This window comes from Corallincola luteus, from assembly GCF_004336975.1.
GTDB classification, from domain to species: domain Bacteria; phylum Pseudomonadota; class Gammaproteobacteria; order Enterobacterales; family Neiellaceae; genus Corallincola; species Corallincola holothuriorum.
The window spans coordinates 1-56750 of sequence record NZ_SJXE01000013.1; the positions used below are offsets into that span (position 1 = coordinate 1).

Consider the following 56750-nt stretch of genomic DNA (forward strand, 5'->3'; position numbering starts at 1 on the left):
ACGATTAGGCTACAAAACACCTGAAGAGGTATTCAATGAACACTAACCGCTACTGTTGCACTTCAAACTTGATACTAGGCTATCTAGACGGACAAGCGAAGAGAATTTGACGTGGTGCCAACTTCTCTTCTCTTCAACTGAATCGTTACAACCCTTGAAATAACGTCTCTATCCAACGCTTCTCATCGATAAAGCGCCATGACCAGCTTTTCCACTGCTCGGGCACACCTTCATCGAGTAGTTGTTGGAGTGTCTTGCCTTCGGCTTTGGCTGTTTTCACCCAACTAATGTGGGTTTCCAGCATCTCGATGTTGACTGCTAACGCGGCTTTGTCCGCGAGGGGGCCATGACCGGGAATGATCTGAGTTTCGTTATTCACTTGGCTATAAAGCGCTTTAACGTTATTTAGATACCCCATCACTGAACCGCCGCGTTTAAGATCGATAAAGGGAAATTTGCCGTTAAAAAACAGATCGCCCATGTGCAACACGTTGGCCTGCTTAAACCACACTACGCTATCGCCATCGGTATGACCTTTGGCGTAGTGCTGAACTTCGATGGTGAGGTCATTGAAATGAAAAGTCACGCCGTCGGCATAGGTGACGACCGGCATCGCACTGCGAGGCAAGCTGTCATCTTGCGACAAGCGCTCAAGCACATGGTGGTGAGCGAAGATGGTAGCGGATTTACCAAACTCGGCATTGCCACCAGTATGATCCCCATGCATGTGGGTATTCACTACGTATTTCAGCGGTTGCGGTGATAGCTCTTTTAATACCGCAGAGATTTTGTCTGCTAACGGCGCGTATTGATCGTCAACGATGAGCAACCCATCGGTGCCGGCTGAAGCGCCAATATTGCCCCCGGAACCGGTGAGCATATACACGCCGTTACGTAGTGCAGTTTTTTCTATCTCAACATCGGCGAAGCGATCATCGGCTAGCGCCGAATAACTAAAGCAGATAGAAAGTAAACCCAGCCAAATAGATCTCATTGTGCATTTCCGTATAAAGAGGATGACTCATCCAAGATAGATGATTGCCGTTTAATAGAACAGCTTACGATGTAATTCACTGTCGCGATCAACGGCAACAAAAAAGCCCGCGTTAGTCGCGGGCTTTTGATGGTTTTACAGTTCAGAGGCGACGCTTAGCGCACCTGCCACTGCAATGTTTCACCGGCATAGAATGGCACCATCGGCTTGCCAGCAACGTCTACTGTCGCAGGGATCTGCCACGGGTCACGTACCAAGGTGACGGTATCCGTATTGCGCGGTAGACCGTAGAAATCTGGGCCATTGAAACTGGCAAAGGCTTCCAGTTTATCCAATGCACCGATTTGCTCGAAGATCTCAGCGTACAGTTCCAGTGCTGCTGGCGCACTGTAACACCCGGCACAGCCACAGGCGTTTTCTTTGGCGTGTTGCAGATGTGGGGCGGAATCGGTACCGAGGAAGAACTTACTGGAACCACTGGCAACCGCCGCTTGCAGTGCTTGCTGATGAGTATTACGTTTCAGTACTGGTAAGCAGTAGTTGTGTGGCTTAATTCCGCCAACCAAAAGATGGTTGCGGTTGTACATGAGATGTTGTGGCGTGATCGTGGCTGCCACGTTGTTACCGCTGGCCAGTACGAATTCTGCAGCATCGCCAGTGGTGATGTGTTCGAATACGACCTTCAGTTGCGGATATTTAGCGACGATCACGCTTAAATGGGCATCAATAAACGCTTTTTCGCGATCAAATACATCCACTTCATCGGCGGTGACCTCACCGTGAACCAACAGCAATAAGCCAACCTCAGCCATCGCTTCGAAAGTGGCATCAAGCCCATCGAGATCTGTCACGCCGTGAGCGGAGTTGGTGGTGGCATTGGCTGGGTACAGCTTACAAGCCTTCACGATCCCTTGTGCCGCAGCCTCTCGCACCATCTCTGGCGTTGTGTTGTCGGTCAGGTAAAGGGTCATCAGCGGTGTAAAACCACTGTCTACTGGCGTAGCCGCTTGAATTCGCTGGTAATAGGCTTGCGCATCTGCAGGTGTCACTACCGGAGGCTGCAGATTAGGCATCGCGATGGCTCTGGCAAAAACTCTGGCGGTGGCTGGAACGGCGGTTGCCAACATCGCCTCATCACGTAAATGAATATGCCAGTCATCTGGTCGGGTGATTGTTAGCGTATCTGCCACGCGCTACTCCTTGGTTGCAATAAAATTGGCCGCCTTAGTCAAACGGCTCGAGCGATTATCCGCCTATTTTAACCTGTGTCGTGGCGGTTGTCTGTGTGTCGATTAATTGCCGACAAATTGTCGAGTTTGTGAGCTATAACTTTTCAACTGCTTAGGTCTGCTCTAATCTGGCTACTGTAGCTATTTTTGTGGAGTTGTTGATGGCGATTGTAACCGGCCAGTCTGAAAGCAAAGTCTTGGAAAATGTGGTGATACCGCCGCGACCAGAAGTATTAATTCAGGTCAGCAACGAGCTGAAGCAAACTGATCCTGATGTTCGGGTGATCGGTGATGCCATTGCCAAAGATGTCAGCATTGCTGCTGGCGTGCTACAGATCGTCAACTCTGCCGCCTACAAGCGCGAAAAAACCATCGAATCAATTCATCAAGCCGTCATGCTACTGGGTTTGCATCGTGTCTACGCTGTGGTTAGGTCGGTTGCACTGCGCAATATGGTCGCAGATAGCTATCAGCTCGAGGCGTTTTGGGAAACCGCGTCGGATGTGGCACATACCTGCATGGCGGTTGCCTCTACCTTGGAAATGCACGATGACCTCGACCATGCTTATCTGCTTGGTTTGTTTCATATGGCTGGCGTGCCGGTCATGATGCATAATTTCGACGACTATGGCCGGGTTAAAGCCACCGCTGATTGCAGTGGCTGGGATGTGGTTGTAGATGAAGAGATTGCCAGTTATGGCACCAGTCATATTGCCATCGGTGCTCGTCTAGCTGAAAAATGGCACCTACCGGAAGTGGTCGCTGAAGCGATCTATCTGCAATACACACCTGAACAGCTGTTTAACGATGAGGTTACCCCCGAGAAAGTCACTGACATGGTGTGTGTGCTGAAAGTGGCACGACAAGTGGTGATGCGTACCAGTGAAACATTGGTGACCGAGCATGACTGGGAGAAAATCGCTGAGCCAGTGGCGGAGCATCTGCATCTCACTGAAGACAGCTTAGAGCAGTTGGTTGAGTCGCTCGCCAATCGTTAAAGCGTCGACGGCTTAATCTTTTCCGCCAATTTTCAGTCTAATGCCGTGTTTGCGGTGACTAACTCGTCGCCAGAAACTTTGGCGGGTATAGTAGTGGCTCGTAAGTTCGTTTAGGGAGTGCTCATTGTGGATGACAGTCTCTTGCACGCGTTATTGTCTGGAAGTCATGACCGTTATGAAGTGTTTTTGTTGCGATAAAAAAACCACAAGTCGTGAGCTGCTGATCATCAGCGCACAACATTATTGCCATGTTTGTGCCCTTGGCTTGTTTGGTCAAGAGGCTTTAAACAGCCCGGTCCCTCAGCAATCTAGCCGTTTTCAGCGTATTCTTTTTCACTTAAGAGCGTTGTTTTTTTTGGCTTCTGGATTGTGGATTTTTGTGCTGCTGTATGAATTGCTTGAGTCAGCCTACAACTACTTGAAGACGAAGTTTGGCAAACAAAAAATGTAGGTTGAGAGCAGTAACTTGCGCGTTTTTTGCTTTGTTATCGGTCACTGTATCTCACCCTTTACAATCACGCTTTAAAACGCCCCTAAATAAACCCTAGGTCGCTATCCTCTTAACCCCTGCTAGCCTCATACAATAGTCAGTAGATTAACTTCTGCTCTTTACCACGAGGCTCGCTGCATGAATCAACCATTTTACGATCGACTTCAGCAACAACTAAAAGACGTCACCGAGCAGGGCTTATACAAGCATGAGCGGGTGATCACCAGTGCGCAACAGCCGTCGATGGCGGTGGCTGGTGGACAAGAGGTGATTAACTTCTGCGCCAATAACTACCTCGGCTTGGCCAATCATCCTCGCTTGATTGGTGCGGCGAAATCCGCGCTTGATAGCCATGGTTTTGGTATGGCTTCGGTGCGTTTCATTTGTGGTACGCAAGATCTGCATAAGCAGCTAGAAACCGAACTTGCCGCTTTTCTGGGGATGGAAGATGCGATCCTGTATAGCTCCTGTTTCGATGCCAACGGCGGCTTGTTTGAAACCCTGTTGGGGCCAAACGACGCCATTATTTCTGATGCCCTGAACCATGCATCGATCATTGATGGGGTGCGATTGTGTAAGGCTAAACGCTTCCGTTATAGCAACAATGATATGGCGGAGCTGGAGCAGTGCCTGCAGCAGGCGGATGCCGCGGGTGTTGAAACCAAACTGATCGCCACCGATGGCGTCTTTTCCATGGACGGTGTGATCGCTGATCTGGCGAGCATTTGTGATTTGGCAGACAAGTACAATGCGCTGGTGATGGTGGATGACTCCCATGCCGTTGGTTTTGTCGGTGAGCAGGGACGCGGCAGTCATGAGTATTGTGATGTGATGGCGCGTGTCGACATTATTACCGGCACTCTGGGTAAAGCGATGGGCGGTGCTTCTGGCGGTTATACGGCCGCGCGTAAAGAGGTGATCGATTGGCTGCGTCAGCGTTCACGTCCCTACCTATTTTCTAACTCCCTAGCGCCCGCCATTGTCGGCGCTTCATTGGAAGTACTGCAACTGCTAAAAGAGAGTGCCGAACTGCGTCAGCAGGTAAAGCAGAATGCAGCGTATTTCCGTGAAAAAATGGCCGCTGCGGGCTTTACCTTAGCTGGCGCTGATCATGCCATCGTGCCGGTGATGCTAGGGGATGCCAAGTTGGCGAGCACTATGGCTGACAAGATGCTGGAGCGCGGCGTCTATGTGATTGGTTTTTCATTCCCGGTGGTGCCTCAGAACAAGGCGCGCATTCGAACACAAATGTCGGCGGCGCATACCCAGCAACAACTTGATCAGGCGATCGCGGCATTTATTGAAGTGGGTAAAGAGTTGAAGGTGATCCCATGACCATGATGCGAGGATTAGCCAAGCTCAAAGCGGCACCTGGGATCTGGATGACCGAGGCACCGTTACCTGAATTGGGACATAACGATCTGCTGATTAAGATCCGGAAAACAGCGATTTGCGGTACCGATCTGCATATCTATAAATGGGATGAGTGGTCGCAGAACACCATCCCTGTGCCGATGATTGTTGGCCATGAGTATGTTGGTGAAGTAGTTGCTATGGGCCAAGAGGTACGTGGCTTTAGCGAGGGCGATCGTGTTTCGGGAGAGGGACATATTACTTGTGGTCACTGTCGAAATTGCCGCGCCGGCCGTCGTCACTTATGCCGAAATACCGTAGGTGTCGGCGTGAATAGGCAGGGGGCATTCGCTGATTATCTGGTGATCCCTGCTTATAACGCATTCAAGATCCCTACTGGGATCAGTGATGAATTGGCGTCTATCTTCGACCCATTCGGTAACGCCGTGCATACCGCACTAAGTTTCGATTTAGTTGGCGAAGATGTACTTATTACCGGCGCAGGCCCGATCGGCATCATGGCGGTGGCGATAGCCCGCCATTGTGGTGCTCGTCATGTGGTGATCACCGATGTGAATGATTATCGTCTGAATCTGGCGGCGCAGATGGGGGCGAGTCGGGTAGTCAATGTGGCGAAAGAATCATTGTCTGATGTGATGGTTGAGCTGGGTATGACCGAAGGTTTTGATGTCGGTATGGAGATGTCGGGTGTGCCGAGTGCCTTTTCCGCGATGCTGGACAAGATGAACCATGGCGGCAAAATTGCGTTGTTGGGGATCCCGCCATCGGACATGGCTATCGATTGGAATCAGGTGATCTTCAAAGGGCTTGAGATCAAAGGTATTTATGGTCGAGAGATGTTCGAGACCTGGTACAAAATGGCTAGCCTGTTGCAGTCCGGTTTGAATATTTCGCCGGTGATCACCCATCGTTTTGATATCAATGATTTTCAGCTTGGCTTCGATGCCATGGTCTCTGGTCAATGTGGCAAGGTGATCCTGGATTGGAGCGACTGACAGCAGTATTTGCTTTAGCGTACGGTCATAAATCTGCAGTAGTTGGTTGCTAGAGTGCACAGCAATTGCGGTGCTGACATTGAGTCGGCACCCATTTGTCTGTGGCGACAGAGGAACAATGACTATGCTAAGCCAGGCTCGAGTGTGTGCCGAATGTGAAGGTACAGGTATCTTTACCTTAATTAGCCACCGCGGTATCGAGGGCTTGTATCGTGAGCTGATCGATTGTCCCGGCTGCCAAGGCTCCGGGGTTGAAGCGGGTATGCTGAAACTGGTATCACGCTGGTCATCGACGCCAGAGTCGAAAATTAACCTGGTCGAATAGACGGGCTAGATTAACCCCCTAGATTCCTTGGGTGTTTATCTGTGCTTAGCTCACGTAGAATCTCCCTTCGCCAAGAAGGAGTCGTCATGAGCGAGTTTCAACATATCGATGTTATGCAAACCCAACAACTGCTGGATGCCGATGAGGCGACCGTGGTTGATATCCGTGATGAAAACAGTTTCGCTGCGGGCCATATTCAAGGATCTGTTCATCTTACCAACGGTTTATTGTCGAACTTTATGGCCGACGCTGATTTTGACCGTCCACTGATTGTGGTTTGCTATCACGGTATCAGTAGCCAAGGGGCTGCGCAGTATATGGCACAGCAGGGTTTCGAGCAGGTGTATAGCATGGATGGTGGTTTTGAAGCGTGGCGTCGCCAGTTGCCCTATGTGGCGCCCGATCCTGATGACGCGCCAATCGCTCCTTAGCTGGCCGCAACGGCCAGAGTATGAGTTCCCGCTCAGAGTGAGGCATAATGGCGTTATCTCATTACCCTAGGTGTCGCTGTGATAGAAATCGCCACGTTATCTTCTCCCCGTGCTGCCCAAGCCTTCGTTGATTATCTAGCTACCCAAAGCATTGCTTGCCAGTTGCGACCGGAAGGGCAGGGGGTAATGCTGTTGTTGCACGATCCGGGGCAAGAATCCCACGTTCGTAGTGAGCTACAGAAATTTGCCGAAAACCCGAGTCATCCGCGCTATATGGCAGCGTCGTGGGAGCGCAGTGATAACGCTGGCGTGCGGTTTGATTACGGTGCACCCGGCACCGGTTTGATGCGTAATTTTCTGCTCCATGCTGGGCCGGTCAACCTGATTGTGTTGGCTATCTGCGCTGTTGTTTTCCTGTTCTCTTTCTTAGGTATGCTGGGCTATGTCCGGTATTGGCTGCAGTTCTTTCCTTCCATCGACGCATTGACTGGATGGCAGCAATGGCGCTGGTTAACGCCGGCGTTTATCCATTTCAGTTTTATGCACCTGATTATGAATGCGCTGTGGTGGTGGTATCTGGGAGGACAGCTGGAACAGAAAGAGGGAAGCCGGCCGCTGTTGATACTGTTTCTATTAACTGCCGCGCTGCCAAACTTCGCTCAATTTCTATTGAGTGGCCCCAACTTTGGTGGTTTGTCAGGGGTGGTTTATGGTCTGTTTGGTTACGTCTGGGTACGCGGAATGATGGCACCAACAGTGGGATTGTCGCTGACCCCCGGACTCACGGGGTTTATGTTGATATGGTTGGTGATCGGTTTTCTCGGTTGGTTTGGTCCGCCGATGGCTAATATGGCGCATTTCGGTGGCTTGCTGGTGGGCGCTGGCTATGCGGCGACTCGTAGTATCAATAAAAAAGGCTTGGCGGAATAAGCTGATCAGCCAAGCCTTCGATGTCACCCCATGGCGCTATGAGGCCGTGTTTTTAGTGATAAATATATTTGGTAAACAGTAGCTCGGTTGCCAGCTCTTGACCGGTTTCCTTTTTCAGCAGTTGATTGACGGTGTTAAAGCACAGCTTACGGATCTCTTCGCGTCCGGCTAACGATTTAACCCTGTCTTCAGGCTGGCGACCCAATACGTCAACCAGAGCGGCACGCAGTAACGGCGCGTGGTGCTGTATGATTTTCAAGTTGGTTTCGCCTTGAGCCATCAACTCGATGGTTACTCGAACAAAGCCAACTTTCTTTCCTGTGCTCAGGTAGTTAGTAATGATGTCAGGCTCGAAGCCGTAATACATAAAAGTACTGTCATCTGCCAACGCCACTTTTGACGACAGGCTCATCACTAAGCTGATACAGATGGCCATAAGTAGTTGCCGACATTTCACCACGTTTCTCCTGCTGCCAATCACGGCGGTTCTAATCTCTTTGAGGGAAGTCTAAAGGGGTTGATGGCTTACGCCAAGCTTCCGTATCAAACTCTGACACTATTATTGTCCATTATTCAGCTTTTCAACGGGTTCCTGTTACTATATCGGCGATTATTACCAGTTATTTAGTGATTGTGAGCAAGCAAGAGTTATCTCGCCATTTTCCTTTCGGTCTTACGACCCAATGGAGCCCCATAAAACAACAAGATCTGCACTCCGTGCGGATGGCTGACTGGTTGTTGGATAGCACCTCATTAACGGCCCGTTTGAAGCGACATTGTCAGGATTTCTCTGTCCGTGTGTTAGGGGAGTCTTATCTGGCTTTGAGCGCGGATGAACAGTCACAACTAGCAACCGCTGACAGCGAAGGGTTTGTCCGTGAGGTTATCCTGTTTTGTGATGATAAACCTTGGGTCTTTGCTCGCACGGTGGTGCCGTTAGCTACCCTGTCTCAGGGACAAGAGCTACAGCAACTTGGTGAGCGGCCGTTGGGTGCCTTATTGTTTGCCACGCCGGGTATGGTGCGAGATGCCGTTGAGGTGACTCATTTAGCGGCAGATCATCCGCTGTCTAAATCGGCCCTGCTGTGGGGCGCAGATAAGCAAAGGGATCTATGGGGACGACGCTCCCGTTTTTTGTTGCCTGCAGGTGCTTTGCTGGTCAGCGAAATGTTTTTACCCGACTGTGCTGCCTATGCTGAGGAGTAAGTAAGGTGGAGATTGCGCAGAAGCTATCGGCCTATGGACGTCTGATGCGAGTGGATCGTCCTATTGGCACTTTATTACTGCTTTGGCCGACCTTGTGGGCTTTACTGATTGCGGCTCAAGGTGTGCCAGAGTGGCACCTACTGGTGGTATTTGGCTTGGGTGTGTTCTTGATGCGCTCGGCTGGATGTGTGATTAACGATTTTGCCGACAGAAACTTTGATGGGTATGTGACGCGCACCCAACAACGGCCGTTGGTAACGGGCGAAGCCAGCGCAAAAGAGGCGTTGGGATTGTTCTTAGTGCTGTCGTTTTTTGCTTTCTTATTAGTGCTGACACTGAATACTTTTACCATCGTATTAAGTGTCGGTGGCCTGGTCCTTGCTGCTTGTTACCCCTTTACCAAGCGCTTTACTAACCTTCCGCAGGTGGTGTTAGGTGCCGCCTTTAGTTGGGCTATACCCATGGCATTTGCAGCCGTTCTCGGAGAAGTCCCGCGCTATGCTTGGTGGTTGTTTGCCGCCAATCTGAGCTGGACGGTGGCTTATGACACCCTATACGCCATGGTTGATCGGGATGATGATGAGAAGGTCGGGATCAAGTCGACTGCGCGACTGTTTGGGCGTTACGATTTACTGGCGGTCGGTGTATTGCAAAGTATGACTTTACTATTGCTAGCCTTGCTATTCACAGAGCTGGATTTAGGTTGGGCTGCCTGGTTAAGTCTACTAATTGCCGCACTCTTGTTTATTTCTCAACAAGTACAGGTCAAAGCGCGAGAGAGGAATGCTTGCTTTCAAGCATTCCTCGCTAATAACCGGGTCGGATGGGTACTTTCTTTAGGATTGTTGACCAGCTATCTGATGTAGGCCTTATCTAAGGCCTATACACCATTATGCTTTTTACTTTTTCTGTCTTTAGGGGCAGAGAGAGTTTTCTGTGGAAATATCCAGCGAAAGGTAGTCTTTACTGGTCACTAGCTGACTAATTGCATCGTACGAATGAGTAAAATTAAGACTTAGCGATATGACTATGTCTTGCTGTTCACCGTCAGCTGGTTTCTGCAAAGAGACGTACTCAGCAATAGGCGAGGTATTCGTGAATGCTGAGCTTTTGGTGATGTCTCTGAGACGATCGGTATATTGTTTAACCAACGTTCCGGCATCAACAGAGTCTATTTTTTCTATATAGGTCAAGTGGACAGTTGAGGTTTGTTGTGCCGTGCAAGGCTCTGCTATGGCGGATGATGTGGCTGAAATCAAACCTGCAGCCATGGCCAATAATGACAGTTTCTGTTTTTTGTTCATGTAACGTCCTTTCATTTGAACGGGCGACGCGATTCCTGCGTCCCTTAGATCGAGTGCTGATTGTATACTAAGAGCAATATCTATTTAAGCCATTCAGATCAACATGATGCAACGCTTGTTGATCTGAATAGTCATGTTTTTGAGGCTAAGCGACGGCTTCATCAATGGTTTGATGTACTTCTGTCGCCAGCAACATTGAGATGGTCTGATGCAGGCTCTTTATCTTGGCTGGCCCTTCGGCCTCATCCATGTAGCCGCCTTCTCGCAACGAGCTGATAAAGATTGAGAACACTTTCTTATCAAAAAACTCTGGCGCACTGATGCCATGCAATGAAGCCAGGCGCTCAGCGATCTTCTGGCTACTGGACTCCAGTTGCCCGCGCTCTAAACCCGGATTGTGGGTGAGCTGCGCTAAAGTGATGGTGTAGCGCTGCAGGGTTTCCTGAATGATATTCGCCAGCAGAATAAGCTGATTGCGCTTACTTGAACGATGTTCAGGCACCTGCAATAGCTCGCCTTTGCGAGTGATCAGGCCAAGGTTTTCCAGCGCATTGAGCTGCCCTGCAAATTGTTGCTTCAATCCTTCTTCATCCCAATCCATAAATAGCTCGGCCTTGAGCATGGGGTAGATTTCGCTGACCGTACGATAGAGGGACTCTTCACTTAACTGCCGGTGTCTCAGCACGCAACTGGCGATGAGGCTGGGCAGGGCAAACATATGAATAATGTTATTGCGGTAATAGGTCATCAGCACGGCGTTTTTACCTTCGAGACTGATGATCTCGCCAATACCGTCTTCCACTACACTGAATTTGTCCAGTTCAATCGCATGGCTTACCAATGCCTTCGCGTCCTCTTCCGGTACCGTGGTTTGGCTGTGGTACGGTACCTGGCGGATCAGCTCTAGATAGAGTGCGATCTGGGCTTCCAGCGCTTTGCGGCTTAACGAGCGTTGCTCAGCACAAAGTAGTGACAACGCGCACAGGTTGATCGGATTCAGTGCCCCGGCATTATTAATTTCGCGCATCACTTGCTGACTGAGTTGGTTAACGGTTGGCGTTAACCAACTGGGCTTCTGTACTTCTAGTTCATTGATTGAGTCACGCCATTCCGGTGCTTTATCATTCATAAAGTTGGTTAGCGAGATCGGCTTGCCAAAGTTGACGTACCCAAGGCCAAAATTGCGTAGTTTTCTCACCGCACTTAGCACCTGCCATGCGCTCTCTTTCTCTTTGCGCTTGCCTTTCAGCTCCTTCATGTAGGTGCCGATTTCCATCACATGTTCATAGCCTAAATAGACTGGCACCAAAGTGATTGGGCGATCGCAGCCACCACGCAACAGGGTTTGTACTGTCATCGCCAGCATGCCGGTTTTGGGGGGTAACAAGCGGCCGGTGCGGCTACGGCCACCTTCAGTGAAATATTCCACTGAATAGCCTTTTTGAAACAGCAGGGCCAAGTATTCACGAAATACAGCACTATATAGCTTGTTGCCACGGAATGAGCGCCGCATAAAGAAAGCGCCGCCCCGGCGGAATAGTGGACCGGCAGGCCAGAAATTCAAATTAACGCCAGCGGCGATATGGGGAGGTACCAAGCCTTCGTAATAGAGCACATAACTGAGCAGCAAATAGTCCATGTGACTGCGGTGGCAGGGAACATAGACCAGCTCATGCCCGGATTGTGCGAGGGTGCGTACCTGTTCAGCATTGCTAACTTTGATACCGCGATAAATACGGTTCCACAGCCAAGTCATGATGCGATCAACCACGCGGATCATGTTACTGGAGTAGTTTGCGGCGATCTCATCAAGGTATTTGATCGCTTCGGCGCGGGCGTCCTCTTCACTCTTGCTTTTGGCTTGTACCTCTTCGGCGATCGCTTTGCGCATTGCTGGCGTGGCAACTATCTGCTCAAACATCGCTTGGCGATCGGCGAGTCGAGGGCCGGTAACCATTAGTCGTTGACGATAGAAATGCACCCGTGCTACTCGGACGATACGGTGCGCGGTGCGGTCATTGATGCCAAAGTCATCGGCCATCTGCCGCAGTGATACCGGTTTGCTGAAGCGGATAAAGCTATCGCGCCCTAGCAACAGTACCAACATCATTTTCCGGAACCAGTTGGGTGAGCTTTTGTCGCCAAGCCCCGCGAGTAATGATGGTTTCTCTTTACCGGGCGCACGGCCCCAGTAAACCCCGGTTGGTACGATCTGTACATCGAGCTCGTCGCTACGCCGGTGCGCTTCCAAAATACCCAGTACCTGAGTACGGAACGGTAAGCCTGCATCGTCACTGTTTAGCCAACGGCTGGCCTTCTCTACGGAGATGACCCGAGACTGTTCGCGGCCATCAATTTGCAGCGGTTCAAATGGGTCTGGCAGGCCCAAAGCCTTACAGCGCCTCGCCAACGCCACTTTGTCGGTGTGGCTGTCATCTTTTAGTAGATAGACGATTGGCTTTTCCGGATCGAGCAGATGCTCTTCTACCGGGCTTTCAGGGATAGGAGTGCCTTTCACCAACAGGCGGACAGGCAGTTCAAGCAGGGAGTGGAACCAACGCTTTCGCTCGGCCATAGTGATATTTCAACGAGTTATTTATTCCAGACTATTGGGCGGAAGATAGCAGAAAATCGTCCAGATAGCTTGCATCTGGATCATGACTGGTCCGTTGTTAATGCCTTCGCAATGGCTTCACTTAGTTCACTGATAAGCTGGCTAATGGCGTTCACTTGGCTCTCTGTTGTCGATTCTGCTGATGTGTTCAGGGCGAAGGTCTCGTAGCGTAACTCTTTATGGTCGCTCGACAGCAGTTGCCAACTACCTTCTAACCGGGCGATGCCTTGGCTATCACTGTCGAGCCTGTCTATTTTTATTCGCAGGGACGGCTGTGGAGCCACGCCGATGACACCGAAAGGGCGCAACTGTGAGCTGCCAGTGATAGTTTGCAGGTTTTTGAGCAGCACGATATTGATGTCGTTATCTAACTGACTGGCCCAGAGATCATGGTCACTGATTTGGTAGTTTACTGCTGTGCTTCGGGCAACCATCCCTTGACGTTGCAGATAGTCAGCGAGGTAGACAGGGCCAACGGTCAAAGCCAGATCAGGTGCCGGTACAGTTGCACTTTTAGCATCGGCTGATAATAGATAGTAATCGGTCGGACCTGAGCTACTGCACCCACTGAGGCTGGTGCCAGCGAAAATGATTAAGGCCGTTATCCAAGACAAACGATTGCGCATAATGACTCCGGGGTGCATTGACCCTGTTTTATTTTCCAAATATTACTGCTTCGGGGCGACGTTGCAGGGTGTCTAACAAGCTGCGGGCACTTTTAAGCGTCGCATTGAGATTGTTCAAGCTCTGTTCCGCGCTGACCTTGAGTTGTGAATCATGATCGGCCAGTTGTTGGTAGGTCAGCAGAGTGGCTTCTGCCTGTGCCAATGTCTGATCAATCTTGGCCAATGTTTCATTGCCTTGAGCGATGGTTTGCGCGCTGGTATCTACTAAGGCTTCAGCGCTTTGGCTGAGATGGGAAACATTCTTGGCTGTTTGTTGGAAATCCCCCAAGGTGACTTGCATCTGCTGGCTCAACGCCGGTAAGTCTTGGTTCAGGCGGGTTAACAGAGCGTTCAGCTGCACACTGGCCTCTTCCAAGCTGTCGACCCCACGATTAAACTTCGGGCTTTCAGTGATTCTCTTCACTTGTCCCAGCAACTCATTGAGATTATTTGCGATCTCATCCAAAGGCATCTTGGCTACTTTGCTCAAGGTGGACGACAGTGCCTGTCGAACCAGCTCCAGATCTGACGGCACTGTTGGGATTTGAGGGTAATTTAGGTCGGTCGGGTGCAACTCTCCTTGTTGTTCCGGCTCGTAGTCGATCTGCACCATCAATCGGCCGGTCACCATACTTTGGGTGACCAGTTTGGCACGGATGCCGCGATTGGCGCGCTCCATATCTTTAGGTGCTACACCTTCAAAGAAGTTATCCAACAGCTCGGCACTGACATCCATCACGACTGGTACCAACAACTCACTGTTCTTAGCTGAATAATGGATACGAACGTCAACTACCTCGCCGATTTTCACTCCTTGAAATGAGACCGGTGAGCCTTTAGCCAGCCCTTGTACAGAGCCGCGGAATACCGTGACATAGCGGTCATGTTTTGAGAAAAATTGGTCGGAGCTGAACATGATGATGCCGATGACCATCAGTGTGGCGGCAAAAATTACAAATATCCCTATGCGTGCTGCTGTCGCATTGTGTCCCATCTTAGTTGCTCTCCTTTAAATCGCCCCGGCGCAGAAACATTTGTACTCGACGGTCATCGCAATTTGCCAGTAGTTCATTGGGATCCCCTTGAGCAATCATCGTTTTGGTTTCTGGATCGAGAAACACTGAGTTGGTGCCGATGGCAAAAATGCTGGCCAGCTCATGGGTCACCATTACGACGGTTGCGCCTAAACTGTCTCGTAATTGTAAGATTAAATCGTCCAGCAGGCGGGCACTGATCGGGTCGAGTCCGGCTGAAGGCTCATCAAAAAACAACACCTCTGGGTCTAATGCGATAGCGCGAGCCAGTGCTGCGCGCTTTGCCATCCCTCCGCTTATCTCTGAAGGATAGTATTTTTCATATCCCTCTAAGCCAACCAGAGTTAACTTTAGTGAAATAAGATCGCGAATATCTTTGTGGGTGAGGTTGGTATAGGTCTCTAATGGTAATGCGATGTTCTCTTCTAAGGTCATTGAACTGATCAATGCGCCAGATTGATAGGTTACCCCAAATTTTTGGGTCATCGCTTGGCGTTGCTGCTCATTACAACTCCACATCGCTTGGTCATTGAATAAGACTTCACCTTTGGCAGGGGTCAGTAGACCGATCATATGTTTCATGAGTGTGCTTTTGCCGCAGCCGCTCCCCCCCATGATGATAAATATATCGCCACCTTCAATGGTGAAGTTGAGATCTTGTTGGATCAGGCGATCGCCGTAGGCCATGGTGAGATCGCGTATTTCAATATGCTTTTGCTTCATATACCGATCAATGTTGTTGTAATGGTGACGATGGCGTCCACCACAATAATAAACACGATGGCCGATACCACAGAGCGGGTAGTTGCTTGCCCCACGGCCATTGCATTACGTCCGCAATTAATGCCATTCATACAGCCTGCAACAGCGATTACCAGTGCGAATAGCACACTTTTAAGTAAGCCAATAGCGAAGTGGCGTAACGGCACCGTGGTGGTCATCTGTTCCACAAATTGGGTGAATGAGATATCGAGCATTAACTGTGATACTAGCGCGCCACCAAGAATACCTAGCGCCATGGAAAAAACGGTAAGCAACGGCAGCATGATTAGCAGCGCGATAAAGCGGGGGAGTACCAAAAACTCGATGGGTCTAAGACCCATGGTTGTGAGTGCGTCGATCTCTTCATTCACCTGCATGCTGCCCAACTGCGCGGCGTAACTGGCGCCTGTGCGGCCCGCCATAATAATCGCTGTCATCATCGCGCCCATTTCACGTGCCATACCCAGCGCAACAAGAGAGGCGACGAAGATAGATGCGCCGAACTGTTGTAACTGCACGGCGCCAACGAAGGCTAAGATCATGCCGATCAGGATGCTGATTAAGGCGACAATGCCAAAGGCAGCGGGACCAGCGTCATGCATACAGTCGTACACGTCCTTGGCACGTATCTCGGCTTTGCCGACGCAGAGTTTGCCAACGGCGCTGATCAGCGCTCCGATGAAACTGAAACTGACTAAGATATTTTCCCAGCTCGCCAAGACCGAGTTACCTATGCGCTCAGCAAAGGTCGGCTGGTAAGTTGTTTGGTTTGGTCTATTGGCCGCATTAGATTGTGACTCTGCCAGCGCCAGAAGCTGCTGTGCGCCTTGAGGTAGGCGGCTGACATCTACATGCAGTCGATGCGCTTTTGCATATTCACTGACACGGCGAATAAGCACCACCAGCGCACTGTTCCAGCGGCCAATGTCGGCGTCGACGAATATGAGCGTTTCATCTGGAGTGACTTTTGATTTTAGGGCTTGTAGTAGATCGTCAACCCGATGATCGCCACGGCGTAATACCCAGTCACCTGTCAACTCTAACAGCCAGCCAGTACCGTCATCAGTTCGCCTGATGTTCAGCTCATGCACGTCACTTTCACCTTGAAAAGCCCTACGTAATGTCCTTGAGTCTGCCGCAGATCCACTATTTCTGCAAAATTCAAAGCGAATCAAGTTATTAATGTCACATAAAACAGTGATCAAAAAAACAGCAGTGATACTTGCCATGAATAAATACCTGTATATACTCACAGTATACTGTATGCAATCACAGGTATCTTTATGCGCCCATTAACACCACGGCAAGCTGAAATTCTTGCGTTGATTAAAGACAATATTGAAGCGACAGGCATGCCGCCAACTCGTGCGGAAATTGCACGCCGATTGGGATTTAAGTCTGCTAATGCCGCGGAAGAGCACCTCAAAGCACTGGCCAAAAAAGGTTTAATAGAGATCTTGGCGGGAACATCACGGGGTATTCGCGTGATCCCACAGGCGGATGATGAAGCGGCTGCAAACGATGATGGCTTACCTCTGATTGGTCAAGTGGCTGCCGGTACGCCTATCTTGGCGCAAGAACATGTTGAGGCGCATTACAAAGTTGATCCAGCCATGTTCCGGCCATCTGCGGACTTCTTACTGCGAGTACACGGTGACAGTATGAAGGATATTGGCATCCTCGAAGGCGACCTGCTGGCTGTGCACAAGACTGCGACGGCGCAGAATGGGCAGGTGGTAGTCGCTCGGGTGGGTGATGATGAGGTGACAGTTAAGCGTTTTGAAAAGAATGGCAAAGATGTGCTGTTGCATGCTGAAAATGAAGCCTACAGCCCGATCAAAGTCGATCTGGGTGTAGAGAACCTGGCCATTGAAGGGCTGGCTGTTGGTATCATTCGTAATGGAGAGTGGTTATGAACCCATTTGAGACAATGAATCTGCATACTCGCCAAATGACTGGCTCATTGGTAGCTGCACCGCAGCCAAAGCTAACCGGCAACCGCCGCCTGCAAAATAAGTGGCAATCGCGAGCGCAGATTGTGCCGGTTGAAGGCCAGCAATCAGCACTGTTAGAGACAATCAAACGTAGTCAACAAGCCAATAAATGGGTGGTATTGGTGGCAGCCCCTGATAAGCAGGTGACGCGTTGGTTGGTGGAAAATGGTGTGTGCGCTGAGCGACTGTTGCAAGTCCACCCCAAAGATGAACAAGGTGTGATGTGTGCCGTGACTCAAGGCTTAGGCTCTGCCACTTGTGGCTTGGTTATCGGCTGGACGGATCTACTTTCCGAAGCGCAGTGGCAGGCGTTAACCGCCGAAGCGGCTTGCTACGATACAAACAGTGTTTTGTTTCATCGCATGAATAACCGTTGCCATGCAGGTAGAGCATGGCAATCAGCACGGTCGAAAAATCAGATGTTCGCCAGTGTGTTGGTCCATTGATCCCCCACAGTTTCAATGTACTTTCCGAAGCCGCCGCAAGGCGGCTTTTTTTATACCTTTGAAAATCCTCCTAACACATTAGCTGCTAACTCTAGTTGCACAGACTTCATCACTCGTCAGGCTAAATATCACCATTTGGATGTGATTTAACCCGCAAACAGTTGGGCAGTTTGCTAACTTGCTCAAGTTTTTTGATTAATTTTTAGACGTATCGCTAATCGTGAACGATTCTTAATCAAGGCCTGATAGCTGCGACCGCGCCTATAAAAATTTAAATATGCGGTCTGTAGTGGCTACTGGGGTTTTGGGGTAAGCGCCTGTCGAACAGGTGTTTTTTGTAAGTGCGAGGAGAAGCCTCTTGATACGGATAGCCACACGCGTCGCGGCGGGGGCTGGCGCCCTATTGCCGTCATTTATCTCCGCCGAGGAGATGCCGCTAAATATGACTCAGGGTGTGACAGCCATAAGTCAGGACGTCTACCAGCTCCACATGACCATCTTCTACATCTGTTGCGTCATTGGCGTGCTTGTCTTCGGTGTGATGTTTTGGTCAATCATTCATCATCGCAAGTCCAAGGGAGTGAAACCGGCGCAGTTTCATGAAAGTACCAAGGTCGAGATTCTTTGGACTGCACTACCACTGCTTATTTTGGTTGCGATGGCGGTGCCAGCAACGCAAGTGTTGATCAATATGGAAGATACCACGGAAGCGGATGTCACCATTTTGGTGACGGGCTCGCAATGGAAGTGGCACTACAAGTATCTGGATGATGACGTTGAGTTCTATAGCCTGTTGGCGACACCCCGTGCCGAGATCGAAAATAAACTCGCCAAAACTGAAAACTACCTACTTGAGGTGGACCGCCCGCTAGTTCTGCCTATCGGTAAAAAAGTGCGTTTCTTAATGACTTCCGACGACGTTATTCACAGTTGGTGGGTGCCCGCTTTTGCGGTGAAAAAAGATGCTAATCCAGGTTTCATTAATGAAGCGTGGACCAGAATTGACGAAGCCGGCACATACCGAGGGCAGTGCGCGGAACTGTGCGGGAAAGACCATGGCTTTATGCCGATCGTTGTGGTCGCCAAGTCGGAAGCAGAATACAACACTTGGTTGGCGACATTGAAAACCACGCAAGCTGAAGCGAAAGCGGAAGAGCAAAAACTGCTGGCGATGAGTATGAGCATGGAAGAGTTAATGGCTGAAGGCGAGCAAGTGTATATGACCTCTTGTGCGGCTTGCCATCAACCGAATGGTGAAGGTCTTGCTGGTGTATTTCCTGGCTTGAAGGGCAGTCCTCTAACCATCGGCGATGTAGGTGCCCATATAGACATTGTTATCCACGGTAAAAAAGGTACGGCAATGCAGGCCTTTGCCAAACAGTTAACACTCAAACAGTTGGCCGCGGTGATCACCTACGAGCGTAACGCCTGGGGTAACAACACCGGTCAACTCGTTCAACCCGCTGATGTGGATGCCCGCATCAAAAGCGCAATCTAGCCAGAGGAGAGCTGAAAAATGAGCAGCGTAGCTGAGTCACTGCATGACGAACACCACGCGCATCACGCCCCCTCAGGTTTGAAGCGTTGGATCTTTACCACTAACCACAAAGATATAGGTAGCCTCTATCTGTGGTTCAGTTTTGCCATGTTTTTGATCGGCGGCGCCATGGCGATGGTTATCCGTGCGGAACTGTTCCAGCCTGGTTTACAGTTGGTGGAGCCAAATTTCTTTAATCAGATGACCACGGTACACGGACTGATCATGGTATTTGGTGCCGTTATGCCGGCATTTACCGGGTTAGCCAATTGGCTCATCCCGATGATGATTGGCGCACCAGATATGGCGTTACCCCGCATGAATAACTGGAGCTTTTGGATCCTGCCCTTTGCGTTCAGCATGCTGCTGTTTTCGCTGTTCACTGAAGGTGGCGGCCCCAATTTTGGTTGGACATTCTACGCCCCTTTATCAACCACCTATAGCCCAGAGAGCACCGCCCTGTTTGTGTTTGCAGTACACATCATGGGGATCAGCTCAATCATGGGGGCAATCAATGTCATTGTGACTATTGTGAATATGCGCGCGCCGGGGATGACCTGGATGAAGCTGCCACTGTTTGTTTGGACCTGGCTGATCACCGCTTTTCTATTAATTGCTGTGATGCCGGTGCTGGCAGGTGCTGTGACCATGGTGCTGACAGACAAGTATTTTGGCACCAGCTTTTTTGATGCCGCAGGCGGTGGTGACCCGGTCATGTTCCAACATATTTTCTGGTTCTTCGGTCACCCCGAAGTTTACATCATGATCTTGCCCGCCTTTGGCGTGGTGTCGTCGATTATCCCTGCCTTTAGTCGCAAACCACTATTTGGTTATGCCTCCATGGTTTATGCCACCGCTTCTATCGCTGTTTTGAGCTTTTTGGTGTGGGCCCACCATATGTTTACCACGGGTATGCCGCTGTTTGGCGAGCTTTTCTTTATGTATTGCACTATGTTGATCGCCGTGCCAACCGGGGTGAAAGTGTTTAATTGGGTGGCAACCATGTGGCGCGGTGCGTTGACCTTTGAAGTGCCGATGCTGTTCTCTATCGCGTTTGTGATCCTATTTACTATCGGTGGCTTCAGCGGTTTGATGCTGGCGATCACGCCGGTGGATTTTCAATACCATGACACCTACTTCGTGGTGGCGCACTTCCACTACGTGCTGGTAACCGGTGCCGTGTTTTCAATTATGGCGGCGGCGTACTACTGGCTACCGAAATGGACCGGTCATATGTATGACGAAGGGTTAGGTAAAGCGCATTTTTGGTGCTCGCTGATCTCTGTCAACGTGCTGTTTTTCCCGATGCACTTCTTAGGCCTTGCCGGGATGCCGCGACGCATTCCCGATTACGCACTGCAATTTGCTGACATCAATCAGATCGTATCAATTGGTGGCTTCGCTTTTGGCCTGTCGCAACTGATATTTCTCTATCTGGTGATTAAGTGCGTTAAAGGCGGTGAAAAAGCCCCAGCGAAAGTTTGGGAAGGTGCGGAGGGGCTAGAGTGGACCATTCCATCGCCCGCGCCTTATCACACCTTTACTACGCCACCTGAGATCAAGTAGCGCAGCTGGCGCGGGAGCGATGATGAGCGAACAGAAAGCGGCTGTATCTCATAAACCTCTGCTTTGGCGTCTAGGATTTGCCGTGCTGGGGATGTTCGGTTTCGCCTTCGCTTTGGTGCCGTTATATGATGTGTTTTGCGACTTGACCGGACTCAATGGCCGTACCTCGGGTGAGGTCGCCGTCTATGACGGGCCAATCGTCGATACCAGTCGCTTAGTAACGATCGAGTTTATTGCCCGTACTCAAGGAAGTATGCCTTGGCGTTTTGAACCCGTTGTGCGCCGTATGGCAGTGCATCCGGGTGAGCTACACATCGCTGAATTTGAGGTGCAGAACCTGACATCAACACAGATGGTGGGGCAGGCCGTACCCTCAGTGTCGCCAGGGACATTGGCCACCTATCTTAATAAAACAGAGTGTTTTTGCTTTAACCAGCAGCCGTTAGCAGCGGGAGAAACGAAGGCATTGCCACTGCGTTTCTTTATCGACAACGACATTCCCGACGATGTCACTACGCTCACGCTGTCCTATACCTTATTTGACATCACCGGATCACAAGCAGGCGGTGCATCAGCATCGACCAGCCGCTGAGCAGGGGGGGAGTTATGGCTTCAGAAACCACGCACACAGAAACACCCAGTTACTACGTCCCAGAGCAAAGTCCATGGCCGATCATTGGAGCGATAGCACTTTGTCTGATCGCCGTGGGCGCTGGCACCAGCGTGCAACAGATGGAAGCTGGTGGCGGCTGGGGGCAATGGGTCCTTTTTAGTGGCTTGTTGTTGCTGGTGATCATGTTGTTTGGCTGGTTTGGTAATGTCATTAACGAGTCAATGTCGGGGCTGTACAGTGCGCAAATGGATCGCTCGTTTCGCCAAGGCATGAGCTGGTTTATTTTTTCTGAAGTGATGTTCTTTTGTGCCTTCTTCGGTGCGCTGTTTTATGCCCGTATCTTTGCTGTGCCATGGCTCGGCGGTGACAGCAATAACGCCATGACCAATGCCATCTTGTGGCCGGAATTCGTTGCTCACTGGCCGTTGGTCAGTACACCGGACGGCACAACCACCGAGGCGATGGGGTGGGGCGGTCTGCCCCTGTACAATACCATTATCCTTCTGGTCTCATCGGTCACTTTGCATTTTGCCCATGTGGGTTTGGAGCAGAACAAACGTAAGCAATTGATTGGCCTGCTCGCGTTAACCGTGTTGTTGGGGATCGGCTTTCTGTTCTTACAGGTCGAAGAGTATATCCATGCCTATCAAGAGATGGGGCTGACATTGGATGCAGGTGTATATGGCAACACCTTCTTCTTGCTGACCGGTTTCCATGGCATGCATGTGACGCTGGGCACCTTAATCCTGTTTATTTTGTTGCTGCGCATTCTTAAGGGGCACTTTACGCCAAAGCAACACTTTGGTTTTCAGGCTGGTGCATGGTACTGGCACTTTGTTGATGTGGTTTGGCTTTGCCTATTTGTATTTGTCTACATTTTGTAGCGCAGGGACTTTTTGCCGCCTAATAAGGGCGAGGGTTATGGGGAAGAATACCTGTTGCCATCAGCAGTAGGAGTAGCACCAGCACCACGACTGAGTAAAGTACGCGCCGACCGAGATAATGGGACATGGGTTTATCGTTGTTTTGTCGCAACATAGAGAATAGGCCGCTAAACAGGTTAAACAGGATGATGCCAAGCAGTAATAGGATGATGCCTTTGGTGAGCAATAACATGACTGAGCGACCTTCGTGGAGATGGGTAGATGATGCAGTTTGACCTGCCCGGCGGAGGGTATCAACTGCAGTTGTCCTGGTGGGTGCTGCTACTCGCCATCTTGCTGGCCGCGTTGTTATTGCGACTTGGTTTTTGGCAGCTATCCCGTGCCGAATTCAAACAATCACTCATTGCTACCGCAGAGAAAAGTGTCGAGGCGGGAGCGCGCCCGTTGGATAGTTTTGCAAATGACGCCGACATGGTCGGACAGACAGTAAAGATCTCAGGGCGATTCCTCCTCGAACAGGTGATCTTGTTAGACAATCAAATATGGCAGAAGCGGGTGGGATATCAGGTGGTGCTGCCCCTCCAGCTAGCCCATAGTTCGCAGATCCAGTTGGTGAATATTGGCTTTGTACCCGCGCCATTGCAACGGGCGGAGTTACCGGAGCTTGATCTGGCCGCTGTTGGTTTGCACGGTGAGCAGAGCATCCAAGGTCGGATTAAATCGCTGCAACAGCAGGTCATGGTGTTGAGTCAACAAACCATCGCGCAACATCCAAATTGGCCGTTGCGCCTGCAAACCCTCGATATTGCTGCGCTGCAGCCACTATTTACCAACCCATTGCGTAGCGACCTGTTGCTGTTGGATCAGCAGTTACCTATCGGCTATCCACGAGAGTGGCCGGTTACCACGGTCTCGGTGGAAAAGCACCAGGCTTACGCGTTTCAATGGTTCAGCATGGCGTTAGTGTTTATCGCCATCATGTTGAGCGTCGGAGTTAGAAAGACAGTAAGAGAGAGCCATGAGTCGTAGTACTAAAAATGTCGATAAAAAACCAAATCGCAAGCCGTTAATTGCCATCGTTGCCGCGTTTATTTTGCCGGTGGCCATTGCTTATCTGGTGCTCAATCAAGGTTGGTATCAAGGTGCCGTGCTGAACAAAGGCGAGCTGATCGCCAGCGGTGAAACCATCGATGAAAAAGGCGGGGGTGATGCAACCGGGGCATGGTTGGTTGTATTTACTGTTGACCGTCCTTGCCGCGAAAACTGCCAACAAGCGATCGATACGCTGCAAAATGTATGGCTGGCGTTGGGGCGGGAACAGCAGCGGGCGCAGCTGCGCGCCTTGGGTACTGGCCAACCCAGCAATTGGCAACTGCCGGTAGGTGTACCACTGCAGTTTGAGCAGGTCACCGCGATGGGTAAAAGTTACTTCTCCGACGCCTTTTATCTGGTGGATCCGCTTGGCAATTTGGTATTGCGCTATCCCTATGAAGATGGCGAGAGCTTGACCTTGCAGAGTCAAGCGCTACTGAAAGATCTGCGTAAGCTGATGAAAAATTCCAAGATAGGCTAATTAATGAAGGCCCTCGCGATCGTCTCAACCCTATTAGCGCTGGTAGTGATCTCGCTCGGTGCCTATACCCGCTTGACTGACGCGGGCTTGGGCTGCCCGGATTGGCCCGGTTGCTACGGTCACTTGACGGTGCCGGCACAAGAGCAGGCCGAACAGTTACAAATAGCGTTTCCGGAACGCCCGCTGGAGCCGGAAAAAGCCTGGAACGAGATGATCCATCGTTACGTCGCCGGCGGGTTGGGCTTATTGGTGCTGGCCATGGCCATTCTGGCGTGGAAACAGCGTGATGGGCCGGTTGGTTTGCCAAGCTTACTGCTATTGCTGGTGATATTTCAGGCGGCATTAGGGATGTGGACGGTAACCATGAACCTGATGCCTGTGGTGGTGCTCGCTCATCTGCTGGGAGGCTTTGCGACCTTCTGTTTGTTATTGCTGCTGGTGGTGCGTTTGTTACCGCTGCGTATACCTGGTGGAGATGCTGAACTACGTCGCTTCAGCGGTTTGAGTCTCGCTGTGTTATTGGCCTTGGTGCTGCAGATCGTGCTGGGTGGCTGGACGTCGACAAACTACGCAGCGCTTGCTTGCACTGAGCTGCCGTTTTGTGAAAACGGCTGGCTCGCTCGATTGGACTTTAGCGCTTTTCAGTTGTGGCAGCCGGGACATGAGAACTACGAGTTTGGCGTGTTGGATTATGCTGGTCGTATGACTATCCATGTGGTGCATCGTCTCTGGGCGATAGTGGTGCTCGGTATGTTGCTTTGGTTCAGCTGGCGTTTGTTTAACTGTGCTAGCAGCCGTTTTTTTCGACGTACGGCACTGGCGTTAGTTGGTCTGTTGCTGCTCCAGGTGGGCTTGGGGATCAGTAACGTGGTGTTGAGTTTACCTCTGCCAGTGGCCGTGGCTCACAATGTGGTCGCTGCGTGCTTACTTGGCTTATTGGTTATTACGAATTACGCGTTGCTACGCAAGGCCTGATAGGAGAAAGACAATGAGTAAAACCATGACCCAGGTGAGTAGCCGAGGCGTTTTGAGCGCCTTGATGGGCGATGCGGGCTGGCGTGATTACTATCAGGTGACAAAGCCGAAAGTGGTGATGCTATTACTTCTAACGGCATTGGTTGGTGCATGTTTGGCGGTAAATGGCTTACCGTCTGCCGGACTTTTGCTGGCGGCGATGATTGGTATTGGCTTGATGTCGTCTGGAGCGGCGGCCTATAACCACCTGCTGGATCGGGAAATTGACGCGCGCATGATGCGCACGCGGGGACGACCGTTAGTGCGCGGCCAGCTGACCGCGATGCGCTGTTTTAGCTTCGCTACATTAATTTCTGTATTGGGGTTTGCTGTACTGGCGCTGTGGGTGAATATGCTGACTGCCTGGCTTACTGCCGTTAGCTTAGTGGGTTATGCGCTGATCTATACTCTCTACCTGAAACGTGCAACACCACAGAATATTGTCATTGGTGGACTGGCAGGAGCTGCGCCACCGCTGCTTGGCTGGACGGCGATGACAGGCAATGTTGATCCACACAGCCTGTTGCTGGTACTGATAGTTTTTACTTGGACGCCACCACATTTCTGGGCACTAGCTATCCATCGTAGAGATGACTATGCCAAGGTAAACATGCCTATGTTGCCCGTCACCCACGGCGTGGCATTTACTAAAACCTGTATTTTGCTTTATACCGTGCTGTTAGGCTTGGTTTGTTTGCTCCCCTATCTGACGGGCATGAGCCATGAGCTGTATTTGCTCGGTAGTAGTTTATTGAATGGGGCCTTTCTCTATTACGCTTGGCGTTTGAAATTTAAAGCAAATAGTGGTGATGCCATGGCCACTTTTAAGTTTTCGATCGTGCATCTGATGTTACTGTTTATTATCCTACTGACAGATCACTATTTATTGGCGTAACTCATGACTTGGTATATGCGGATTGGCGTTGTTGTGCTGCTGGCGGCAGCGGCGATTGGGGGCTGGTTCAGCTATCAGCAGATCAGCAAGGTGCCTGAGGTTGCGGTTACTGCGGATCTGTTTTCGCCATCCCGTAGCCTGCCAGCGTTTACTTTGCGAGACCAGCAAGGGAGCATGTTCACTAATGCTTCACTTAAAGGCCATTGGACATTGCTGTTTCTTGGCTACACCTTCTGCCCAGATATTTGTCCAACCACCATGGCAAAGATGACTCAGGTATATCCGCAATTAAAACAGCAGATCCCAGAGTTACAGATGGTGATGATCAGTGCCGATCCCAAGCGCGACAGTGCTGAGCGGCTGGCTGAATACGTTACCTACTTTAATCCCGAATTCATTGGTGTTTCTGGCGAGCATAAAGAGTTGTTCCCCCTGACTCAGCGGATGGGACTGGTGTACGCCATGGTGGATGCGACAGACAGTGACAGTTACACCGTCGATCATAGCGCCAGCATGGTGCTACTGGATCCTAATGGCCAGATGCGCGCTCGATTTCGGCCCGAGTCTACCCCTGGCAGTGTGCCAACGGTCAGTACTGCCCAGTTAATTGACGAGATCCCCGTCATCGTCGCTTTGCCTAACGGCTAACCCTGATGGTACATCCCCTCGCGCTGCGGGCCGGACATCGGCGGGTGTTGGCCTTGGCGCTGCCGATGGTGGCGTCGAATATCTCAGTTCCTTTGTTGGGGCTTGTTGATACCTTTGTCATAGGTCATATGGACGCCAGTTACTATCTTGGCGGCGTGGCTATGGGCGCTATGCTGATTTCGTTGCTCTTTTGGCTACTGGGCTTCCTGCGTATGTCCACCACCGGGTTGGTTGCACAAGCACACGGTGCAAAGGATTATTCACTTTCTCTGCAACGCTTGGGGCAAGCAGCAATATTGGCGCTGACCCTGGCCTTTACGCTGCTGATATTGCAGCTGCCGATTAAACAGCTGGCGTTACCTGTTGCTGGTGGCAGTGAACAGGTGACCCATTATGCCGGTGTCTATTTCGATATTCGTATCTGGAGTGCGCCAGCAGCACTATTGAACCTCGTACTGCTGGGTTGGTTTCTTGGTATGCAGGATGCGAAGGCTCCGATGTGGGTACTGCTCCTGACGAACCTAGTGAACATCGTATTTGATATTCTGTTTGTGCCAGTCTTGCAATGGGGTGTTGCCGGAGCCGCAGCTGCCAGCGTGCTTGCCGATTATGCCGGATTGCTTTTGGCGCTATGGCTGTTTCAACGGAAGTTGAGGCGGCTCTCCGTGCCGTTGCCATGGCAGGGGGTGATGGACTGGCCAATGATCAAAGGCCTGCTGGCTCTGAATCGCGATATCTTTATTCGTGCACTGATGTTGCAACTCTGTTTTGCGTTTATCACCTTGCAGGGGGCTCGCTTAGGCGATGAGATCATTGCTGGCAATGCGGTGCTGCTTAATTTTCTGATGTTAGCTTCCTATGGACTGGATGGATTTGCTTATGCCGCTGAAGCATTGTTTGGCCGAGCACTTGGACAACAACGCAGAGCAAGTGCGATCTGGGTGCTGTGGATCTCCGGCTTTTGGAGTTTGATGCTGGGGCTTGGCTTTGCCCTCGTGTTCTGGTTAGGAGGCGAGCAGATTATCGCCAGGCTGACTGATATTACCGCCGTACGTGAAACGGCCTTGCTCTATCTTCCCTATCTGATTGTGTTGCCTATCGTTGCTTGTTGGTGCTTTTGGCTGGACGGCATCTTTATCGGTGCGACACTGGGAAAAGCGATGCGCAACAGCATGCTGCTTTCAACATTAGGCGTGTTTTTCCCTACTTGGTGGTTGTTGCAAGGGGCTGGCAATCATGCATTGTGGAGCGCCATGTTACTGTTTATGGCGGCTAGAGGTGTCACCCTAGCCGTTATGCTGCTAAAAGGCTGGCGTTCTCAGCGGGTGCCATTTTCCTGGGCGCCGCGTTAGCTGCGTCGCGAGAAGTAAAAAGCCCGCATACGCGGGCTTGATTATTGCTATATGGTGTCGCTGACTACTCTACCCAAGGGCCTGGGTAGCCGATACGCTTGGGTGAGATGATGAATTCATCAAACCAGGCAAACTCATCTTTAGTCGCATTCCAACGGTCGCCACTACTCCCACCGAAAAAGGTGCTGAAGAAGACTTTAGTGATCTTATTGTTAGGCTCGTCTGCGTCACGGAACTTAACGCCGTCATAGTAGGCGGCCTTTTTGCCATCAAACCAACCTTCCATCAAGCCGTCATATTCGCCTGCGCTGTTCATCCGGAAGTGCATCTCCACATGGTGCCATTGGTTGGGGATAAATTGCGCCTGGAACCCTTCAGTATTCCACCACCAGCGCTCCCGATCGTGGGCAAAATGGGTGTAAAACTCGACCTTACCCTGTTCACGCCACATCAGCCGACCTTTCCACTCATGGGTACGATCAGTGAAGGAGACCGAGCCTGACAGGCCGGGCAGTTTACCACCGAGTACGAAGTCAAAATTGTCATCAAACTTCACCCAATAGGATAAGTACATATCTTCGTACTCACCGTTGATATCCATGTGCCACTGGGCACCACTATCGGAGGAGGTGCGTTTGCCCTGAGGGTAGAGCGTACGAACAGACTTACCACTTGGGCCGTAATGCACATCTTCATCGACGAACAGGCGTTGCTCCGTTGCGCCATTGACCCACTTGGTTGGCGACCATGCGGTTACCCACTCTTTTTTGGTTGGAAACCCTGAAGCGAGGTCATCCATGGTGTAGTAAGCAACGACATCGCCGGGCTCGGCAGGCTGTTCTGGCTCGTTTGGTTCATTTGGCTCTTCTGGCTCATTTGGTTCTGTGGGTTCGTCCGGCTCTGAGGGGAACGATGGATCTGCGTCTTGAGAAAGGTCGATGACATGAATATTGTCGTAACGAATATAGGTGGTTTTACTGGGTGCCCAGCTCGAATCCGCACCGCCATAAAAGGTGCTGAAAAAGAACTGATTAATCAGCGTGTCGCTGTTAATTGTGCCGCGCAGATTGATCCCTTCGGCTTTAGAAACGACTTCGCCATCTACACGCAGTACGACTTTGCCGTCATAGGCATCAGGGGTGGAGTTGAGTTTCACTTCCAGAGCCAGTTGTTGCCAGCGGCCAGTGACAAATGCGCCTTCGAAACTGCGCTCGCCGTCACCACAGCGCTCAATACGCTCTTGGCCGTAGTAGTAGGCTTGTGCTGAACCGTTTGGTCGCCACATTGGGCGAACGCTCCAGCCATTTGCGATCGCTGGTGAGCAGCCGGTGGTATGCACGGTTGGTGACAAGCCGGGTAGCTTGCCACCGCGGACAAATTCAAAACCATCTTCAAAAAGGATGTCATAGACCAGGCTGTAGTGATCCCCACCAGGGATCGCGACCTTGGTTTGCAGACGGTCAGAGCCTCGACTGGTGGGCGCGTAACTGACGCGTAAGCACTGCTCCCGTCCTTCGCCACACTCTTTAACAATGCGAGTGTCGTCGACACTTTTCCATTCATCGTCTAGCGAGTAAGACTCGAAATCTTCGTTATAGACAAGGTTTCCCTCGGGTAGGTCGGGCTCGTCTGGGATAACCGCCTCTCCGACCTGACAACTCACCTGGTTGAAGCTGCCGACTCCTTTGATGCCAAAGTCGGTACTTTCTCCTGGACTAAGCTGCCGATTAAAATCATTACCTGACGCAGTAAAGACTTGGCCTGTGTCTTCAACTTTAGCGCTCCATGCACTGGTCAGTGCTACGTCGCTATCGAAGACGATGTTTACATGCCATAAGCTATTACTATTGCCGGTGTTGGTGACTTCAATATCTTTGAGCATGAAGCGTTCACCGCTCCAGTTTTTAATGATACCAATCGAGCACTCTACCTCGGCGCTAGCGTAGCCAGTCGATGACGCCAAAATGAGCGCAAGAATGGGGCGTATGATGCCAATTTTCATAATGACTCCCTTAAAGGCAGCGTAAACGTTGCCCTTTTCAATTTATTAATCAGTGCATACCGGCGCATGGGTATATGCGCCGGGGTGGCTAGTTGATGAAGGATCAGAACAAGCGCATTTTGACGAACTCACAGCCATTGCTGGCATTAAAGTTAATGCGCGTACCGCTTAGCCCTGTGGTGGATTCGTAGTTGCTATCTATTTGGTGCATGCCGTTGCCATTAAGTGACTCTACTGCGCCGCGGAAATTGCACTGTTTATGGGTGTCGCTATCCCAAACCTGCAGGGTTTTATCTGCCAAGTTAGCAGGCAAATCAACACAGGTGGTGCTGCGTAAATCGAGCTCAGTGCGTTCGCTGCCGGTGTATTGGTGGCAGTTACCTGATTCTTCAGGAGGTTGATCGGAAGGGGCTTCATCGGTTGCTGGAGTTAAACGCAGCCAATTCAGATTAAAGGGCCCATTATGTATCTCGATAGTCAGGTCATGTCGCCCAGCGGATAGCTCACCTATGTTGAAAGTTAGCGTTTTATAGGCTTGGAAATCTCCGGTGTAGTCGATGGTTTCATTGGACAACCGTGTTTCGCCATCGACCAGCACAGAGATAAGGCCGCTGTCTCTGGCCGACGCGGTGCGCAGTTCAAGGACGTAATCTCTTGCTTTGGTCAGCAGAAGGTCATAGCTAAGGGTCTCGCCCGCGGCCATCCAGCCGATGTTAAAGCCACCCCCTGAGTCTTCGGTGGCTTGAATATCGACATTGCCGGTGCGATAAGCATTTCCTTTGTTGCCAGCGGTGCTGTCGATTGCCCGGGCGTATTGTTCTGCTTCGATATCTACTACGCCAGCGCTATTTGCGATTGGCAGGTCAAACTCATCGTCGATGGTTTGGCTACTGCAAACCCACCATTGTTGACCATTGGCAGAGAGCTGATCGCAGTCTTTGCGTGCGAAGTTGCTGCACTGGCTAGCAAAATTGTCTTTAGCATCGTCTAACCCTTTTGCTGCTGCGAAACAGCTGAATGTCTCAGGCTCTGCCGGAATCGGGTTGTCAGGTGTTTCATCGGGGATATCAGCGTCAGGATTGGAGCAGCCAGTCCATACTTTGAAATCATCCATGTAAATATATTCGTTATTAGGGGAGTGAAAGCGTGTGTCGTTTGCGCCGCCGCCCCGATACGTATGGAAGATGAAGTCGTTGATCTTGACACTGCTCTTGCCCGAGATGCGGTATTCAACATCGCGCATATCTAAGCCCACTTCACCGTCAATTTCCATGCGAAGCACGCCATTCTTCTGGCCGGGTGTATTCAGTTTTATGTATTGGCGAATGGTGTACCAACGGTTGTCTTCTACTTCGGCAAACTTGTAGTCGATACCGCAGTTGCCTTGTCTTGGCTCTAAACGATTAGGGAAATAGGTATACACCACTAAATCGCCTCGTTTGCGCCACATCAATCGTGCTGAAAAGCCATTTTCAATGGTATTTAGGTTTTGCGTGCATCCCACTGGGATACGCCCAGTGCCACCGGCCAGACCCGGAAGTTTGCCCCCTGCGGCCCATTCGAAATTTTCACCAAACTTGATGCGGTATTGCATGACCGCTTCGTCTGCAGCCGCGAATTTTTGATCAAAGAGGATGCCGCTGTTGGTGCCTCCTGCGATGTTTGCAGGGTAGTTGGTGCGCAGTACGCCGTTACCTACGGCATTCCTGGCGCGCCATGTGGTACCGGGGCGGTCCAGTCCTCGCACATCGCCAGCAGCATTTTTTTCTAACGTACCGAAATCTGCTGTGGCCATTGCTTGCGTGTACGATTTAAATGAACCGGAGCGGTTGTTGAAATTGACATCTCTTACCAGCTGACAGCTATCGGCCGAGTGAGCGACGGATGGTATACCGATAAGTACGGAGAGAGCGGCAATGGTTAACACTTGACGACAAGGCGCCGTCAAGAAGGTGATAACCGAAGTTAGATGCCCTTTATCTGTGTTTTCTTTTCTATTTATTATGAACATGTAGGGTCCTCGGGGTTAAAACAAGATAACTAATGACGCATCTTGCCCAGAGGTAGGGGGAATGGGTCCTCCTCTGGACAAGCGCGCTTACGAACCTGGTTTTAGATCGTGTTGTTATATTTATTGATGCCGAAGTGATGTTACGCGTTTGTTATTATGCCTACAAAGTAATCAGCGTCAAAAAATTGGCGTTATTATTTTCTTTGTTTTAAGTGGGTTGTGATATTCGTCAGTTTTGTGACGCTCTGCTTTGCTCTATTGTGATAGGCGTGATTAGGCTAAGGTATACCGAAAGGTGTTCGTCACAGAGAAAAAAAACGAGCCAGTCGGCTCGTTTTTTTAATTGCGAATATAGGCATCGTTGTTAGGTGTAAGAGTGCTCGCCGTGCTGGTGCTCGGTGATATCTTTCACGCCGTTAAGCTCGCCTGCGTAGGTTTGCAGCAGCTCCTTTTCGATCCCCTCTTTTAGTGTTACGTCGACCATGGAGCATCCGTTACAACCGCCGCCAAATTGCAATACGGCAAAGCCGTTATCGTCAATCTCGATCAATGTCACTTTACCGCCATGGCTGGCCAGTTGTGGATTGATCTGGGATTGCAGGGTGTATTCTACGCGCTCGATTAGAGAAGCATCATCAGCCACTTTACGCATACGTGCATTAGGGGCTTTTAGTGTTAACTGAGAACCCAGGTTGTCAGTCACAAAATCGATAGAGGCTTCATCCAGAAATGGTGCGCTTTGCTCGTCAACAACCACTTTAAATAATGGATAGTCGAAATGAAGATCTTCCTCTTCAACCGCCTCTGGTGGGCAATAAGAGACCCCACATTCGGCATTAGGCGTGCCGGGATTTACCACAAACACACGAATACGGGTATCTTCAGGCTGATTTTCCAGTAACTTACTGAAATGGGTCTGAGCCGTATCGGAAATCGAAATCATTTATCCCTCACCAACCGCGTTTGTCGCAGTGCCTGACTAATTTACTCAAGCTCTATCATACAACAGTTGTCACTGAGTCTGAAACACTCTTGCTCAACGAGGTGGCGCTGCCCGCGCCAGGCACCAAACTTCGACATGAGCAGCACCCGCCCGATAGAGTTGTTTGGCCATCTCATTGACGGTTGCGCCCGTGGTCATCACATCATCAATAATGGCAATAGATTGGCCATGAAGCGTGCGGGTGACTTGAAACGCACCGCGGACATTCGCTTTGCGTGTTTTGGCATTCAGCTCTCGTTGGCTTTGGGTGTTTTTAGTGCGTTGGCACAAGTGACTATCTAGCCGCAGCTTGTGTTTGCTGGCGATAACCTGAGCCAATAGATGTGACTGATTAAATTGCCTTTGCCGTAAGCGTTTTCGATGTAAAGGAACAGGTACGAGAACGGGATTAGCGGTGAGTGCGGCCTGCTCCTGTTGCCTCAGGTGGCAGGCCATTAGGCTGCCCAATAGTTGGCCACAAGCCAGATCGCCGTTGAACTTGAATTGCGCCAGTAACCCTTGAATCGGTGGCTGATAGGGTAAGCAGGCGATCGCTTTGGCGTAGTGGGGAGGGTGTTGCTGGCAACGGCCACATACCTGTTGCTTAGCTTGTGGCAGTGGCTCGGCACAATGTTGGCAGCCGGGTGGCAACCGCGGTAGATCCTGATAACAACAAGCGCACAGGGCATGGTTCAAACGCACTGTTGGCTGCTGACACAGCAGACATCGATTGTTGAGTTGCAGGTCTATTTGTCGCCATAAGCGCTGTAATCCAGGTATTGATTTAATCATAAAACGAGCCTCCTTGCCCTTGTGCCGATAGGCTGGCAACCTATGCCGCCATCACTTAAGGGGTTTATCGCCCCTTAGCGGGATAGTTATCCCTTGAACTACTGTTTAACGAAGAGTTTAGCCTGTATGTCAGAACAAATAAGTGAGGCACCTTATCTTCATGTTGAAACCATAGGCAAGGGGCCCGATCTGGTGATGCTCCATGGTTGGGGGCTCAATGGCTCAGTATGGCAATCGTTAACGGCATTGCTTTCCCAGCACTATACTTTGCATCTGGTTGACCTCCCTGGCTTTGGCGACAGTGAGTTGTTGGCTGATTACCAGTTGCCAGCTCTTGCTAGTCACCTGCTAGCTGCGCTGCCGGAGCGGGCGATTTGGCTGGGATGGTCTTTGGGCGGCTTAGTGGCGACACAGGTGGCACTGATGGCACCCCACAGGGTCAGTCACTTGGTGTTGGTTGCCTCTAGCCCCAAATTTGTTGCCGATGGCCAGTGGCCAGGGATTAAACCTGAGGTCTTACAGCAGTTTCAAACACAGCTAAAGCAGAATTTTAGTCGTACCTTGGAGCGTTTTCTCGCGATCCAGGCAATGGGTAGCCCCACTGCTCGCGACGACGTAAAAGCGCTAAAGCAGCAACTGATGGCGCGGCGAGATCCGCATCCATTGGCTCTCTCCTCCGGCTTAAAATTATTGGAAACAGTCGATCTGCGTTCGCAATTAGCGGATCTGAACCTGCCGATCAGCCGCTTCTATGGTCGTTTAGATGCGCTGGTGCCGGCGGCGGCACAAAGCTTGATTAATGAACTCTGTGTTGGGAATGATGTCTGCTTTAGTAAGGCGTCTCACGCGCCCTTTATCAGTCATGGGGAGCTGTTTGTAGCAGCGCTCATTGATCGTTTAGGAAAGCATTAATTACTTTAGTTTTAGCCAGTTTTGGTTAATAATTGAACATAACCCTGATTGTGTCCGGAGCGAAACCATGGAAATACCCAGTGCAGTAAACTCCGGCGTCGAAGGATTGCGCCGAGCAGAGCAGTCTGTGGCTGAGACTGCTAACAACATAGCTACGCAGGTTGTCACCCCAGAGCCAGAGGGTGAAGAGGTATTAGGAGCAGAGCAGGCGCTAAGCTTAAGTGAAGAGCTAGTCAATCTGCGGGTACAGGAGTTCACCGCGAAAGCGAATGCTCAGGTGATCCAAACCGCTGATGAAGTTATCGGCTCTTTGTTGGATACCAGTGCTTAATAGCGACGGCAGATGTTAACTAACACCTGCCCGATAGGAACCGCGTTATGAATATTGTCATGCCGCAAATGCCCACCGTCCTTGTCAATGTGGCGAACCCACCGACGGACTCGGCGCGCCGTGACAACCAGCTTCGAGAGCTTGTCCCGCAATCTCGGGAGTTGAGCCCCTATAATCGCGAAACCCCACTTGGGGCTGAAAAAGATCAATCCCGTCATATCTCCAATCCGCTGAATTTATCTCAGCAATATGATCTGTCTGACTCCGCGCGCTTCGGTCGTGCGGATATTACCGAGCGGGAGGGCAATGGTCAGCAACAGCAGGGTGGTGAAAAAGAGCAGCAACAGCAACAGCAACAGGCAGAACAACAACGTCAGGCAAAAGTTGAGCAAGCGGAACAGCAAGTAATTGGTGAGCTGCGTGCCCGTGATCTGGAAGTGAAAGCGCATGAACAGGCGCATGCGTTGGTGGGTGGGCAGTATGCTTCCGCGCCCAGCTATTCGATGGAGCGTGGCCCCGATGGTGTCAGTTATGCGGTATCCGGTGAAGTGCAGATCGATACTTCTGAGGTCAAAGGCGATCCTGAAGCGACGCTGCAGAAGTTGGAAACCGTTGTCGCTGCCGCATTGGCGCCCGCCGAGCCTTCATCACAAGATCGTCAGGTGGCAGCCGAGGCCAGTGCAAAAATTGCCCAGTTACGCAATGACATTGCCCAGCAAACAATTAATGAATTTGAAAACAGCCTGCGTGGCAATGAAAGCGAGGATGACAATGGTTACGCTGAGCCGCTGTCGACAATCGGTGTACGTTTTTTCCGTCAGCCTTCGGGGGATGAAGTGGATGCTCAGCAACTGACCGATTTTTCTCCAGGTGGCCCCCGCAGTTTGGAGATATCACAAGAGATCCGTGAACGTGGCAGTCGTATTCAAGATTTCTATCAACGGCAAGTGAATGCGTTAGATCGCTCAGGCATATTGGCCACCGCTTAGCCGAGGATATTGATTAAAAAAGCCCGCTCAATGAGCGGGCTTTTTGTTTTTACAGGTTTGCCGTGTGCTAACTAACGGCGTTTTGCCTTGGCAAATGCATCGGCAAAAGCACTGTTGACGTTAGCGTTTGGCTGACTTGCCGTACCTTGCTTAGTACTGCGGGGCTTGGTTTGCTGGCTACTTTGACGTCGAGCCGCTTGCGGTTTGCCTTTGTTGTCATTGCTTTGAGTTATCTCGGCATCCATGCGCATCGATAGGCTTATCCGTTTCCGTGGGGCGTCTACTTCAAGCACTTTCACTTTCACCACTTGGCCAGCTTTGACCACGTCACGGGGATCAGAGATAAACTTATCTGCCAGATGAGAGATATGCACCAGACCATCTTGATGCACGCCTATATCGACAAATGCACCAAAATTCGCAACGTTGGTGACGACTCCCTCCAGCGTCATGCCCGGTTTGAGATCCGCCAGGGTTTCAACCCCTTCTTGGAAAGCCGCGGTTGTAAAGGCTGGACGGGGATCGCGTCCCGGTTTTTCCAGCTCTTTAAGAATATCTTTCACTGTTGGTAGGCCAAAGCCTTCGTCAGCAAATAGCACAGGATCCAACTGACGTAGTTTACCCGTGTCTCCCATGACCGAAGTGATGGGGGCATTCACACGTTTGAGGATCTTTTCTACCAAAGGATAGGCTTCTGGGTGCACTGAGGAGGCGTCCAGTGGATTATCACCCCCGTTTATACGCAGGAAGCCAGCACATTGTTCGAACGCTTTCGGCCCCAGTCGAGGTACCTTCAGTAACTGTTTGCGATTGCGTATCTCACCTTCATTGTCGCGATAGGCAACGATATTGGCGGCGAGCGTGCCATTAAGCCCTGACACGCGTGTCAGCAGCGGGGCAGATGCCGTATTGATATCAACGCCGACACCATTGACACAATCTTCCACCACAGCATCTAGCCCTTTGGCTAGTTGGTTTTGGCTGACGTCATGTTGGTATTGGCCTACGCCGATTGATTTGGGCTCAATCTTCACCAATTCAGCCAACGGATCTTGTAACCGGCGGGCGATGGAGACAGCACCGCGCAGTGATACATCCAAGCCGGGAAACTCCCGCGCAGCAAATTCCGAGGCGGAATAAACCGACGCGCCCGCTTCGCTGACCATCACTTTCTGCAGTCTTTGGCCACTACTCATGGCGATTAACTCGCCTGCCAGCTTATCTGTTTCTCTGGATGCGGTGCCGTTACCGACGGCGATCAGCTCAACCCCGTGCTGACTGCACAACTGGCTGAGTGTTTTCAATGAGGCTTGCCACTGATTGCGCGGTGCATGGGGATAGATGGTATCGGTGGCTAGCAATTTTCCTGTACTGTCGACCACAGCCACTTTCACTCCGGTGCGCAGGCCGGGATCTAAGCCTAAAGTGACTTTACGTCCCGCGGGTGCCGCCATCAGCAGGTCTTTCAGGTTATTGGCGAATACTTTAATCGCTTCCTCTTCGGCGGCCTCACGGACGCGGCTGAGTAGCTCGGTTTCCATGTAGAGGGCGATCTTAATTTTCCAGGTCCACTGTACAACCTGCTTCAACCAGCGGTCGGCCGCGCGGTCTTGAAAGCGGATCTCAAACTGGTTGGCTATCAATGATTCGCAGTGGCTGGTGGCGCTTTTCTCTTCTTGGCCTGGATCGGCATCCAGATTTAGCTGCAGTACACCTTCGTTGCGCCCGCGGAACATCGCCAATGCCCGGTGAGATGGTACGTTTTTAAGTAACTCCGTATGATCAAAGTAGTCGGAGAACTTGGCGCCCGCTTGCTCTTGTCCTGTTACAACTTGACTAGTGAGCACGGCGTTATGCCACATATATTCGCGTATGGTTTGCAGCAGGTTGGCATTTTCGGCAAAACGTTCCATCAGGATATAACGGGCACCATCGAGGGCGCCTTTCGTGTCAGCTATGCCTTTGTCGCCATTGATGAATGCCAGTGCTTCCGTTTCCGGCGTCAGTGTCGGATCGGCCAACAGTTTATCCGCTAGCGCTTGCAATCCCGCTTCGATCGCTATCTGCCCTTTCGTGCGGCGTTTCTGCTTATACGGCAGGTACAACTCTTCAAGGCGGGTTTTGGTATCTGCGGCATTGATCTCGCCTGTCAGGCTCGCTGTCAGCTTACCCTGCTCCTCAATGGCTGTGAGAATAGCTGCGCGGCGTTGTTCTAACTCGCGCAGATAGCCTAGCCGTTGCTCCAAGGTTCTCAGCTGGGTGTCATCGAGGCCGCCGGTGGCCTCTTTACGATAACGGGCAATGAAGGGCACAGTGGAGCCCTCATTAAGCAGATCCACCGCCGCGGTGACCTGGATCTCTTTCACCGACAATTCATCGGCAATGGTCCGGTTAATATTGAGCATCTATTGCATTTACCTGTAGTGAGAATAGGCTGTGGTGCTAGCCAGCGGACGCAAACGCTGCACTCACCCGAAGGGCAGCAGGCTAACCTATTTGGCTGAAAATTGCAGGAGGGTTTTAGATTCAAAATGGCAAAATCGAACTACATCACGCGGGAAGGTTACGATGCGCTGGAGCGTGAGTTGCGTTACCTGTGGAAAGAGGAACGCCCCCGAGTAACCCAAGCGGTTTCTGAAGCGGCGGCGTTAGGGGACCGCTCAGAAAACGCCGAGTATATCTATGGCAAAAAGAGGTTGCGGGAGATTGATCGTCGGGTCCGGTTCCTAACCAAGCGGCTAGATGCGCTCAATATTGTCTATCCGTCGCCACAGCAGGCGGGAAAAGTCTATTTTGGTGCCTGGGTGCGGCTTGAGGATGAGGCGGGAGAGGAGCAAGTGTTTCGTTTGGTTGGCCCCGATGAGTTTGATCTGCGAGAACGTAAATTGAGCATCGATGCGCCAATGGCCAGAGCACTGCTGGGTAAGCAGGTAGATGACGAGATCAGCGTCAGTACCCCCTCAGGTGAGCAGACCTACTTTATTGTTGAGATCGCTTATGCCCCTTTGAGTTAGCGCTATGCTACTGTTCAGTATAGGGTTAATAGTTTGTAACAATGTAAGTTTTGTCTACAAAACTAACTGGATGACACTATCATCCTAGAAGTAAAACAAGAATGCATTTTATACCGTTTACTGCGGTTCGACAGGAGGTGCTCGTTCATGATCCAGGAAACCACAAAGATCTTGGTGGTCGATGATGATATGCGTTTGCGTGCATTGCTGGAACGCTATTTAGTCGAGCAGGGCTATCAGGTGCGCTCTGCCGCTAATGCCGAGCAGATGGATCGTTATCTGGAGCGGGAAAATTTCCATTTATTGGTGTTAGATTTGATGCTGCCAGGCGAGGATGGCTTGTCCATTTGTCGCCGCTTGCGGCAAAAGGGCACCGAACTGCCTATTGTGATGCTGACCGCGAAAGGCGATGAAGTGGATCGGATCATCGGGCTGGAGATGGGGGCGGATGATTACCTGCCGAAACCGTTTAACCCCCGTGAGTTGTTGGCACGAATTAAGGCCGTCTTGCGTCGGCAAGTACGCGAAGCGCCCGGTGCACCGTCGTTAACTGAAAATGTGGTGAGCTTCGGTGAATTCAGCCTAAATTTAGCGACGCGAGAGATGAAGCAGGGCGAAGAGTTAATGCCTCTAACCAGTGGCGAATTTGCCGTGTTGAAAGCCTTGGTGACTAATCCTAGAGAGCCGATGTCTAGGGATAAGCTGATGAATCAAGCCCGTGGCCGAGATTACAGTGCCATGGAGCGCTCTATTGATGTTCAGGTATCCAGGCTCCGTCGTATGCTGGAGGAAGACCCGTCGAGTCCACGTTATATCCAGACCGTCTGGGGTTTGGGGTATGTGTTTGTCCCTGATGGCCAACAGCGCTAAGTCCGCTTAATGAAGATTCTTCCCCGTAGTGCCTTCGGGCAGACTGTGTTGTTGATCGGTAGCTTGCTGCTGATCAATCAGCTGGTGTCATATGTCACTGTGGCGCTCTATGTCATCAAACCGAACTATCAGCAGTTGATGCATTTGCTGGGTAACCAGGTGAAAGTCGTTTTTCTGGATGAACCTATTGGCGGCCGAGAGCGCCTGTGGGTACCTCGCGAACTCAGTGAGCGTTTTCACCAAGCCACAGGTATTGAGGCATACACTGAGCCAGCAGCAATGACGAATGGTTTGGAAAATGCTTCCTACTACGCCTTTTTGTCACAACAAATGACTGAAGAGCTGGGGGGTGAAGCTGAAGTTTGGATCGAGCAGAACGAAAACTACCGTGTCTGGGTTAAACCGCCGCAGGCACCAAATTTGTGGTTAAGGATCCCGATGAGCGGGCTGGAAGAGACCGCTTTCAGTCCTTTAACCCTTTATCTGGTGGTGATTGGCGTGCTCAGTGTGGTTGGTGGGTGGCTGTTTGCGCGGCAATTGAATAGTCCGCTGAAATCGCTGGAGAAAGCGGCCGCCGCAGTCGGTCGTGGTGAGCATCCTGAGCCGTTGGCTGAACGTGGTGCGTCAGATGTGGTTCAGGTGACTCGTGCATTCAATCAGATGACCCAAGGGGTGCAGCGTCTGGAGCAGGACAGAGCGCTATTAATGGCGGGCGTGTCTCATGACTTGCGCACACCATTGACCCGTATTCGGTTGGCAACAGAGATGATGTCCCAAGAGGAGGACTATCTGAAAGATGGCATCGTCACGGATATTGAAGATATGAATGCCATCATCGACCAGTTTATCGATTATGTACGTCACGACCGTGATGAAACGCTATCGCCAGTGGATCTTAATCATTTGATTAATGATGTCTGTCGTGCGGAGCAAAACAAACTGGAAGAGATTAACTTTCGTCCAGGAGAGATCCCTCCTGTACCCGTCAGGGAAACCAGCTTTAAGCGCGTATTCACTAATTTATTGGACAATGTACACAAATATGGTGGTGGCCGCGTTGAGCTGTCTACCTCGTTTAACCCAAAAGATCAGCTTGTTATGGTGCAGGTTCGAGATTTTGGTCAGGGGATCCCGGAACCATCGATCGAAAAAATGTTCGAACCTTTTACCCAGGGGGATGAGGCGCGAGGCGGTGAGGGCAGTGGCCTTGGCCTAGCGATTATTAAGCGGATCATTGATATGCACGGTGGCAATGTCAGCTTGTCCAATCATCCCAATGGGGGCTTGAACATAGAGATCGCACTATTGGTGACGCACTGATATCTGAGCGCCGCTACTGCAACCGGGAGAGAGGAATGCTAGCTAAGGTAAAACAGTTTTTTAATCAGGTTCAGGGCAATGAAATGCAGCAAACCCAGCTAGACAACAAGTTGGCTGCCACGGCTCTGCTGATCGAAGTCTCCCGTGCTGATGATGATCGCAGCCATGCCGAACAAGAAGCGATATTTCAGCTGTTAAAAAAGCATTTTGAACTGTCTGATGATGAAGTGCGTGAGCTGATCACGACTGCCAATCAAACTTCGGATGATGCCACTTCTTTATATCAGTTCACCTCCACGATAAAGAAAAATGCCAGTCGTGAGCAGCGAGTGAAGTTAATTCATGCATTATGGGTAGTGGCCTATGCTGACGGTGAGGTCGATCCGCAGGAGGAGGCAACCATACGCAAAGTTGCCGATCTGCTTTATGTCAGTCATAGCGATTATATTCAGGCAAAATTGCAGGCCGAATAGCCTCAGCTCGTGCCTCACCCCTAGCTATTTCAGTAGAGCTAGTTTCTGTTTTCTGGTTAACTTTTTAAGCTGCACTTCCCGTTGGCTGGCCGCCGCTCGATCGACCTGGGTTTCTTGGTAAACCAGAGACACTGGTCGCCGTGGACGGGTGTAGCGAGCCCCTTTTTTATTGCAGTGATTATGCTCATGGACGCGTCGTTGCAGATCGGTGGTTATCCCTGTGTATAGCGAATCATCAGCGCATCGCAGCAGATAGACAAACCAAGTGGGCGTAGCTTCATTTTCAGACATGGGACTTATTGTGGTGAATTGTTGCGACAAGGTAAAGCCGCCTCATTATGCAAAAAGCCACCCGAAGGTGGCTTATCATGCATGGTGAACCCTGCTAGTTAGTCCAGCTTAGGACCAGCCTCGACGAGGCGTTTACCTTCGTCATTATCAGTAAACTTGGTAAAGTTCTTAATGAACAGCTCACCAAGATGCTGTGCCTTGCGTTCCCACTCCACAGGATCTGAATAAGTGTCCCGTGGATCAAGAATGCTGCTGTCTACCTCAGGTAAAGCGGTTGGCACTTGCAGATCAAAGATCGGCAGTTGCTTGGTTTCCGCACTCTCAATGGAGCCGTCCAGAATGGCATCAATGATGGCGCGGGTATCTTTAATTGATATCCGCTTACCTGTGCCGTTCCAACCAGTGTTTACTAGGTAAGCTGACGCGCCCGCTGCTTCCATCCGCTTCACTAACTCTTCACCGTATTTGGTTGGGTGTAGAGTTAGGAATGCGGCACCAAAACAAGCAGAGAAGGTGGGTGTCGGCTCAGTGATACCACGCTCTGTACCGGCCAACTTGGCGGTAAAGCCAGACAAGAAGTGATATTTAGTCTGTTCCGGCGTCAGCTTCGCTACCGGCGGTAGCACCCCGAATGCATCGGCGGTCAAAAAGATCACTTTTTGGGCGTGACCAGCTTTGTTTTCTACCGTGATGTTTTCAATATGGTTGAGTGGGTAGGAAACGCGGGTATTTTCTGTGGTGGAGCCATCATCAAAGTCGATCTTGCCATTGGCATCCACGGTGACGTTCTCTAACAGCGCATCACGCTTGATGGCGTTGTAGATATCAGGCTCATTCTCTTTGCACAAGCGAATGGTCTTAGCGTAGCAGCCGCCTTCGAAATTGAAGACGCCATCATCATCCCAGCCATGCTCGTCATCACCGATCAATGCCCGTTTAGGGTCGGCAGACAAGGTGGTTTTACCGGTGCCAGACAGGCCAAAGAACACCGCGACGTCATCCTCTTTACCAACGTTGGCGGAGCAGTGCATCGATGCCATGCCATTTAGCGGCAGGTAGTAGTTCATTAGTGCGAACATGCCTTTCTTCATCTCGCCGCCATACCAGGTACCACCGATCAGTTGTAACTTTTCGGTCAGGTTGAAGGCAACGAAGTTTTCTGAATTAAGGCCGTGTTTTTCCCAGTTTGGATTGGTGGTTTTTGCACCATTGAGAACCACAAAGTCTGGTTCGAACCCCACCAGCTCTTCGGGCTCAGGGCGAATGAACATGTTCTTCACAAAGTGCGCTTGCCATGCCACTTCAGTGATAATGCGGACTTTCATGCGAGTGCTTTCATTGGCACCACAGAACGCATCAATAACAAATAGACGTTTGCCTGATAGCTCGTCCATCACCAAATCTTTCAGATCATCCCAAACCGCTTTATCAATTGGCTTGTTATCATTTTTTGCTTTGTCGGATGTCCACCAAATGGTGTCGCGGGTGACATCGTCCTTAACGATAAATTTATCTTTGGGTGAGCGGCCGGTGAATATGCCGGTATTGACGCTGACAGCGTCCAGTTCAGTGAGTACGCCGCGTTCAAATCCCTCTAGATTTGGGTTGGTTTCTTCGGCGAAAAGTTCTTCATAGGAAGGGTTGTAGACGATCTCCTGTACCTCGGTAATACCGTACTTCGACAGGTCAAGCTGTTTTGCTAGCGCCTTATTGGTTGCAATATCCATAGGGGCGTCTCCTGTAGGGTCAGATTTTTATGTTTTAGTGCTTTTGTACAGAGTTTTAGTCTGAGCTTTGTTTTAGAGTTTTTGCTCAGTTTTTATACTTTAACAAGAATTCTAGACCTACCGGCAGTTTTAATTACGATTTAAATCAAAAAAATTGCCGCAAGTGGCTGCGGCAGCTGTCAACTTTTCATTAATGTGCGCTCTGATCCCCTAAAGGAGCGCTATTGGAGAACAGAGCTTCAATATCGATGGCATCGAAATTTTGCTGTTCTCGACAATACTCGCAGGTGATCTCAACCATGCCCAGTTCTTCTATCAAACTGTCTAACTCGGCTTTGGGCATGCTTCTTAGGGCTGCCGCGGTGCGTTCACGACTACAACCGCAATGGAATTGAACTGGCTGTGGTTCAAATAGCCGGACCTCTTCTTGATGATAGAGGCGATGTAAAATCTCATTGGCAGAGAGTGTAAACAGCTCTTGCTGTTTTATTGTCTCAGTCAGTTTCGCCAGATGGTCAAACTCTTCCCGCGCCTGTTCTGCAACCGGCAGGATCTGTAACAACATACCACCGCACTGTTTGCTATCAGCAAACAACTGGATCTGTGTCGCCAGCTGTTCAGATTGCTGGAAATAGCTTTCTATGGTGTTGGCCAACGACGTTTCATCGAGTCCGACAACGCCTTGGTAGCGCTCTCCTTGCTCTGGCGCAATGGTGATCACCATATGGCCTTTGCCAACTAGCTCCTGCAAAGTCACGCCTTCAGGTGTGCCTTCAAATCGTGCGACGCCGCGCATCCTTTGCTGGTGATTGCCATTGATCACCGCGAGCCTTACCGGGCCATCGCCTTGCAGCTGTACCGTAATCTGACCTTCAAACTTTAGTGTCGCCGTCAGTAGACTGGTGACAGCTAGCAGTTCCCCCAGCAGGGTCGCTATAGCTGGCGGGTAGGCATGGTTCTTAATCATCTGTTGGTAGGCATCTTCAATTTGGACAAGCTCGCCACGAACATTGGCTTGTTCAAAAAGGTAACGATATAAGGCATCAGGTTGTTTTTGTGCGGCGCTGGACATAATGGCTCCCAGATATACGATTATTGGTTTTTCACCCTGAGCAGTTGGCGGCGCTGTTTCTTATCCGGCTTGCGATCAGGGTGGGGCATCTGATCTGCGCTCAGTTTGCGCAGCTCTGCCCGTTGTTTACGAGTATTGATACTCTTTTCTGTTTCTCGATACAGTAATTGTGCTTCAGGTGCACCGCGTCGCCGATCGGACAGTTGTTCGACAATGATCTCTTTCTCATCAATCCCTTGACGGAGTGTGAGCACCGCGCCCACTTCTACCGTACGGGAGGGTTTACAACGTTGACCGTTATAGTGAACTTTACCGCCCTGCACGATGTCACGAGCCAAGGCGCGCGTTTTATAAAAACGTGCCGCCCACAGCCATTTGTCCAAGCGGACACTGTCCGTTTCACACTGTACTTTCTTCATCTATTGTTAACCCTAACAGGCTAAGGGATTGACGGGCTTCACTGTTTACGTGCAGAAGCGCGAAAACTACCATATTTATATGATATAAACCACGGACTGGATGTTGCGCCAAAAACTTGGCGCATTTTTCACCAGTAGATAAGTTTTAGTCGTTAGATCTGGATTGATAAAAGCAATTACAAGGGCTTGGGATGGATTTCGTTGCTCAATTTGAGCGTTATTGGCAGAAGGTTCCCCACCAGCTTGCAGCGTTTTGGCTCTGCTGGCTGTTTGTGGTTTATCTTATTTACCTAACTGCACGTCTGACATGGGCATTATTACCTGTGAGCGCCAATGCCGAGCAGTGGCAGCCTCCGCAAGTGAGCTCTCTTGGTGCCAATGATCCTGGCATCAATCTTTCCAACATCTTGTCGCTGAACCTGTTTGGTCAGTATCAAGCGGTTAAGCCGCAGGTGCAGCAACAAGTTACCAAGGCACCAGAGACCAAGCTCAATTTGACTTTGACCGGTGTGGTTGCCAGTACGGATGTAAAATTCAGTGCGGCGATTATCGAAAATGGTGGCAAGCAAGCGACCTATTTTATTGGCGATAAGATTGATAAAACCAGTGCCACGTTGCGCGAGATCCACCCTGACAGGGTGATCCTGCGTAACCGGGGGAGTCATGAGACCTTGATGTTAGCCGGTATTGATTACAGTGGTACTGAGCGAGCAGCGAAGAAGCCGCCGAAGGCCACACCGCGCCAGCAAGTGGATCAACGTCGCAATCGGCGCTTAACCGAAAGCCTGCGGAAAACTAAAGACGCAGCTAAAAGTAATGAAGATCTGATAGGTAAGTTAACCGACTATATTCGCGTGTCGCCGGTCAAAGAGGAAGGCGCGCTGAAGGGCTTTCGGGTTAACCCTGGTAAAGATCACGAAATGTTTCAAAGCATGGGCTTACAGCCGAATGACCTGGCTGTTGGTATCAATGGACTTGACCTGACCGATATGGGGCAGGCGATGAGTGTAATGGATGAGTTACCGGAAATGGACGAGATATCATTAACGATTGAGCGTGATGGTCAACAGTATGAGATTTTATTTTCGCTTCCGGGTGAACAGTAATGATGAGGGACGTTAAGGTGCAGTTATCTAAGAACCTCCGTTTAAGCTACAAGCTAATACGAGGCGTGTTTGCAGCCATTGTTATCACCTTTGTGGCCCAGGCTTCTGCTGCGGAGTATTCCGCCAGCTTTAAGGGCACGGATATTGAGGAATTTATCAATATTGTTGGTAAAAACCTCAATAAGACCATCATTATTGATCCCGGTGTACGCGGAAAGGTGAATGTTCGCAGTTATGATCTGTTAACTGAGCCGCAGTATTACCAGTTTTTCCTTAATGTACTCGAAGTGTATGGCTACGCCGTGGTGGAGATGGATAACGGCATAGTGAAGGTGATCAAAAACAAAGACGCTAAAACGGCGGCAATTCCTGTGGTCGGGGATCGCAATCCAGGTAAAGGCGACGAATTCGTTACCCGCGTTGTGCAGGTGAAAAACGTATCAGTAAGGGAATTAGCCCCGCTGTTACGTCAGCTAAATGATAACGCTGGCGGCGGTAACGTGGTGCACTACGACCCATCCAATGTGATCATGCTGACAGGCCGTGCCGCGGTTGTGAATCGCTTGGTTGAAATCATTCGACTGGTGGATAAAGCCGGTGACCAGGAAGTTGAAATTGTTAAGTTGAGTTTTGCTTCTGCCGCAGAGATGGTGCGGATCACCGATAACCTGCTGCGAACAACTGGCGGTAAAGAAACGACACCAGGGTTTTTAAAGCCGAAAGTGGTGGCTGATGAACGAACTAACAGTGTACTGGTGTCAGGTGAGCCCAAAGCCCGTGAGCGTATTGTCGCTCTGATCCGTCGTTTGGATAATGAGTTGGAAACCGACGGTAACACCAAGGTGTTTTACCTCAAATACGCTCAATCTCCAGATATGGTTGCTTTGCTTAAAGGGGTTAGTGACACCATTGCGCAAGAGGCCTCTGGTGGTGGTAAAGCGAAGAAGACCTCCCAGCGAAATATCTCTATTGAAGCCCATGAAGACAGCAATGCCTTGGTTATCACCGCGCAGCCAGACATGATGCGTACCTTGGAAGGGGTGATCCGTTCGTTGGATATTCGCCGTGCCCAGGTGTTAGTGGAAGCGATTATTGTTGAAGTTCAGGATGGCGATGGTATTAACCTCGGCGTGCAATGGTTCTCCGAAGATGTCGGCTTAATGCAGTGGAATAACGGTTCGCAAGCACCGGTATCTTCCCTTTGGGCTGGTCAACGTGAGTATCAGAGCGGCCAGGATGGCACCACGACGACAGTGATTGCGCCTGATGGCACACAAACAACTACTACGACACCCGGTGATGACGGTGATGTTAGTCTGCTAGCGCAGGTGTTAGGCAATATCAACGGCATCATGGTGGGTTCGATTAACGACGACTGGGCGGCAGTGGTGCAGGCGGTGAGTAGTACCACCAACTCCAACATTCTTGCTACCCCTTCTATTACCACCCTGGATAACCAAGAAGCCTATTTCATTGTTGGTCAGGATGTACCGGTATTGACCGGTTCCACGGCCTCTTCTAACAATGCCAACCCGTTCCAGACCATTGAACGTCAGGAAGTGGGTGTGAAGTTGAAAGTGACGCCGCAGATTAACGAAGGCAACGCAGTTCAGTTAGTGATCGAGCAGGAAGTCTCGAGTATCTCAGGTACCACGGAAGTGGATATCACCATTAACAAGCGTGAACTGAAAACCACTGTGATGGCTGATGATGGCGGTACTATTGTGCTCGGCGGTTTGATCGATGAAGACGCGCAAGAGAGCGTCTCGAAAGTGCCACTGTTGGGTGATATTCCTTGGATTGGTGAGCTGTTCCGCAGCACCAGTACAACTAAGCGTAAGCGTAACCTGTTGGTGTTTATTCGTCCCACCATTGTCCGCGACGATATGACGATGAATGAGATCAGTAATCGCAAGTACAACTTCATCCGTGCGCAGCAGTTGCGTAAGTACGACGAAGGCTTACGTCATCTCGATGCCAATACGCCATTACTGCCGGAATGGAAGTCCGCCGATCTGCCACCGCCAAGCTTTGAAGACTACATGCGCGAACGTATGGAGCAGGAAGCGGAGCTACGTCGCTTAGAAGAGCAGGATTAAGCATGGCTGAACTAAATCAAACACAAGAGTCAGAGGCGCTTCAGCCAGCGCCATCCTTGGATGAGTTGGCGGCAGATCCTGAACTGGGTGAAGAGCTATCTGAGCAGGAGCTATCCGGCTTAGTGTTGCCATTTGCCTATGCCAAACGTAATCAGGTGGTCTTAGAGCAGCAACACGACGGCTGGCAGGCACATTTTGCTGGCGTGCTACCGATTGATGTCTTGGCCGAAGTGCGGCGATTTGCTGCCGCGCCAGTGCGTTTCACTCAGCTTGAAGAAGCTGACTTCGAACAGATGTTAACCGCGGTTTATCAGCGTGACTCCAGTGCTGCACAGCAGCTGATGGAAGATATCGGTAGTGAAATGGATCTGTTTTCACTAGCGGATGAGCTGCCGGAAACAGAGGATCTACTTGAGGGCGAAGATGACGCCCCGATCATCAAGCTGATCAACGCCATGCTGTCGGAAGCGATTAAAGAGGGCGCATCGGATATCCATATCGAGACCTTTGAAACCTCGCTGATTATTCGTTTCCGGATTGACGGCGTGTTGAAAGAGGTACTGCGGCCGAACCGTAAATTGGCCAATATTCTGGTTTCCCGCGTGAAGGTTATGTCAAAGCTTGATATTGCCGAGAAACGTGTGCCGCAAGATGGTCGAATTTCACTACGTATTGGTGGTCGTGCTGTTGATGTGCGGGTATCAACCATGCCGTCAAGTCATGGTGAACGCGTGGTGTTGCGATTACTGGATAAGAACGCCGCGCAGTTGGACTTGGAACAGTTGGGAATGACCGAGCGTAATCGCTCCATTTTCCAAGAACTTATCCATCGTCCTCACGGTATTATTCTGGTCACCGGTCCTACTGGCTCAGGTAAAAGTACAACTTTGTATGCCGGTCTCAGTCGCATTAACAGTAAAGACCGTAATATTTTAACGGTAGAAGATCCGGTGGAATTCGATCTGGATGGCATTGGCCAAACTCAGGTCAATCCGAAAGTTGATATGACTTTTGCCCGCGGATTAAGGGCTATCTTACGTCAGGATCCTGATGTGGTGATGATTGGTGAGATCCGTGATTTGGAAACCGCCCAGATCGCCGTACAAGCGAGTTTGACCGGTCACTTGGTTCTCTCCACCTTGCACACGAATACTGCTGCTGGCGCCGTGACCCGTATGGCGGACATGGGCGTGGTTCCGTTCCTATTGAGCTCCAGTTTGTTGGCTGTATTAGCACAGCGCTTAGTGCGTACTTTGTGTAAAGAGTGTAAGCAGCCGCAACAAGCCACCGAAGCTGAACTCGAGTTGATGGGCTTACCGCCTACCACTGAGCAGGTCATCTACCATCCGGCCGGGTGTCCTGCGTGCAACAATAATGGCTATCGTGGTCGAACCGGGATACACGAGTTGCTGGTGGTTGATGAGCAAGTGCGCGAGTTAATCCACAATGACGCCGGTGAACAACATATTGAAAAGTATGTACGCGAGTCTACTCCCAGTATTCGCCAGGACGGGATTGATAAAGTGCTGCTTGGCCAAACATCGTTAGAAGAGATTCTGCGTGTGACACGCGAGGAATAATCGGTGGCAGTATTTGAATTTAAAGCGATCGATAAAGCCGGGCGCCAGAAAAAGGGCGTCATGGAGGGAGACAGCGCCCGCCAAGTTCGGCAGATGCTCCGTGACAAGGGACTGATCCCCACCGAATTGGTACACGCAAAGGCCGCCGAAGAGAAACAGAAAAAAGGCGGCTTTGGCTTTAAACGGGGTATTTCTGCGCCGGAGCTGGCGTTGATTACGCGACAAATGGCGACCTTGGTTGCCTCTTCGATGCCCTTGGAAGAGTCACTCAAAGCGGTGGCTGAGCAGTGCGAAAAAGATCGCCTCTCCACCATGATGATGGCTGTCCGCGGTAAAGTACTGGAAGGGCATACCTTAGCGGAAAGCCTGCAAGAATTTCCCCATGTGTTCGATGATCTGTTTTGTGCCACCGTTGCCGCTGGCGAAAAATCCGGCCATCTGGATACGGTACTTAATCGTTTGGCTGATCATACCGAGCAGCGGCAAGCCACCAACTCAAAGCTTATCCAGGCGCTGGTTTATCCGATTGTACTGACGGTGATCGCCACCGGCGTGATCACCCTGTTATTGGCTGTCGTTGTGCCAAAAATTGTCGCGCAGTTTGAGCATATGGGACAAGGGCTGCCAACCACTACCAAGATCCTTATTGGGGCCAGTGACTTTGTACTTAACTACGGCCTTTACATCTTCGTCGCCGCTATCCTATTGATGATGGGGGTTCAACGTTTGTTGGCGCAGCCGAAATGGAAGCTTAAGTATCATGGCTGGCAGCTGTTTATGCCGGTGCTGGGTAAGGTGATCAGGGGGATGAATACCGCCCGTTATGCACGTACCTTGGCGATCCTGACAGCGTCGTCGGTGCCGCTGCTGGAAGCGATGCGTATCGCCTCTGATGTATTAACCAATTTACGCATTAAAAATGCGACCCACGATGCTACCGGCCATGTGCGAGAAGGTACTAGCTTGCGGGCGGCATTGACCGATACCAAGCTTTTTCCACCAATGATGTTACATATGATTGCATCGGGCGAGCGTTCCGGTGAGTTGGAGCAGATGCTGACCCGAGCCGCTGACAACCAGGAACGTGAATTTGACTCCCTGATGACCGTTGCCATGGGCTTGCTTGGCCCTCTGGTGCTGGTGGCTATGGCAGGTGTCGTACTGTTTATCGTGGTTGCTATCTTGCAGCCTATTATTAATTTGAACAATCTCGTTGGCTAATGCCAATTTCCACAGAGGACTTTTTCAAGATGAAAACCTTTTCCAAGAATAACGCCGGCTTTACTTTGCTAGAAGTGATGGTGGTGATCGTGATCCTCGGGATCCTTGCGTCTTTGGTGGTACCCAACCTACTGGGTAACAAAGAGAAGGCGGACCAGCAGAAAGTAGTCAGTGATATCACTGCGCTGGAGCAAACACTGGATATGTACAAGTTGGATAACGCTGTTTATCCAACCACTGAGCAGGGCTTGGAAGCGTTGGTGGAGAAACCGTCCAGTGCACCTGAGCCGCGTAAATACCGCGAAGATGGCTATATCAAGCGTTTGCCTAAAGATCCTTGGGGTAATGAGTATATGTATCAAAGCCCTGGTGAGCGTGGAAAGATCGACCTCTATTCATTGGGTTCTGATGGTGAAGAGGGCGGTGAAGGTACGGCTGCAGATATAGGCAACTGGAACCTGCAGGATCACCAGTAAATTGGCAATAAGAGCTTCAGCTAGCAGACTGGCGGCGCAAGGCTTCACACTGCTTGAAGTGCTGCTGGTGACGGCGTTGATGGCGCTGGTTTCGGTCGGTGTCGTTTTATCGTTGAATCTTGCTGGTCCACAGGAAACGCTGGAGCAGGAAGCTTCACGTTTCAGTGCGCTGGTAGAAATGGCGGCCGAACAAGCGTTGATGCGTGGTGAAGAGTACGGCATGCGTGTTGATGACAAGCAGTATCAATTTTACCGCTTGGATGATGAGCAGAAATGGCAGCCGATTGAGGATGACAAGTTGTTTTCAACCCGAGCCTGGCCAGACATAGTGACGGCGGAATTGACCTTGGATGACCTGCCTTGGGAGCAGGAAAATAAGCTCACCAAGCAAGGCTCGATGTTTGAAGGGGTGGAGATTGAGCGAGAAGAAGATAAAGACGCCAAGCCGCAAATACTTATCTTCTCGAGCGGCGACTTGACTCCGTTCAGTTTGTTATTGTCATTACAGGATGTCAGTGACGACGAAATCGCTTTTTTTCGCGTCAATGGTCATGACACCGGCAATGTCGAACTATTGGGGCCTTTGGATAGACCGTGATTAACAGCCGAGGCATGACATTGCTGGAAGTTTTGGTGGCGCTGGCTATTTTTGCCAGCGCAGCCATCAGCTTGGCGCAAGCCACCACCGGGCATATCAATAGCCTGTTTTATTTAGAACAAAGCTCTATGGCGACCTGGGTAGCGAGCAACCGCATGACAGAGATCGCCTTGGAGAAAGAGTGGCCAAAATTGTCGGTTACTCGCGGTACCATGGAGATGGCCGGTCATACCTGGCATTGGACACAGCAAGGACTGGAAACCCCCGATAAAGAGTTGCGCGGTGTGCGTGTCGAGGTGTTTTATGAGGAGAAGGATAAGTCGCCTCTGGCCAGTGTGGTGACCTATCGGAGTAAATCCTGATGTTGCGGGTGAAAGGGTTTACCTTACTGGAAATGTTGGTAGCTATCTCGGTATTTACCGTGGTGGGTGTCGCTTCCTATACCACGTTGAATAACATCCAGCGCAGCGAGGAGATCTCGCGGGAACGCTCGGCGCAGTTGAAGAAGATGCAGCGGGTGATGACCATTCTAGAGCGGGACCTTATGCAGACCACACGTCGTCAAGTACGTGTTGATGAACGTGAACCGAGCAAGGGGTTCATGTGGGTGGCTGAGTTTTTGCTGGAGAGTGAGTTCGATGGCATGGTACTGAGCCGACAGGGCTGGCGTAACCCAAACGCCATGTTGCAGCGCAGTACGGTGCAGTCGATTGCGTATCGGGTACAGGAAAATAAGTTACAACGTTTGTATTTCATCTACCCGGATGCAGTCAGTGGCACTGAACCGAAAGAGTCGACCCTTATGGAAGGGGTCAACGGATTTAAAGTCAGTGTTTACGAGGAAGATACCTGGCAGCGGCCTTGGGAAAGTGAAAATATTCCTCATGCTGTTGCCGTTGAGCTAGATATTGAAGGGCTTGGCCTAATTACGCGGAAGTTTTTACTGCCCGGCGATGGTAAGTCCCATCGGCCAACCGCAGGCCCCGATGGCGGTAGCGGCAACAGTGGCCAAGATGACATAGGCGACAGTGACAGTGGTGGCATTCCAGATGAGAAGTAACCACTCACCTCGGCGTCAGCGTGGTGTCGCTATTATTACCGTGATGTTGGTAGTGGCTTTGGCGGTGATCATTGCAGCTAATATGACCCAGCGCTTGAGCCTGCAAATGCGCCGTGCCGAAAACCTAATACACGGTAATCAAGGGCTTTGGTATGCCATTGGCGCTGAACAATTTGCGATGAAGATCCTGACCCAGGGCTTTAAGGATGATAAGGATGTCGTGCACTTGGGCCAAAACTGGGCGCAGGAGGGCAATGAGTTTCCGGTTGAAGGCGGCTCACTGGGCGGGCAAATCATCGATCAGCAGGCATGTTTTAACTTAAACAGCGTCGCTGGTCCAACGCCGGAGAAAGAACTCAAGACCCGGCCGCCCCATAGCCGTATGTTTCAGGAGTTGTTAGAAGGTGTTGGGGTGGATGCATATGAGGCGGAGCAGATAGCGGAAGCGCTGCGTGACTGGCTCGATGCAGACTCAATCGTTTCCTCCAGTGCCGGTGCTGAAGACAGTGAATACGAATCGATGCCTGTGCCCTATCTGGCGGCAAATAGCTTGATGGCACATGCCAGTGAGCTGCGGACGGTGAGAGGCATAACCGCCGAAATTTATGAAAAGGTACGGCCTTATGTTTGTGCCGTACCGGAAAATCCGCTGTTACGTATAAATGTGAATACGATTAAGGCGGAGCAAGCGTTGCTCCTACAAGCGGCACTAACTCCGCGGCTTACATTAAGTGACGCGCAGGATTTAATTAATAATCGGCCAAAAAACGGCTATGAAACCATTGATGAGTTTTGGCGCCAACCTGAAGTCAGTGGTGCCGGCGATGTCACCGCAGCACAGAAGGAATCGCTAACGGTGAACAGTTTCTATTTTTTATTACAGGCAAAAACGGAAGTGGCAGATGTCACTTTTAGACTGGAATCGCTATTGAAGCGTGAGCAGGACAACAAATTGGTTGTGATCCGCCGCCAATTGGGAGGAACCCAGTGAACGAACAACTCGTGATCCGACTAGGCCACGAACATGACGCGCCAGTGCATTGGCTGGTCTGGTCATACAGCAGTTCAGAAGTGATCGCTTCTGGAACGCTCGCTGGTGTTGAGCAGTTGGAAACACTCCATGAACGTGTGGGGGGGCGCAAGCCCGTGGTATTGGTGCCGAGCAGCGAAGTGGGACTACATAATGTGCCATTGCCGCCAAAAGCGGGGCGTGCAGTTATCAAAGCCTTGCCATTTATGCTTGAAGAACAGCTGACACAAGATGTGGACAGTTTGCACTTTGCCTTAGGTGAGCGAAAAGACAATGTTCAGCAGGTCATGGTTGTCAGCCGTTTAAAGATGGCGCAATGGTTGGATTGGCTGCGAGAAGCCAATTTTGAGCCCCAGCGGCTACTGCCTGATCTACTCGCTTTACCATGGCAAGAGGACGGCTGGACAGCTTTGGATATGGAGCAGCAACTGCTGCTGCGTACCGATGAATTTGCTGGCATCGTTGTTGAACATGACAATGCAGAGCTTTACCTGCAGAGCATGATCGCGGCGCGAGAGGAGAGTGAAGAGCCGCAGCTGTTGAACAGCTATCAGCCATGGATCTTTGCTGATATTGGTGGCTTACAGATTGAGCGTCAGCCAGAAGAGTTGCCGATGCAACTGCTGGCCGAGCATCTGCCAAGCCATAAGTGGAACTTGTTGCAGGGTGACTTTGAAGCTAAGCGAGAAGTGGACACTCGATGGCTACCCTGGCGCAAGGTTGCCATTGTGGTCGGCGTCTGTTTATTACTTAACATGGTGCTAGATGGCCTGCAGCTGTTAAGGCTAAGTAATCAGACCGCATTGGCGAAGGAACAGACCTTGTCGGTGTTTAAGGTGGTGTTTCCTGAGGTGAAAGCTACTTCGGTCAGTAAAGCTCGCTCCATTATGAAGCAGAAGCTTGGCGAGCTCGGTGGCAGTGTGTCCACGGATCTCAGCCTATTTAGCATGCTGTCGCAGTTGGAAAAACCCTTCAGTGACGTCGCTAATATGTCCCTTGCATCGCTGAAGTTTGACAGTCGTAGACGAGAGCTGCGGATCCAGGCGGAAGGCAAAGCGTTCGCCGATTTTGAAAAGTTTAAAGCAGCGGCCCCTGACAGTTTTGACATTGAGATCGGTTCGTTGAATAACCAGGATGGCAAAGTCACTGGGTCGGTGACGATAAGAGGTAAGCAATGAATGCACTAAAGACTTATCTTGATGGGCTTGATGTCAGAGAAAAGCAGTTGCTGGCGATGGCGGCTGTCGCCGTCGTTGTCGCTATCTTCTATTGGGGCTTCTGGTCACCATTGAATAATGCTGTTGCTGATGAGCAACAGGCGCTGAGTTCGGCAGAGAGCCGCTTGGCGGAAATGAAACGTGCAGCGGTTGAGGTTGTTAACCTGCGTGCCAGCACAGGTAAGGGAAATGTTCGTAGCGGCTCGTTATCGTCGATTGTTAACCGAACCGCGAAGGCACAGAAAGTGGTTATTGCGCGCATTCAACCTCAGGGGGAAGATCTCCAGGTGTGGATCGATCGCGTTGCTTTTAATGATTTTTTGCGTTGGCTACAGATATTGAAACAACAGTATGGGATTGACGTCGGCAGCCTTGATTTGACGTCAGAGCAGGAAACCGGCGTGGTTCGGATCCGTCGTTTGCAATTAAGAAGGGGATAATGACGTGATTTGGTTACGCCGAGGCATCATTGCTGGTTGCCTGTATTTGGTTTTCTTAATAGCCACCCTTCCCGCAGCATTGCTGGTTAACTGGCTGCCCTTACCTGATGATGTGGTCCTGCAAGGCGTCAGCGGTACCGTCTGGAAAGGCGATGTGGCTGTGGTTAGAGAGCGTCGTATTGTGTTGGAAAAGGTACGCTGGGATTTATCGCCATGGCCGCTGTTGCTGGGGCAAGTGAAAGCCAACGTACAGTTCGGTGATCGTAACTCAGAGATAAATGGCAGAGTCGATCTCGTTGCCGAAACAAGTGGTATCTCAATTTATAACGGCTACTTGGAAGTGCCGGGCAAATTTGTCGATAGTTTGGCGAATCTACCAGGAGGTAGTCGTTTAGATGGCCGTTTCCGCTACGCGATTGATCGTTTCGAACATGGGCTCCCTTGGTGTGAATCCCTGAAAGGAGATATCTACTGGGAAGAAGCGATGTTCAGTAATCGATTGCTGAAGAACCCTGCACCATTGGGTCTATTTCATGTCACATTGAGTTGTGTTGACGGCCAGGTGGTCGGTGTCATTGATGGTAGCCAGAGCCCGCTAAACTTGACGGGTGAATTGAAGTTGCCTGATCGTGAACGTGCCGTTGGGTCACTGCTGATGCAGCCGGATCGAACTTTGCCAAAAGATCTGCGCGAAGGCCTAGAATTCTTGAGCGACAAAACCCCCGAAGGGTTGAAGATAGAGTTCGACACCAAGTTGGGTCTATAGTCGTTAAAAACTGTGCCCCCTTTATCTGGGGGTTGCCCGGATCGCGCTCAGCAGTTGCCGATAGTCTTTGATATTTTGG

Annotated in this window: 60 protein-coding genes (1 of these 60 running past the window's edge); 40 read left to right on the top strand and 20 right to left on the bottom strand. The window is 50.8% G+C overall.

The features are described from left to right. Positions 1-145: 145 nt before the first annotated feature. Together EZV61_RS17810 and pyrC are read right to left on the bottom strand one after the other, a co-directional pair. Positions 146-994: an MBL fold metallo-hydrolase gene (locus EZV61_RS17810; protein WP_130566924.1), complete on the bottom strand. Its 849-nt coding sequence runs from the start codon at positions 992-994 to the stop codon at positions 146-148. Between the two features lie 155 nt (positions 995-1149). Beyond that, a complete protein-coding gene (gene pyrC / locus EZV61_RS17815) occupies positions 1150-2184 on the bottom strand; it encodes a dihydroorotase (protein WP_131417346.1) in 1035 nt (344 codons plus the stop codon). Positions 2185-2384: 200 nt separating this feature from the next. Here pyrC and EZV61_RS17820 point away from each other — a divergent pair, with 200 nt between their 5' ends. The 7 genes from EZV61_RS17820 (at position 2385) to glpG (ending at position 7766) form a co-directional block, all read left to right on the top strand. Further along, positions 2385-3221 carry an HDOD domain-containing protein gene (locus EZV61_RS17820; protein WP_131417348.1) on the top strand — a complete coding sequence of 279 codons (837 nt, stop codon included), beginning with the start codon at positions 2385-2387 and terminating at the stop codon, positions 3219-3221. Between the two features lie 124 nt (positions 3222-3345). Next, positions 3346-3672, top strand: a complete 327-nt coding sequence (locus EZV61_RS17825; protein ID WP_131417350.1) for a hypothetical protein — start codon at positions 3346-3348, stop codon at positions 3670-3672. Positions 3673-3849: 177 nt separating this feature from the next. Then, positions 3850-5046: a glycine C-acetyltransferase gene (locus tag EZV61_RS17830; protein ID WP_114337693.1), complete on the top strand. Its 1197-nt coding sequence runs from the start codon at positions 3850-3852 to the stop codon at positions 5044-5046. Between the two features lie 5 nt (positions 5047-5051). Then, entirely contained in the window at positions 5052-6080 is a 1029-nt protein-coding gene (gene tdh, locus EZV61_RS17835) for an L-threonine 3-dehydrogenase (protein WP_130566981.1), read from the top strand. A 118-nt stretch (positions 6081-6198) separates the two neighbouring features. After that, positions 6199-6405, top strand: coding sequence for a hypothetical protein (locus tag EZV61_RS17840; RefSeq protein ID WP_131417352.1), 207 nt, complete (start codon positions 6199-6201; stop codon positions 6403-6405). An 86-nt stretch (positions 6406-6491) separates the two neighbouring features. Next, entirely contained in the window at positions 6492-6836 is a 345-nt protein-coding gene (gene glpE, locus EZV61_RS17845) for a thiosulfate sulfurtransferase GlpE (protein ID WP_131417354.1), read from the top strand. 78 nt (positions 6837-6914) lie between these two features. After that, complete coding sequence (gene glpG, locus EZV61_RS17850) at positions 6915-7766, top strand: rhomboid family intramembrane serine protease GlpG (protein WP_165419344.1); 852 nt, start codon at positions 6915-6917, stop codon at positions 7764-7766. 52 nt (positions 7767-7818) lie between these two features. Here glpG and EZV61_RS17855 read toward each other — a convergent pair whose 3' ends face one another. After that, complete coding sequence (locus EZV61_RS17855; protein WP_240695235.1) at positions 7819-8223, bottom strand: flagellar basal body-associated protein FliL; 405 nt, start codon at positions 8221-8223, stop codon at positions 7819-7821. Positions 8224-8399: 176 nt separating this feature from the next. Between EZV61_RS17855 and EZV61_RS17860 the strand changes: the two genes are divergently transcribed. Both EZV61_RS17860 and ubiA read left to right on the top strand, forming a co-directional pair. Continuing rightward, complete coding sequence (locus EZV61_RS17860; protein WP_130566932.1) at positions 8400-8972, top strand: chorismate--pyruvate lyase family protein; 573 nt, start codon at positions 8400-8402, stop codon at positions 8970-8972. A 5-nt stretch (positions 8973-8977) separates the two neighbouring features. Then, positions 8978-9838 (top strand): 4-hydroxybenzoate octaprenyltransferase, encoded by an 861-nt coding sequence (gene ubiA / locus EZV61_RS17865; protein ID WP_131417356.1) that lies wholly within the window; start codon positions 8978-8980, stop codon positions 9836-9838. A gap of 48 nt (positions 9839-9886) precedes the next feature. On the opposite strand, the gene EZV61_RS17870 is transcribed toward ubiA, so the two are convergent. From EZV61_RS17870 to EZV61_RS17895, 6 genes are all read right to left on the bottom strand, one after another. Then, positions 9887-10276, bottom strand: a complete 390-nt coding sequence (locus tag EZV61_RS17870; protein ID WP_114337700.1) for a hypothetical protein — start codon at positions 10274-10276, stop codon at positions 9887-9889. A gap of 145 nt (positions 10277-10421) precedes the next feature. Then, on the bottom strand, positions 10422-12851 hold the full coding sequence (gene plsB / locus EZV61_RS17875; RefSeq protein WP_131417358.1) for a glycerol-3-phosphate 1-O-acyltransferase PlsB: 2430 nt from the start codon (positions 12849-12851) through the stop codon (positions 10422-10424). Between the two features lie 80 nt (positions 12852-12931). Then, positions 12932-13516, bottom strand: a complete 585-nt coding sequence (locus EZV61_RS17880) for a PqiC family protein (RefSeq protein WP_165569657.1) — start codon at positions 13514-13516, stop codon at positions 12932-12934. A gap of 28 nt (positions 13517-13544) precedes the next feature. Further along, positions 13545-14549 (bottom strand): MlaD family protein, encoded by a 1005-nt coding sequence (locus tag EZV61_RS17885; RefSeq protein WP_131417362.1) that lies wholly within the window; start codon positions 14547-14549, stop codon positions 13545-13547. A gap of 1 nt (position 14550) precedes the next feature. Continuing rightward, positions 14551-15312, bottom strand: a complete 762-nt coding sequence (locus EZV61_RS17890; protein ID WP_114337704.1) for an ABC transporter ATP-binding protein — start codon at positions 15310-15312, stop codon at positions 14551-14553. Further along, positions 15309-16442, bottom strand: a complete 1134-nt coding sequence (locus EZV61_RS17895; RefSeq protein ID WP_158537994.1) for an MlaE family ABC transporter permease — start codon at positions 16440-16442, stop codon at positions 15309-15311. The genes EZV61_RS17890 and EZV61_RS17895 overlap by 4 nt, the downstream gene beginning before the upstream one ends. A 192-nt stretch (positions 16443-16634) precedes the next feature. On the opposite strand from EZV61_RS17895, the gene lexA reads away from it, so the two are divergent. The 6 genes from lexA to EZV61_RS17925 all read left to right on the top strand — a co-directional run bounded on the left by lexA (position 16635) and on the right by EZV61_RS17925 (position 22391). Then, positions 16635-17267, top strand: coding sequence for a transcriptional repressor LexA (gene lexA / locus EZV61_RS17900; protein ID WP_114337706.1), 633 nt, complete (start codon positions 16635-16637; stop codon positions 17265-17267). Continuing rightward, positions 17264-17791, top strand: coding sequence for a hypothetical protein (locus tag EZV61_RS17905; RefSeq protein WP_131417366.1), 528 nt, complete (start codon positions 17264-17266; stop codon positions 17789-17791). Before lexA ends, EZV61_RS17905 begins: the two co-directional genes overlap by 4 nt. 403 nt (positions 17792-18194) lie before the next feature. After that, positions 18195-19289, top strand: coding sequence for a cytochrome c oxidase subunit II (gene coxB, locus EZV61_RS17910; protein WP_240695238.1), 1095 nt, complete (start codon positions 18195-18197; stop codon positions 19287-19289). 18 nt (positions 19290-19307) lie between these two features. Beyond that, entirely contained in the window at positions 19308-20894 is a 1587-nt protein-coding gene (ctaD, locus tag EZV61_RS17915) for a cytochrome c oxidase subunit I (RefSeq protein ID WP_114337708.1), read from the top strand. Positions 20895-20916: 22 nt separating this feature from the next. Continuing rightward, entirely contained in the window at positions 20917-21486 is a 570-nt protein-coding gene (locus EZV61_RS17920) for a cytochrome c oxidase assembly protein (RefSeq protein ID WP_130566940.1), read from the top strand. 14 nt (positions 21487-21500) lie between these two features. Next, a complete protein-coding gene (locus EZV61_RS17925; RefSeq protein ID WP_114337710.1) occupies positions 21501-22391 on the top strand; it encodes a cytochrome c oxidase subunit 3 in 891 nt (296 codons plus the stop codon). A gap of 19 nt (positions 22392-22410) precedes the next feature. On the opposite strand, the gene EZV61_RS17930 is transcribed toward EZV61_RS17925, so the two are convergent. After that, positions 22411-22623: a DUF2909 family protein gene (locus EZV61_RS17930; RefSeq protein WP_205695408.1), complete on the bottom strand. Its 213-nt coding sequence runs from the start codon at positions 22621-22623 to the stop codon at positions 22411-22413. A 29-nt stretch (positions 22624-22652) separates the two neighbouring features. Here EZV61_RS17930 and EZV61_RS17935 point away from each other — a divergent pair, with 29 nt between their 5' ends. The 6 genes from EZV61_RS17935 to dinF are packed head-to-tail and all read left to right on the top strand — an operon-like array spanning position 22653 to position 27873. Next, positions 22653-23420: an SURF1 family protein gene (locus tag EZV61_RS17935; protein ID WP_131417368.1), complete on the top strand. Its 768-nt coding sequence runs from the start codon at positions 22653-22655 to the stop codon at positions 23418-23420. Beyond that, on the top strand, positions 23410-23964 hold the full coding sequence (locus tag EZV61_RS17940; protein WP_131417370.1) for a hypothetical protein: 555 nt from the start codon (positions 23410-23412) through the stop codon (positions 23962-23964). Before EZV61_RS17935 ends, EZV61_RS17940 begins: the two co-directional genes overlap by 11 nt. A 3-nt stretch (positions 23965-23967) precedes the next feature. Then, entirely contained in the window at positions 23968-24939 is a 972-nt protein-coding gene (locus tag EZV61_RS17945; protein ID WP_114337713.1) for a COX15/CtaA family protein, read from the top strand. A 25-nt stretch (positions 24940-24964) separates the two neighbouring features. After that, on the top strand, positions 24965-25873 hold the full coding sequence (gene cyoE / locus EZV61_RS17950) for a heme o synthase (protein WP_420810814.1): 909 nt from the start codon (positions 24965-24967) through the stop codon (positions 25871-25873). 3 nt (positions 25874-25876) lie between these two features. Further along, positions 25877-26521 (top strand): SCO family protein, encoded by a 645-nt coding sequence (locus EZV61_RS17955; protein ID WP_114337715.1) that lies wholly within the window; start codon positions 25877-25879, stop codon positions 26519-26521. Positions 26522-26526: 5 nt separating this feature from the next. Beyond that, on the top strand, positions 26527-27873 hold the full coding sequence (gene dinF / locus EZV61_RS17960; RefSeq protein ID WP_131417374.1) for an MATE family efflux transporter DinF: 1347 nt from the start codon (positions 26527-26529) through the stop codon (positions 27871-27873). 64 nt (positions 27874-27937) lie between these two features. Here the strand turns inward: dinF and EZV61_RS17965 are convergent, their stop codons facing one another. The 4 genes from EZV61_RS17965 to EZV61_RS17980 all read right to left on the bottom strand — a co-directional run bounded on the left by EZV61_RS17965 (position 27938) and on the right by EZV61_RS17980 (position 33660). Further along, positions 27938-29875, bottom strand: a complete 1938-nt coding sequence (locus tag EZV61_RS17965) for a polysaccharide lyase (protein WP_131417376.1) — start codon at positions 29873-29875, stop codon at positions 27938-27940. A 103-nt stretch (positions 29876-29978) separates the two neighbouring features. Further along, positions 29979-31886, bottom strand: coding sequence for a polysaccharide lyase (locus tag EZV61_RS17970; RefSeq protein ID WP_131417378.1), 1908 nt, complete (start codon positions 31884-31886; stop codon positions 29979-29981). Positions 31887-32250: 364 nt separating this feature from the next. After that, complete coding sequence (gene nfuA / locus EZV61_RS17975; protein ID WP_114337719.1) at positions 32251-32829, bottom strand: Fe-S biogenesis protein NfuA; 579 nt, start codon at positions 32827-32829, stop codon at positions 32251-32253. 93 nt (positions 32830-32922) lie between these two features. Then, positions 32923-33660: a ComF family protein gene (locus EZV61_RS17980; protein WP_131417380.1), complete on the bottom strand. Its 738-nt coding sequence runs from the start codon at positions 33658-33660 to the stop codon at positions 32923-32925. A gap of 126 nt (positions 33661-33786) precedes the next feature. Between EZV61_RS17980 and bioH the strand changes: the two genes are divergently transcribed. From bioH to EZV61_RS17995, 3 genes are all read left to right on the top strand, one after another. Continuing rightward, complete coding sequence (bioH, locus tag EZV61_RS17985) at positions 33787-34572, top strand: pimeloyl-ACP methyl ester esterase BioH (protein WP_130566949.1); 786 nt, start codon at positions 33787-33789, stop codon at positions 34570-34572. Positions 34573-34639: 67 nt separating this feature from the next. After that, a complete protein-coding gene (locus EZV61_RS17990) occupies positions 34640-34903 on the top strand; it encodes a hypothetical protein (RefSeq protein WP_114337722.1) in 264 nt (87 codons plus the stop codon). Between the two features lie 47 nt (positions 34904-34950). Then, entirely contained in the window at positions 34951-35892 is a 942-nt protein-coding gene (locus EZV61_RS17995; RefSeq protein ID WP_131417382.1) for a putative metalloprotease CJM1_0395 family protein, read from the top strand. Positions 35893-35963: 71 nt separating this feature from the next. Here EZV61_RS17995 and EZV61_RS18000 read toward each other — a convergent pair whose 3' ends face one another. Continuing rightward, positions 35964-38297 (bottom strand): Tex family protein, encoded by a 2334-nt coding sequence (locus EZV61_RS18000; protein WP_131417384.1) that lies wholly within the window; start codon positions 38295-38297, stop codon positions 35964-35966. A 126-nt stretch (positions 38298-38423) separates the two neighbouring features. Here EZV61_RS18000 and greB point away from each other — a divergent pair, with 126 nt between their 5' ends. The 4 genes from greB to EZV61_RS18020 all read left to right on the top strand — a co-directional run bounded on the left by greB (position 38424) and on the right by EZV61_RS18020 (position 41569). Beyond that, on the top strand, positions 38424-38906 hold the full coding sequence (gene greB / locus EZV61_RS18005) for a transcription elongation factor GreB (protein WP_114337725.1): 483 nt from the start codon (positions 38424-38426) through the stop codon (positions 38904-38906). Positions 38907-39053: 147 nt separating this feature from the next. Next, positions 39054-39776 (top strand): osmolarity response regulator transcription factor OmpR, encoded by a 723-nt coding sequence (ompR, locus tag EZV61_RS18010; RefSeq protein ID WP_130566953.1) that lies wholly within the window; start codon positions 39054-39056, stop codon positions 39774-39776. A 9-nt stretch (positions 39777-39785) separates the two neighbouring features. Beyond that, a complete protein-coding gene (gene envZ / locus EZV61_RS18015; RefSeq protein WP_114337727.1) occupies positions 39786-41096 on the top strand; it encodes a two-component system sensor histidine kinase EnvZ in 1311 nt (436 codons plus the stop codon). Positions 41097-41131: 35 nt separating this feature from the next. Further along, positions 41132-41569: a tellurite resistance TerB family protein gene (locus tag EZV61_RS18020; protein ID WP_114337728.1), complete on the top strand. Its 438-nt coding sequence runs from the start codon at positions 41132-41134 to the stop codon at positions 41567-41569. 24 nt (positions 41570-41593) lie between these two features. On the opposite strand, the gene EZV61_RS18025 is transcribed toward EZV61_RS18020, so the two are convergent. From EZV61_RS18025 to hslR, 4 genes are all read right to left on the bottom strand, one after another. Next, the gene (locus tag EZV61_RS18025) at positions 41594-41860 is read right to left on the bottom strand and encodes a GIY-YIG nuclease family protein (protein ID WP_131417386.1); all 267 of its coding nucleotides are present in this window, start codon (positions 41858-41860) and stop codon (positions 41594-41596) included. A 98-nt stretch (positions 41861-41958) separates the two neighbouring features. After that, complete coding sequence (gene pckA, locus EZV61_RS18030; RefSeq protein ID WP_130566955.1) at positions 41959-43587, bottom strand: phosphoenolpyruvate carboxykinase (ATP); 1629 nt, start codon at positions 43585-43587, stop codon at positions 41959-41961. A 190-nt stretch (positions 43588-43777) separates the two neighbouring features. After that, complete coding sequence (gene hslO, locus EZV61_RS18035) at positions 43778-44659, bottom strand: Hsp33 family molecular chaperone HslO (protein WP_131417388.1); 882 nt, start codon at positions 44657-44659, stop codon at positions 43778-43780. Between the two features lie 20 nt (positions 44660-44679). Beyond that, positions 44680-45078, bottom strand: a complete 399-nt coding sequence (hslR, locus tag EZV61_RS18040; protein ID WP_130566956.1) for a ribosome-associated heat shock protein Hsp15 — start codon at positions 45076-45078, stop codon at positions 44680-44682. Between the two features lie 191 nt (positions 45079-45269). Between hslR and gspC the strand changes: the two genes are divergently transcribed. From gspC to EZV61_RS18100, 12 genes are read left to right on the top strand one after another with little or no spacing between them, the layout of a single operon-like run. After that, entirely contained in the window at positions 45270-46184 is a 915-nt protein-coding gene (gene gspC, locus EZV61_RS18045; RefSeq protein WP_114337732.1) for a type II secretion system protein GspC, read from the top strand. 2 nt (positions 46185-46186) lie between these two features. Then, positions 46187-48283: a type II secretion system secretin GspD gene (gspD, locus tag EZV61_RS18050; RefSeq protein ID WP_131417404.1), complete on the top strand. Its 2097-nt coding sequence runs from the start codon at positions 46187-46189 to the stop codon at positions 48281-48283. 2 nt (positions 48284-48285) lie between these two features. Next, entirely contained in the window at positions 48286-49863 is a 1578-nt protein-coding gene (gspE, locus tag EZV61_RS18055; RefSeq protein ID WP_131417390.1) for a type II secretion system ATPase GspE, read from the top strand. 3 nt (positions 49864-49866) lie between these two features. Continuing rightward, a complete protein-coding gene (gspF, locus tag EZV61_RS18060; RefSeq protein ID WP_114337734.1) occupies positions 49867-51084 on the top strand; it encodes a type II secretion system inner membrane protein GspF in 1218 nt (405 codons plus the stop codon). A 29-nt stretch (positions 51085-51113) separates the two neighbouring features. Beyond that, positions 51114-51560 (top strand): type II secretion system major pseudopilin GspG, encoded by a 447-nt coding sequence (gene gspG, locus EZV61_RS18065; RefSeq protein ID WP_114337735.1) that lies wholly within the window; start codon positions 51114-51116, stop codon positions 51558-51560. A gap of 1 nt (position 51561) precedes the next feature. Then, positions 51562-52158: a type II secretion system minor pseudopilin GspH gene (gene gspH, locus EZV61_RS18070; protein ID WP_131417392.1), complete on the top strand. Its 597-nt coding sequence runs from the start codon at positions 51562-51564 to the stop codon at positions 52156-52158. Next, the gene (gene gspI / locus EZV61_RS18075) at positions 52155-52520 is read left to right on the top strand and encodes a type II secretion system minor pseudopilin GspI (RefSeq protein WP_114337737.1); all 366 of its coding nucleotides are present in this window, start codon (positions 52155-52157) and stop codon (positions 52518-52520) included. Before gspH ends, gspI begins: the two co-directional genes overlap by 4 nt. After that, positions 52520-53218, top strand: a complete 699-nt coding sequence (gene gspJ / locus EZV61_RS18080) for a type II secretion system minor pseudopilin GspJ (protein ID WP_114337738.1) — start codon at positions 52520-52522, stop codon at positions 53216-53218. The genes gspI and gspJ overlap by 1 nt, the downstream gene beginning before the upstream one ends. Then, positions 53208-54209, top strand: a complete 1002-nt coding sequence (gene gspK, locus EZV61_RS18085) for a type II secretion system minor pseudopilin GspK (protein WP_131417394.1) — start codon at positions 53208-53210, stop codon at positions 54207-54209. The genes gspJ and gspK overlap by 11 nt, the downstream gene beginning before the upstream one ends. Beyond that, positions 54206-55426, top strand: a complete 1221-nt coding sequence (gene gspL / locus EZV61_RS18090; protein ID WP_165569658.1) for a type II secretion system protein GspL — start codon at positions 54206-54208, stop codon at positions 55424-55426. Before gspK ends, gspL begins: the two co-directional genes overlap by 4 nt. Beyond that, positions 55423-55905: a type II secretion system protein GspM gene (gene gspM, locus EZV61_RS18095; RefSeq protein WP_130566960.1), complete on the top strand. Its 483-nt coding sequence runs from the start codon at positions 55423-55425 to the stop codon at positions 55903-55905. The genes gspL and gspM overlap by 4 nt, the downstream gene beginning before the upstream one ends. Positions 55906-55909: 4 nt before the next feature. Continuing rightward, on the top strand, positions 55910-56671 hold the full coding sequence (locus EZV61_RS18100; RefSeq protein WP_114337742.1) for a type II secretion system protein N: 762 nt from the start codon (positions 55910-55912) through the stop codon (positions 56669-56671). 21 nt (positions 56672-56692) lie between these two features. On the opposite strand, the gene yrfG is transcribed toward EZV61_RS18100, so the two are convergent. Beyond that, positions 56693-56750, bottom strand: partial view of a GMP/IMP nucleotidase gene (yrfG, locus tag EZV61_RS18105; RefSeq protein ID WP_114337743.1) — the 3' portion only. It continues 614 nt past the right edge of the window; the window shows 58 of its 672 coding nt (coding positions 615-672); the start codon falls outside the window, past its right edge — the gene reads right to left on this strand; it ends in the stop codon at positions 56693-56695.

Bases quoted from the DNA above. Each gene is read 5' to 3' on its own strand.
- EZV61_RS17810 (WP_130566924.1), bottom strand. From the start codon at position 994: ATGAGATCTATTTGGCTGGGTTTACTTTCTATCTGCTTTAGTTATTCG.
- EZV61_RS17820 (WP_131417348.1), top strand. From the start codon at position 2,385: ATGGCGATTGTAACCGGCCAGTCTGAAAGCAAAGTCTTGGAAAATGTG.
- EZV61_RS17830 (WP_114337693.1), top strand. From the start codon at position 3,850: ATGAATCAACCATTTTACGATCGACTTCAGCAACAACTAAAAGACGTC.
- tdh (WP_130566981.1), top strand. From the start codon at position 5,052: ATGCGAGGATTAGCCAAGCTCAAAGCGGCACCTGGGATCTGGATGACC.
- EZV61_RS17840 (WP_131417352.1), top strand. From the start codon at position 6,199: ATGACTATGCTAAGCCAGGCTCGAGTGTGTGCCGAATGTGAAGGTACA.
- glpE (WP_131417354.1), top strand. From the start codon at position 6,492: ATGAGCGAGTTTCAACATATCGATGTTATGCAAACCCAACAACTGCTG.
- EZV61_RS17870 (WP_114337700.1), bottom strand. From the start codon at position 10,276: ATGAACAAAAAACAGAAACTGTCATTATTGGCCATGGCTGCAGGTTTG.
- plsB (WP_131417358.1), bottom strand. From the start codon at position 12,851: ATGGCCGAGCGAAAGCGTTGGTTCCACTCCCTGCTTGAACTGCCTGTC.
- EZV61_RS17880 (WP_165569657.1), bottom strand. From the start codon at position 13,516: ATGCGCAATCGTTTGTCTTGGATAACGGCCTTAATCATTTTCGCTGGC.
- EZV61_RS17885 (WP_131417362.1), bottom strand. From the start codon at position 14,549: ATGGGACACAATGCGACAGCAGCACGCATAGGGATATTTGTAATTTTT.
- EZV61_RS17890 (WP_114337704.1), bottom strand. From the start codon at position 15,312: ATGAAGCAAAAGCATATTGAAATACGCGATCTCACCATGGCCTACGGC.
- lexA (WP_114337706.1), top strand. From the start codon at position 16,635: ATGCGCCCATTAACACCACGGCAAGCTGAAATTCTTGCGTTGATTAAA.
- EZV61_RS17905 (WP_131417366.1), top strand. From the start codon at position 17,264: ATGAACCCATTTGAGACAATGAATCTGCATACTCGCCAAATGACTGGC.
- ctaD (WP_114337708.1), top strand. From the start codon at position 19,308: ATGAGCAGCGTAGCTGAGTCACTGCATGACGAACACCACGCGCATCAC.
- EZV61_RS17920 (WP_130566940.1), top strand. From the start codon at position 20,917: ATGAGCGAACAGAAAGCGGCTGTATCTCATAAACCTCTGCTTTGGCGT.
- EZV61_RS17925 (WP_114337710.1), top strand. From the start codon at position 21,501: ATGGCTTCAGAAACCACGCACACAGAAACACCCAGTTACTACGTCCCA.
- EZV61_RS17930 (WP_205695408.1), bottom strand. From the start codon at position 22,623: ATGTTATTGCTCACCAAAGGCATCATCCTATTACTGCTTGGCATCATC.
- EZV61_RS17935 (WP_131417368.1), top strand. From the start codon at position 22,653: ATGATGCAGTTTGACCTGCCCGGCGGAGGGTATCAACTGCAGTTGTCC.
- EZV61_RS17940 (WP_131417370.1), top strand. From the start codon at position 23,410: ATGAGTCGTAGTACTAAAAATGTCGATAAAAAACCAAATCGCAAGCCG.
- EZV61_RS17945 (WP_114337713.1), top strand. From the start codon at position 23,968: ATGAAGGCCCTCGCGATCGTCTCAACCCTATTAGCGCTGGTAGTGATC.
- cyoE (WP_420810814.1), top strand. From the start codon at position 24,965: ATGACCCAGGTGAGTAGCCGAGGCGTTTTGAGCGCCTTGATGGGCGAT.
- EZV61_RS17955 (WP_114337715.1), top strand. From the start codon at position 25,877: ATGACTTGGTATATGCGGATTGGCGTTGTTGTGCTGCTGGCGGCAGCG.
- dinF (WP_131417374.1), top strand. From the start codon at position 26,527: ATGGTACATCCCCTCGCGCTGCGGGCCGGACATCGGCGGGTGTTGGCC.
- EZV61_RS17965 (WP_131417376.1), bottom strand. From the start codon at position 29,875: ATGAAAATTGGCATCATACGCCCCATTCTTGCGCTCATTTTGGCGTCA.
- EZV61_RS17970 (WP_131417378.1), bottom strand. From the start codon at position 31,886: ATGTTCATAATAAATAGAAAAGAAAACACAGATAAAGGGCATCTAACT.
- nfuA (WP_114337719.1), bottom strand. From the start codon at position 32,829: ATGATTTCGATTTCCGATACGGCTCAGACCCATTTCAGTAAGTTACTG.
- EZV61_RS17980 (WP_131417380.1), bottom strand. From the start codon at position 33,660: ATGATTAAATCAATACCTGGATTACAGCGCTTATGGCGACAAATAGAC.
- bioH (WP_130566949.1), top strand. From the start codon at position 33,787: ATGTCAGAACAAATAAGTGAGGCACCTTATCTTCATGTTGAAACCATA.
- EZV61_RS17990 (WP_114337722.1), top strand. From the start codon at position 34,640: ATGGAAATACCCAGTGCAGTAAACTCCGGCGTCGAAGGATTGCGCCGA.
- EZV61_RS17995 (WP_131417382.1), top strand. From the start codon at position 34,951: ATGAATATTGTCATGCCGCAAATGCCCACCGTCCTTGTCAATGTGGCG.
- EZV61_RS18000 (WP_131417384.1), bottom strand. From the start codon at position 38,297: ATGCTCAATATTAACCGGACCATTGCCGATGAATTGTCGGTGAAAGAG.
- greB (WP_114337725.1), top strand. From the start codon at position 38,424: ATGGCAAAATCGAACTACATCACGCGGGAAGGTTACGATGCGCTGGAG.
- ompR (WP_130566953.1), top strand. From the start codon at position 39,054: ATGATCCAGGAAACCACAAAGATCTTGGTGGTCGATGATGATATGCGT.
- envZ (WP_114337727.1), top strand. From the start codon at position 39,786: ATGAAGATTCTTCCCCGTAGTGCCTTCGGGCAGACTGTGTTGTTGATC.
- EZV61_RS18020 (WP_114337728.1), top strand. From the start codon at position 41,132: ATGCTAGCTAAGGTAAAACAGTTTTTTAATCAGGTTCAGGGCAATGAA.
- EZV61_RS18025 (WP_131417386.1), bottom strand. From the start codon at position 41,860: ATGTCTGAAAATGAAGCTACGCCCACTTGGTTTGTCTATCTGCTGCGA.
- pckA (WP_130566955.1), bottom strand. From the start codon at position 43,587: ATGGATATTGCAACCAATAAGGCGCTAGCAAAACAGCTTGACCTGTCG.
- hslO (WP_131417388.1), bottom strand. From the start codon at position 44,659: ATGTCCAGCGCCGCACAAAAACAACCTGATGCCTTATATCGTTACCTT.
- hslR (WP_130566956.1), bottom strand. From the start codon at position 45,078: ATGAAGAAAGTACAGTGTGAAACGGACAGTGTCCGCTTGGACAAATGG.
- gspC (WP_114337732.1), top strand. From the start codon at position 45,270: ATGGATTTCGTTGCTCAATTTGAGCGTTATTGGCAGAAGGTTCCCCAC.
- gspD (WP_131417404.1), top strand. From the start codon at position 46,187: ATGAGGGACGTTAAGGTGCAGTTATCTAAGAACCTCCGTTTAAGCTAC.
- gspE (WP_131417390.1), top strand. From the start codon at position 48,286: ATGGCTGAACTAAATCAAACACAAGAGTCAGAGGCGCTTCAGCCAGCG.
- gspG (WP_114337735.1), top strand. From the start codon at position 51,114: ATGAAAACCTTTTCCAAGAATAACGCCGGCTTTACTTTGCTAGAAGTG.
- gspJ (WP_114337738.1), top strand. From the start codon at position 52,520: ATGTTGCGGGTGAAAGGGTTTACCTTACTGGAAATGTTGGTAGCTATC.
- gspK (WP_131417394.1), top strand. From the start codon at position 53,208: ATGAGAAGTAACCACTCACCTCGGCGTCAGCGTGGTGTCGCTATTATT.
- gspM (WP_130566960.1), top strand. From the start codon at position 55,423: ATGAATGCACTAAAGACTTATCTTGATGGGCTTGATGTCAGAGAAAAG.